The organism is Cypionkella sp. (genome assembly GCF_028290025.1).
Taxonomy (GTDB): domain Bacteria; phylum Pseudomonadota; class Alphaproteobacteria; order Rhodobacterales; family Rhodobacteraceae; genus Cypionkella.
The window spans coordinates 1-50,117 of the sequence record NZ_JAQGKQ010000022.1 but is presented as its reverse complement, the minus strand read 5'-3'; the positions used below and the strand labels follow the sequence as shown (position 1 = coordinate 50,117).

Genomic DNA, 50,117 nt, shown 5'->3' with positions numbered 1-50,117 from the left:
CAGGTAGTTTCAGCTTCTTTACGGCTTTGGGCTACGGCGCGCGGTTGCTGGCTCCAGTGTTTGCCAATCCGAAAGCTTGGGTGGTGTTAGAAATTGTTGTGGGCGCGACGATGTGGGCGATAGCGCTTGGACTGGCTTTTGGCGGTTAGGCTCAAGTTTGATCTGGCGCCAATCTAAGCGCCACAACACGCTCGGCCTGCGTGATTGAAATAGTTAAGGCGTTACCGTGCGCTCTGGTGCGGCGGTGTTAACGGGTTTTTCATAGCTTCTGCCTCCAAGCGTTCTGCGGAGGTTTATATGCCCGGAAGCGCATCGCAATTTTTTGATTCATAAAGATAAACAATATCAATACGTTGCGAGGCATCAAAATTAGCAATGTATGTTATCAGGGCGTCAAATGTATGCGATTTATGTGCAGGGCATGGCAGGGGACTCTGCGCGGTGTTGACAATCAAAAACCATAAATTTGACGAACTGTCGAGGTATCTTGACGGGTGGTATGAGCATGTTGTGTCAGTGAGCGGTCGAAGCTGGCAGGCTTTGACGGCACTTCTGGCTTAGAACGCTGAGTCACTTGCGAAATTTTATGCTCCCCCTAGCCTCAAACATCCAAGCAATAGCAGGTGACCCATTGTCGATAGAGCCTAAGGAAACTGAGCGCGTGCCATTCAAAATGACAGGCCCAAAAGCTGCGCTTATCCTAGGTGCTTTTACACTAGCCGCTGGGATTTACGCGCAAATAAATCAAGCGAATATCTATCATAAATCCTCTGTCTCGTGGGAGGATCAAAATGCCTACGACGCTCTTACAAGTCGCGGCTTTTCTAGCACGGATGCGGCGAATGCTGCATCTAGCATTAGGCGCTTATGCCAGACGTCGGGCGGATCGGATTGCTAGGCGCTGCCCAAATGACTTAGCTGCCCCGTGGGCGCATCAGACCACCGTAGGCGAGTGTTCAAAACATCTCCGATTTGACCTTTGAGTTACAAGGTTCCCGATCTGCGTAGCCAAGTCCGCGATGTTATCCACAACATTCCGCCATTTCCCCGGATTCTCCGACTTGATCAGCCATGCCGCAAAAGGTTAATGTTCCCTTTATGTGCTCATCGGCACGGAGTCGCTACATGACACGGATTGAAGCCTTCCCGAACGTCGCTTGGCATCTAGAGTGCCTTGCCCGCCGCCGTCGTGCCGTTGCCAGTTTGAGAGAGTTGGTTGCGCCGGGGGTAACGCCTACGCCTATTTGTGATCCTATCACTTTTGTGCACAAGGCGTTTGACCTCTATCGCGATAGCCTGCAGGACAACGATAGCCATATCTTCGAATTGGCGCGGATCGAATCCAACTTTATCGCCGCACTTTGTGCGCTTAATTTTGACGACACGACACGCCAGCTAAGGGCGGCGATGGTAGCCATTGAGGCGTTTGCGCGTTGATTTTAAGGAGAAGTACTCACACTGCCAAGATATCGCATCACGATAAAACTTGACGTATATCACCGGTTCGGTTTGTCTAATATCAGGGACAACCGAGAAAGTAGTGAGCATGGGATTTTTACAAACGATTTACTGGGGCATCGGGTTATCGTTCGCTTTTGTAGTTATATTCACCATGTTTCACATGGGTGCTGAAAAGGCGACTGCAGATAGAATTAACGTAGCATCGGATAGTCTCGCGGATAGAATGCTAGTACGATTTCCATCGTACCAGAACATGCCCTTGGTCAAGGGAGATACCCTAGTACTTATGATGGACACGCACCGCCGAACTGCACTACTTGGAACTGGTTCCGGAGTGGCGAAAGAGATTCCATTCGATAGTTTTGTGTCCGCAGAAATACTTACTGATGGTCAGTCGTTGACAGAGACAAAGCGTAGCGGGATGCTAGGGCGTGCAGTTGTAGGGGGAGCCATAGGCGGCGGAGTTGGGGCGGTTATCGGAGCGATAAGTGCGGGTTCGTTTCAGCGTGCTACGCACAATATTACAAGCATATCTGTATTTGTCACTACTTCTGATGCGCAATTCCCATATATAACGTGGAATATTTTTCAACCACACGGAGTAATGCAAGATTTGAAGCCGCATGAGGTTTGGCCCCACATGATGGACGCCACTGCACTGTACAACCAGCTCGCGCCGGTGTTCAAATTGACTCCCACTGCAGACAACGGATTAGTCTCAATCTAATCCATTAGTCTTAATCTAATCGTTAAGCGTAAATGCCTAGAATTCTGTAAATAGCAATGGATATATGTTGAAAACTAAATTTCAGTTATTGGGAATACTTCTGCTTACTTTATCGTGCACGCCAACGGTCCCTTTGCCAGTCGGAGCGGCACGAATTGCGGGCGGGGTTGTTGTATTGGATGTCTCACGCGACGACGGATTTTTTCCGTCGGAGCAAATTTGGTTTAATTCAAATCCTACAGCCAAGAATCCCACTTCGCGAGTGGGTTTGGCTTCTGGTAGTGGATTGCCTTACTATTATTACCCTGACCGTGGTGTCTATATTCCCGATGATGATGCCTTCAACAGCGTTACAATCGCATGCGAAACAAATATGATGAGTGACGCGAAAACCTGCGAACTGGCAGTCGGTTATGGCAATCTAAACGTCAGTGTTTCTCCTAGTGGAAACATCCTGCGCGCGTGTGCTTTTATGCACGATTTTCCGGGTCGGCACGGGGCGGTGCGAGTTGACAGCCACCCAATGATTTCAACAGATGAGAGCGGCTGTGTTAGTGGAAGCGGCGCTAGAGTGCTCGTGCAGCAACTTAAAGTTGGCAAAACTCTATCTGTTCAAACAGTGCAATGGCCTTACGATGTCGGGAGAGTGTAAACTGTTCTGATTGCCGGAAAGGTCGATCTTGCGCTGAGAATTTGGAATTTCACCAATAGCCCGGGTATGAAAGCCGAACTTTTCAAACGAGATGCAAGCGAAGCGCATATTCAAGATGTTGTGCGAAGAGATGGTCAGTAATGACGGCTTTAGCCTTCAGTTGGATGTAAAAGCTGACGGATTATCAATCCTAAGCCTTCAAGCCACTATCGCTCGTTAGACGACGGCTACCCAGACGCGAAACGGTCGCTGCGACAAAACCATTGCGGTCGAACCGCTGCAGCCCGCCTTATATCGAGTGGCGGGTTTGGCTTTGTTGTTTAAGTTGTAGCGGCGCGAATACGGCGTCAATCTTTCAATATTAGGCTGTGTTCTTTTTCGGTGCTTGCTGGCATGGGGAATTCAATTTTAAAAGGTTGCGAGGGTTTTGGTGCTGGAGGGTCAGGTGAATCGCCCTCCTACATTTTATGGGACAGCGGTTTGCAAATAAAAATTTATCAAACCGCGACCGGGGTGAAAAAGTTTTACTTCTATTCATTCGCCAATTATAGTTTACAATCAGAAATTTAGCTGATTTTCAGTATCGGTTTAACCGATCAAATCGAAATGGAATTTAAAATAGAAAATTTTTAATCGGCCTACGTGTATCGGCTGAGAATATTCTTGTAACCAAAGTCATTTCGTTGGTCTGTTAACTCACTACAGGTGCAGTCGCACGCTGGTGGAGTCATGATACTCGCCCCTTGGAGCCCCGTCAAGTGTTTGAAATTGCTATATGTTACTTTGAATCGGATTGCATCACCCAATCATTAACACACCAATCACGCATCGCTTACTAGCCTTCACACGCATATGCAACGCGTGCACAAGCGAATGGATATGTAGGGGCCGGATTCCTCCTGACGGAGGGCGGTATCAATCTAACACCGTGTTAGACCATCGGCCCGGTGTTCCATCGGCCTGACGTATGGGGCGGCATGATGCACGGTTGGCGGGTAGCGTCTGAGAGTGCATAGGCGGGCGTGTGGGTAAGGTGTCGGGTGGCAAGGCGATAGAGTTTACTGTGCCTCCGTAAGGAGGCCATCGTGTCAGGGCGTCACTGCCTTAGGCTCATACACTCCGGCGCGTATTAGCATCTGTATGATACTGCCCTGATTGTACGGCTTGCCACTGGCTTGCAGAGGCAAGGCGGCTGCAATGTCTCGGAGCGAGCGGCGCTTACCGGTCTTTGGGTTCCTGCGGTACAGGCGCTTGGCATCGGCGATGATGATATCATCAACAGGTTTGCGCCCTTCTACACGACGCCCTAGGGCTGCGCTGTTGCGGTCCCTTGCCCCTTTTAGCTTAGCATTCAACGTCATACGCTCAAACGCGCTGAAAGCGCCTAGAATGGTGCGTACAAGCTGCGTGGTGGGTGTGTCGACGGTGAAGTAATCCGGCGCGGTGGTTGGTATCAGATCAATGCCGCGCTCTTTCAGCAAGCGGTGTCCGAGTTCTTGCACAATGGCATCACGGGCAAAGCGATCTGGAGACTCCACAAGGATTGTGTGTGTTCCGTTGGCTAGAACAGCGTCAAGCAATGCCAGCATGCCGGGGCGGGTCTCGATTGGGTCTGTACCCGATACGGCGGCGTCATAAAACGTTTCGACGATCACGTACCCACGGGCGCGGGCAAAAGCCGCGATGGCTAGAGACTGCCGTTTGTCGGAATCCTTGGCTTCGCCAACGTTTGTTGCCGATGACGTCCGCAAATAGGCGAAGGCAGGAATCTTTGTTTTGATATTAGCAATGTAAATCATTCCTTTAGTGATAATATCGTTACTGTACTTCAGTTAAGTAACACATTTTAGGGCGAGAGTCTCGTGTTTAGGGTGCGCGTCCCGATATATTCGAGATGGCTCGGGGTGCGATATCGTAGCCGTACCACGCTCAACACACATGATGGGTGCAGTGGTCAGGGGGGCGATGTTCTTGGCCCAAGCAAATTTGTGCAATGATCATTGCATTCTGCAACTTTCACAACTTTCCATGCATATATATAAAAATGCCTTCCCGTCAGTCACTGGGAGGGCGTATAGGTCAGAAATTAGCAAGATGGCTTAGTTTCGGCCTGAGAGGATGCTGGGCTGGTGCGATCTGGTGCAACGGTTTGGTGCGTTGGAGCGGGGCAACGCGGCTAGTTACAACGTTTGTTATGCGTCGAATGGGTTTCGCTGAGAGTGAGTTGCTAGAAAGGAATCTCGTCGCCTAGATCATCCGGCGCAGGATGAAGCTGCTCGTATTTTGCTATGATTGGTATGTAAAACTCCCTCACATCAGGGTCGGCAACGATCCAAGATATCTGAGCATTGTTTTGTCTTATTTGGATCAGGTCAGTGATCTGCGCGTCGGTAAAATCCGCATCGCTCGGAAACTTCGCAATAATTGCGTGTGTTTCGGCAAAGCTACCGGAAGCTCCAAGTTCCGCAATTAGTCCATTTAGCTTAGTCTCATTTGCCAACTTGATCGCGGGAACATGTTGGAGGAAGAACGTAGATAGGTCTCTATAGAAGAACAAGTTGGACTCTTTCTTTAACCTCCACTCATTGGCTAGAAACGAGTTGACCTTAGTATTGTCTCTTGATGAGGCAAAATCTCCATCGCTTGATACTAGATGCAAGTCTTCTTTCGGTGGAACTTTAGCTAGCAAAAATTCCCAGTGCAATTCGTCCCCGATTGTCACTGCTTTCTTTCCGGGCGGATTCCCTCTTCTGAACCTGTCTAGTGCCAGACTAAATGACTCGGCATCATGCGGCGCGACGGTTACCGCATTGAACAAATCTGCGATCACGATATCGGCGTCCAGAGTGCGGGCATCAATTAGTCCATCCACCAGAGGCATCAATTCTGCATGCTTTTGGTTCGCTAATTTGAGAATGTCTTGCAGTTCCCCGAATTGGGCTATTCCCCTGACAAAGGCTGGCACCTGACATTTGAACGTATCACTTTTGAGTAGCTTAAAGGCCTCCTGAATCTTCTTCTCTCGATTTCTTTCAACCTCGTCGCAAAGCTGTCTGTTTACATAAAGGGCAATGTCGCCTGCGGCTACCATTGGCTTGAGCTGTTCCAATTGTTTTACATCAGCATTGGATAAGGCGTAGAATGATAAGAGGATATTCGCGTCGAGGAATAGATTTATTGCCATGCGGTCCTCTGATCATACTGTCGCGAAAACTAGCGGTGCGCCGTGTGCCGCGTCAAGCGCCATGATCTTGGGGGGCAAGACAAGGGTGGTGCGATCATGGTCAAACGAGGTGCTGCAGCGATCCCGACAAGAGCCAAGACAACCGCCCGATTTGCTGCGTATGCTGCTCACAGGATTTTCAGGAGGTCACGTTGGCTATTCGATTCAACAAGAGACTCAAAATCGCACCGGGCGTAAAGCTGAACATCAGCAAGTCGGGTATCAGCACGACGGTCGGAGCCAAGGGCGCTTCGGTCAACTTCGGTAAGAAAGGCGCGCATCTGAACGCTGGATTGCCGGGGACGGGATTATCGTCGAGAACCAAAATCTCGGGCGGTAGTGGTTCTGATACAGGTCAAGTCAGCCCCTTGTTTGCCTATGTTGTTCTTGGTCTCTTGGTGCTGGGTCTGATCATCTGGATTCTGTGACCAGCGGACAGGCGCGAGTGCTGAGACTGGAATTACTTGCCATTGGCGGCGGTCTGTCTCTACCGTAACTCTAATATTACTAAGGGATTTTTCAATGTCTGCCGACGACTTGCCGCTCAAAAGCAACCCGCTAGGTATTTCTGAATTGAACCTCAATAAGCAAAAACCTCAGGACTCGGAAGCACCAAGTGCGGTTTTGCCTAGCAGGTCGCGAAGCGCGCTTGAGCCATTAGCGCAGGACTCGACAGGAGCGGCACTGGAACAGGCGACTGGCTTGGGCGGGGTGGATGGGTCCCACGGCGCGGCGGAAGCCCTCGCAAAGCAATTATCTGGCTTGGGTGGGGATGGGTACCACGGCGCTGCGGAAGCCCTCGCAAAGCAGGTTTCCGGCTTTGGCGGGCTGGATGGATACCAGAGCGCGGCAGACGCCGTTAGATTGCAAATGAGCAATTTACTTCGAGTGACAGGCGATCATTCTCCGCTAAGTGGCGTTGCCCGCAACATTGTTGCTCAACAAGACTCGCTCGATGATTTCAACCGTCGCCAAGCCATCACCTCGACCTTACCGACAATTCCGCACGTGCACAGTGTGGTGAACCCGCTGCTTGAAACCAACATTAGGCTAGGGCGAATTGAAGATCAATTTGACCGGATTTCAGAAATGGCGAGTCAGTCTGCGCAGAACACTTTGAGTTTACAGGCGACTGGGGCAGGCTTTTTACAGACTTTTCAAAAAGCCGCTTCTGAGTCTGCTACGGCTGGAAAACTGACTATGGGCGTCGCCGTGATTGCATTATTAATTTCAGGCGCACAAATTTTCGCTCCTAAGTTCATGGTTGATGACGAGTCAGAGGCGCTGCGACTGGAGGTTGTTAACCTCAATGCCAAGATAGCGCAGTCGCAGAAAGAACAGGCTGTGACGTCAAAGAACCTTATTGATGCAATAAGCGAGAGTGACGAAAAAAGTACGCAGCGGTTAATTGATGCGATTTCTTTGGCGGACAGGGCCACGGCTGCGGCGGTAAAGGAAGGCATAGCGGCTGGTGTAAAGGATGGCATAGCGGCGGCGATTGCAACAAAGCCGCCAGTTTCGCAAAATGGTGAATGACATATGCAGCGCCGTCGATTGTACCGTCGATTGACCGTTGATTGCGATACCTAACCAACGGTCATTTAATAGAACAATTTCAGAGTGTTATCGTAATCCTGCTGAGTCCGTCGTTTTTGAGCGGGGCTGGCCCCTATTGAAAACGCATATGTATACTGTATCCCCTAATACATATATCAAATTTCAATAGACTGACTTATGACTCAATCAACGGACTCAACGGGATTGCGGTAACTATCTGTAATCGTTTGAAAAAAGCGCCGTCGATTGCGTGAATCAATCAACGGTCAATCAACGGACTCAACGGCGCAAACAAAGGGAATTTGTGGGGCGCTCTTCGCTAAAAAAGCGGCGGGCTGCACCACGGCATGAAAAAGGGGGCCAAAGCCCCGATTTTCACCCAATCACTTTTTGACTTGTAACACCCACGGCTTGCCACCATCGCCGCGCTTGTCCGATCTGATGGGCTGCACCTCTCTGCCATCTTCAAGCTTGAAGAACCTTCCTTGCATCGCCTTAAGGTACTTACCCAAAGACAGCGCGGAATAAATGAATTCGCTGTCATCGCCGATAACCTTGACGCGCTTGACGGGAATAGTGATCTTGAATGTCTCCGCCATATTACACAGCGCGGACGTTTGTACTGTTTCTCCAATTCCATACTCCGAAACCCAATGCTCAAAGAAGGACTCCGCGCCGTCATCTTCGTCGTCGTCTTTTGCCACGCCGTTCAACACGTCGCGATTTTGCTGCCAGCTCGTCCAGTGTGGTGAAGCTGCTTCAAGTATGCCCGCGATCACCTTCCGATAGTTTCCAAACGAGCCAACAACAGGAGCGTGCTTCGGTGCGGGCTTCTTTTTGTCGAGCCAATTCTGCACCAGCACCAGCAAGGCGTGAATGTATGCTCCCCGGTTTTCTCTGACGTGCGCCAACAGATCCTCGTGCTTGAAATCCACACGGGTTTCTGGTGACGACGTTTGCGGCACCAACTGCACCAGCGACATCCTGCGTACCAGTTCTTTGGTGAAGACCGGGTTAACCCCTACCATTGCGAAAGATGCTGTGATCGGGAAGACAACTTCCCTGGATTGGCCTAGAAGTCGATCCGCCCAAAAGGGTTCTGTGAACAGGGTGGCCATGCATTTGGAGTCGATCTTAACGCCTTTGGGAAGGTTATCCCACGCGATCACATTGCGCCTTGCGGCCAGCATCCCCAAGATTGCCTTTTGGCGTTCTTCTTCTCGCATGTTTAGCACCTGTGGCGCGCCACCGCCTTCAATGATCGTCAGAAAGACTTTCATTAGCAATCCACCGCCAGCGCCCTCAACGGTCTTAGAGGCCAGAAGGGGCATCATAGGGCCGTCGATCATCGGGCGTACGAACTGTTCAAGCAGAAAGCCTATGCAGTGCAGGAACGACGGCGGAACGGCACTGCCATTGCCGCCCAAATGCGCGTCACCATTTTCGAATGTTCCCCAGCGCTTTCGCGCTCCATCACGCCTGATAGTTTTGCCATAGAGTGAAGCCCCCTCCAGTTCTTTGCGGCTAACACCATCGAGATAGAAGTCGCCGAATAGATCGGTCAGCAATGCTACAGCGGCTTGCATTTCTTCGGATGTGATCACACTAGACGGTCTAAGCACTGACAGGTTGTCAGGCTTGGCATAGAACAGCTTTGCTTCTTCGTGAAAGCCCTTGCGAACAATCAACTCGCCATTGGCCATGTAGACAGGGGCCTTCACGATGCGCTCCAGTTCAGGCAGATACAGTTTCAACCGTGGGTCATGGAAAATCTGCTTGCCGAGTTCAAACGGCATGGCGACCCCAATAAAAGACTTTTCACCCTTAGGTTTACGGTACGGCGCAAGGATATTCAGACGGGCAGAAAACGCGTCATACCCAAGAATCTTTACTGCATCGCTATCTTCCATGGTCGCCACGGCCTTGGCGTAGTTGTAGAATACGGGGTCGCTGTAGTTTTCGTTTGCAGCTTTGATCTGGCTCAAACCATATTTAACTAGCTGACTGAAATCGTCTTCTCCGATCACGTTTGAGAACCCGCCTTTGGCATCGGCGCGCAGTTCCGATCCAAGAATGTTCTCGACAGCTTTGCGCAAGTCTTTGAACCAAACTTTTTCCTGCGCAGGCATTGCCGCTTGCATGGTTCTGACGAATTCGGCCATCGCCACGTCGGTGACCTTTCCACGGATTAACCCTGCGATGATCACCGCCAAGTCAACGGTCTTTGGCATAAGGATGTTAGGTTTAAGCACGGTCAGTGCATCGACAGCGTCATCTTCGAAGACGGCGGAAACCGCGACATTCTTCGTTCGAAGTCCTTGCAGCTTTTTTAAGCCATCGGTGTAGTACGTCAGCGGCTTGGCCTGTTTAATCCGGTCGCGATCTTCAAGCGTGAAGCGATCTTTGATCTTTTTCGCTCCTTCGGAAATCTTGCTAATATCCGCAGTTACGATCTCAGTTGCATTGTCGAATGCGTAGGGGTCTAGTTGTGTCATCTGCGTAAACTTTCTTTACTTACAGTTAAATTCGCTCTATACTCTTGGTAGTGTAAAACCGGGTGTTTTCAGCGCCCGTCGTCTTTCTTTGAGAGGTCCAGCCCTGCGGGGGTTTGGGCCTCTTTTCTTTTCGTGGTGGCCTCACACAGCCCAGCTTGCAGGCAGGCTTTTGTGTGGCTTTGGAGGCGGCACTTTGAATGCTCGCGCCTGTGCCATCAACACCACCAGTTCGGCTTGCATGACCTCTAGAGCCGCCTCCAACTCCGCGATGAACTCAGCACTGAATTCATCGGGGGTTTTGATCGCCGCTGTTTTCATTATCTTGATACGGCGCTTCAAGAATACGCATTCTTCTCGTTTGTCATCGCGGGGCGCTTTATACGGGTTCAAGCCGTCGATCCGGCGCGCTGCGGTCGCCATATCAGCGCATCTCAATTTCTGTGGCGACGGCCCTTAACTCGGCTCCGGCTGCGACCGTGTAACGATTGCTGGCGACCATCGACAATAGTCTATGGACCGACTCCAGCAGGTACAGTGTGCGTACCGCCACGCCGGGGCGGTCCTGATACTTAATGGGGCGCATTTGATCCGTATCGATCACGGAAAGCGCTACTGACAACGTGGTGGACTGAATCCGCAACGCGCGCGCAATTTGCACGAGTGATACGGCTAGCCGTGTAGGGCGCTTCAATTTCTCTGTCTCGGTCATTTTTGATATCCTCTACAAGATGACTTTTAGTTTAAAACTCGGATTTGTAAATTCGTTATAGCAATATCAAATGATCCTGTCAAATCCACGGAAGTAAACGGCTTATTGTTAAAATATCGTGGAGTTTATACTAGCTAGATGTGGAATTACATTTATCTTCAAGCGCATTCAATAAGCTTCAAGCGCAAGACGTAATTTAATTACTATCGGATATTAATGATTTATATCTGTGGTGTAGAGACTAACGACTGATAAATGCAGGAGGGTTGTCACCTACAACCTTGATCCCCCGCCGGGTTGAGAAGATTACCAATCCAGCGACCTCCACTGGGCAAACGTTTCCAATGGCAGTTCGATGACCCGCGCGCGGCCCGTTGGATCATTGGTGTAAGTTCGACGCCGCTTACGGCACGGGGATAGGCCTAGAAAGCCCAGCGCGCGGATTACTACATCTGTGGTACAATCAGCCAGTTCTGCCACTTGTTCGACTCGGATAGAGAAAAGCTCAGCTCCGCTCTGATAAATGTAATCGTCCATAGTACCTGCGAGTATGCTAGCCTCTAGAAAATCGTAGGGCTGTAGGTATACAAACACGTGTGACCGGGCCTCCGCCGCTGCTTGCTGTGGCGTTTCAATATCGTCTGGAACGCCCTGCGCCGCGCACATCGCGGCGTAAAGACGCGCCTGTTTCACGCGGTTTAATTGCAACGCGGTCACAGCCCAGCGCTCTTTTGCAGTTCTGCCGCCACGTATGATTCAGCTGCAGCGTCCAATGTCCCGGCACGAGCTTGGCTCATCCGATCACCCGGCTTTAGCCCTGAAATGTATGTTTGCCGGAGAACCTCACGGCGATTGGCATCACGGCTTTCAATGCACAAGACTGCAAGCGGCTCGTTTCTGATCTGCTCGCGTGCGAACGCATCCCACGATCCCGGCGTGGTGGGTAGTTCCGCCAGCGAGGACCCTGCCATGTAGATTATCGTTTCCGGGTGGAGTAGCATGCTCTCCAAAATCCTTTCCACGACAATAGGGGCCAATTTTGACCCTGCGACCCTTGCCAACCCAAGCTCCAGCGCGGTTTGGAGTACTTTTAAGCGCGCCATTTGGTGCGGAGGGCAGGTACTGGAGAGTGCGTGGAGCCTTGACGCGCGGAGATCGTCTAGAACTTTCTCAGATTCTTTACTCATGGTTGTAGACCTTTGTTTTCGTGGTGAGATTGGGCGATTAGCAAGAGCGCGTTGATCACGTTCTCGGTGATTTTGGCGGTCTGACGGAGGCGAGGGGCGACGTCTGACCACAAATATAGGCGCACTTGGTTTCCCCCTTTTTTGCATGCGGGGGCCAGCGCGAACGGCAACGGGTAGGGGTGGCGGACTAATGAGCGAACGGCTAAAACGCCAAGCTTTGTCGCATCGCGAATTTCGGACAGATTTACGTAAAGAGACATCCTGAAGGATTCCTTTGATTTGAATTTTGATTGATTTTTCGCGCACCGCGCGGGGGGAGAACGCAGCACCGCTGCAAATTCTTTATGAACTTAACCTAGCACGAACGACCGCTGAGTGTCAAATTTACAACACTCAACGGTCAGCGCCTGACGGCGACAAAAAGCGCAGGTCACCGTGATACCCCGGCAAATCAACGCCGCCCTAGATTGGCGATACATTAGCGCAAGGCTGAAGGCTTGACGCGTGGGGGCGGTGATGCGTTGTGTGGGGGATGACGCGCCCTCCGCGTCCTGAGAGGCCTGTAGAGGCTGTATGGAGCGCGTACGCGCGTCACCATTGAGAGGCTATGGCTTACCAGTAAACCACAGCGTCCAAGGCTCTGCGCATCTGTGCCATGCCCTCCACCGACTGAGACAAGGACTGCTTGTAGTGGCGCAGCTTGCCCGGTGTAACGTGTCCTATGATCCCTCTGATCACGGAGTCAGACACTTCAAGGCGTTGCAGCCGATCCACCAGCGTATCTTTGACAGAGTAAAGCACTAGGCGGTCTGATGTGAGTCCTCCCGCTCTGATGATTGGTGTGAAGCTGTCGGTCATGCCGCCTGCCATCGAATCCGGTGTGGCTGGACGGGGTAGGTTTAATTCGGCTTCAAACCCACCGGATTCGAGGAACGCAGAAAAGTCGGCAAGATGGCTTGAAAGCGGAATTTGGCGGGGAGTCGTCTTGGTGTAATGAATTGAAAGAACGCCGTCGGTTATATCACCGTGCTTGATCCGAAAAACTTCGGAAGGTCTCATTCCGCTATGCAAAAGTACCCGGAACGCCATCAGGTAACACTTACGACGGGCGGGGGTTAATCTGCTACTGCCATCCGGTCCCCATGTGACGTTGATCAGTTCCCAAACGCGTTTGATCTGTGAATCGTCGAAGGCTTGCCAGCGAGTCGACTCTACTGTCGCCGTGTTCTTTGGTGGACGAACTCGGGGGAATTCAAGTTGGCGGTGTTCAGGAAACTCATCCGCTGCCCATGTCCAGAGGGCTTTCAATGTGGAAAAGTAATGATGAACGGAAATGGCTTTGATAGGCAAAAATGGTTTTGGTTTGGCGACAGGATCACCGTTAACAAGGTAATCGCGGTATCGTCTTAGCGTCGGTTCGTCATATTTTTCCAACCCCAAATCACCTGCAAAATGTATCAAGCGCCTTGCGCGGTGATGGTTCTGGGCTGCGGTGTTAGTGCGGATACCTTGCGCCTTAGCGTATTGTGCCATCAGGGCCGATAGTCGCATGGTGTCAGCGGAGCCGATTACGGGTAGCTGCAACAGGCGTGTGTCCAGTGCGCTCTTGAACGCCCCGAACATGATTGCATCGGTCGGGTCGGCTGGTGGCTTGATCGGCACCAGCTTAGGCGCTGTGGCGCGGTCTAAGGGTTCAGCAGAAAGAGTAAGGCCTTCCCCGGTAACTGTAAGGCTAGCCCTGTGAGTGTTGGCGGGCCTCTGGTGTAGATAGCGATCATCACCGAAGGCCTGCGCTGCGAACAATGCTAGCCTGTCCCGCTCTTGCGCTTTGGGTAGTGTCCGGGCCTCTCTCAATAGAGTGGGCGTCTCGCGCCACCTATCGACGGGGGGTGCATCTTCAACAAGGGTTGCCGCCATCATGGTGTCGGTGAAGGCGTCCCGCTCGGCTCTGGCCTCTGGTACTTTGAATCTCTCAATTTCCCCGTTGTGCATCTCGGTGTAGTGGTGCGCGCGGTTGTACGCTTCGGCAGGATCAGAACCTAGGACGTGTTCCCACTTTTCCAGCCGCAGAAATTCTTGAAGTTCTTTTGGAACCCGGCGCTGATACTTGTAAGCGCCTGATACGGTCTTGGTGACGTGCCGGGGGAGGTCCGACTGCTTTGCCTTCTTGCTGCTCATCCTGCCCCCAAAATCTGCGAATGTATGTCAATGCATGTACGAATGTATGTTATTTTTGCGTTTCAAGCGCAAGACGTTAATGCTCAGAACGCTTTGTTTATCATATATTTAATGGGTTTTCGTAGCTTTTGCTTCAAGCAAAGGCTTCCCGGAGGTAAATATGCCCGATACAACGATAATTCTGTCGCTGCCCCTGATCCAACCCGCGCAAGCGCAAAAGCATGTGACCCATAATGAGGCGCTGCGGCTGCTCGATCTGATGGTGCAACTGTCGGTGAAGGCGCGGGCTTTGACGACCCCGCCGATCAACCCGGTGGCAGGTGATCGCTATATTGTGCCGCTGGCCGCGACGGGGGCCTGGGCCGGACAGACCGGAAAGATTGCGCTATTTGAGACCGGAGTTTGGCAGTTTTTGCTGCCATTTGCGGGATGGCAAGCCTATGTGGTCGCAGAAGCCGCGATGGCGGTTTTCAACGGCTCGGCGTGGCTTGCGATGAATGATGGGCCGCTGAACGTCGCACAACTCGGCGTCTCGGCGACGCCGGATGCCACCAATCGGCTGGCGGTGTCTTCGCCTGCGACACTGTTCAATCATGCAGGCGCGGGGCATCAGTTAAAGCTGAACAAAGCCGCCGCTGCCAATACCGCCAGCCTGACGTTTCAGACCGGGTTCTCGGGGCGCGCCGAGATGGGCACCACGGGGTCGGATGATTTCGCGATCAAGGTCAGCCCGGATGGCAGCACGTTTTACACGGCGATGACGGTGGCGCGGGCAAATGGCCAAGCGACCCTGCCGCAAGTGCTGAACTTAGGCGGGCAGGCGGCAGACCCGGTTAGCCCGGTCAACGGCATGGTTTGGCTGAACAGCACCAGCGGACAGGTCAAAGTCCGCACGGCGGGTGCGACCCAAGTGATCGGAGCAAGCGGTGGTGTCAGTGACGGCGTGAAGGGTGAAGTCATCGTCTCGGGCGGCGGCACGGTTTGGACGCTGGCTGCGCCCATCAAATACGGCGTGCAATGCGCGCTGAACCAACAAGCATTCATCAACTAGGAGAGCGGCATGCCCGGCAATACTTCCCCGATTTTCTCAAAGATCGCCCGAGTCGAATGGGCGGCTGGCATCACGGCTGCGAACACAGCCAAGGATGGCACCGGCACGGTTGATACTGTGTTCACGGCGGATGCGACCAACGGTTCGTATTTGCAAAAGCTGGGCGTGCGGCCGCGCGGCAGCAATGTGGCCTCGGTGCTGCGGGTGTTTATGAACAACGGCGCAACCAATGCCACCGCGGGCAATAACGTGCTGATCGCAGAGCTTTCCTTGCCAGCCACAACGCTATCAGAAGTGGCGGCGCTGTCGGGAAATGAGCTGCCGCTGAACATTCCGGTGCCGCCGGGTTACCGCGTACAAGTAACGTTGGGCACTGCCGTGGCAGGCGGCTATGCGGTGGCGGGCTTTGGAGGGGACTACTGATGAGTTTTCCGCATTTTTTGCCGCGAGAGGCCGGACAGACTCGCAGGTTTGACCCTGTCGGCGTCGTTGGCCAGTGGCAAAGCTACTCGGTGCCTTTGGGAACGGTGCTTTTGGAGATTTTGCTGGTCGGCGGCGCTGGCGGTGGTGGCGCTGGCTTTGTCGCAGCTGCAGCCTCGGCGCGCGGCGCGCGGCGGCGGTGGTGGCGGCGGCGGTGGTGCGATTTCGCGCATTGTGGTGCCTGCGGCGCTGCTGCCCGGCACGCTGTTTGTCTCGGCCGGTCAGGGTGGGGCGCCTGGGCAGGCCGGTGCAGGCTCGATTGTGGCGGTGCAGCCGCTGACCAATACCGCAGTCTATCTCGGACAGGCGAGCCCGGGCAACAACGGAGGCACCGGTACGGCGTCGGCGGTTGGCGCTGCGGGTGGCGCGGGAGGCATTACCTCGGGTGGCGCATATTCTGCTTTGGGCAGTTTTGTCAGCATTGCGGGGCAAGCCGGGGGAGCGGGCGGTGCGATTGCGGGTGGTATCGGCTTGGCGGTGGCTTTTGGCGGGGTGAATATCTTCACAACGGGCGGCGCGGGTGGCGCGGGCACAACCTCGGCTGATTTTGCAGGCGGTGCGTTGAACGGTGCAGGGCTTTGTCCGGTTTTGGCGGGCGGTGCGGCGGGCAGCAACAACGGCGCCGCGGGGTATGAATTGTGGCTGCCACCGACTTTCTCTGGCGGCTCTGGAGGCGGTGCCTCGAACGCTGGCGCGGGCGGCGTAGGCGGTGCAGGTGCGCGCGGATCGGGTGGCGGTGGTGGCGGTGCCGGCATTTCAGGTGGGCAGGGCGGTCGCGGCGGCGATGGCTTTGTGCTTATCACCAGCATTGCCTGAAGCGCCGCGAACAACCATTGCAATGGGGGCCGGAGGAATTCTCCGGCCTTCGTGTTACCCACTTTGCATTTTTTCGCCTGATTTTGTTCGCTTCGATTGTCCGTCGGTTTGACACAGTCGCGCAGGCTGCCTAAGACGGGTTTGGAAAAGCTTGGAGCGTTGGCATGAAGATTGCAGTGATTGGAACCGGCTACGTCGGCTTGGTTTCGGGTGTGTGTTTCTCGGATTTTGGGCATGACGTGGTTTGTGTCGATAAGGACCCTAGCAAGATTGATCGTCTGAATGCGGGTGAAGTGCCAATTTTTGAACCCGGACTGCAAGTGCTGATGGCAAAAAACGTCGCGGCCGGTCGGCTTTCGTTCACACTGGATTTCGCGCAAGCGGTCGCGGGCGCAGAGGCGGTGTTTATCGCGGTTGGCACCCCGACCCGGCGCGGCGACGGCCATGCTGACCTGACCTATGTGATGGCGGCGGCCGAAGAAATCGGTCGGGCGCTCACTGGCTATGCAGTGATCGTCACCAAATCGACGGTACCTGTCGGCACCAACCGCAAAGTTGGTGAAGCGGTGGCGGCGGCTAATCCCGATGCCAAGTTCGATGTGGCATCAAACCCGGAATTCCTGCGCGAGGGTGCGGCGATTGACGACTTCATGCGGCCTGACCGCGTGGTGGTCGGCGTTGAGTCGCAACGCGCGCGCAAGGTGATGGCCGATATCTACCGCCCGTTGTTCCTGCGCGAATTTCCGGTGGTCTACACCGGTCTCGAATCCGCCGAGATGATCAAATACGCGGCCAACGCTTTTCTCGCTGCCAAGATTACCTTCATCAACGAGATCGCTGCTTTGTGCGAGAAGGTCGGCGCGGATATCAAGGATGTCTCCAAAGGCATGGGCATGGACGGGCGCATCGGCAACAAGTTTTTGCACGCTGGCCCTGGATACGGTGGGTCGTGTTTTCCCAAAGATACCATGGCCTTGGCGCGGATGGGCCAAGACTATGCCGTGCCAATGCAGATTACTGAAACCGTGATCAAGGTGAATGATGAGATCAAGCGCCGAATGATCGACAAGCTGGTCGATCTTTGCGACGGCTCGTTGAATGGCAAGACTATTGCTGTGCTGGGTGTCACCTTCAAGCCCAACACCGATGACATGCGCGAAGCCCCAAGCCTTACCATCGTGCCAGCCCTCGTCGGCGGGGGTGCGAAAGTCCGCGTCGTTGATCCGCAAGGCAAGCGTGAGGGTGAGGCATTGCTGCCGGGCGTGAAATGGCTCGACAGCCCTTATGGCGCTGCACAAGGCGCCGATCTGGTGGTGATCTTGACCGAGTGGAATGAGTTCCGCGCGCTCGATCTCGATAAACTGGCGCAAAAGATGCAGACTCCGCGCATGGCCGATCTGCGCAATGTCTATTCGGCGGAAGAAGCGAAAGCGGCGGGCTTTGAAACCTATGTGGCTGTCGGGCGTTAAGTCCGAGCCAATAACGGGCGTCGCCCGCGCAGTGTTTGCGCTGGCTGGCATCCGCAGGCCGTTGTGCAAAACCGAAGTAAAGGGTGAACAAGATGCAAAAGCATGTGCTGGTAACGGGTGGAGCGGGCTACATCGGCGCGCATGCCTGCAAAGCTTTGGCGCGGGCGGGGTTCACTCCGGTGGCGTTTGATAACCTTTCAACCGGCTGGCGCGATGCGGTGAAGTTTGGTCCGTTTGTGCAAGGTGATCTGATGGACCGCGCCTCGATTGACGCGGCTTTCCATCAGTATCGCCCAGTTGCCGTGATGCATTTTGCCGCGTTGTCGCTGGTTGGCGAGTCGATGACTGATCCGGGGCGCTACTGGCGTACCAACGTCAATGGCTCGCTCAATCTGGTTGAGGCTGCGGTGCACGCGGGCTGCATGAACTTCGTATTCTCCTCGACCTGCGCCACTTATGGCGACCAAGATGGCGTGTTGTTAGACGAAGACACCCCGCAGCATCCGATCAACTCCTACGGCGCATCGAAGAAAGCCATTGAGGAAATCGTGAAAAATTTCGGCGCGGCTTACGGGCTGAATCATGTGATCTTCCGCTATTTCAACGTTGCAGGCGCGGATCCCGAGGCCGAAGTCGGTGAGCAACACCGCCCGGAAACCCATCTTATCCCGCTGATGCTCGACGCCATTGAGGGCCGCCGCCCGGCGCTTACGGTATTCGGCGAAGATTATCCGACGCCAGATGGCACCTGCGTGCGAGACTATGTGCATGTGATGGATCTGGTCGATGCGCATGTGAAGGGGCTGAACTGGCTGCTTGACGGTCGCGGCAACCGAGCGTTCAACCTCGGCACTGGCCATGGATTTTCGGTGCGGCAAGTTATCGACGCCAGTCGCACAGTGACCAATCGCGATGTGCCGATCCTGAAAGGCCCGCGCCGCGCTGGCGATGCCGCCGCCTTGGTGTCAGGTTCGCAACGTGCCCGCGACGAACTCGGCTGGCAACCCACCCGCTCGACCTTACCCGTGATGATCCGCGACGCCTTAGCGTGGAGCCAAAAACCCGGCTTCCTAAGCTAATCGCTAAAACTTATCTAAAATTTTTTCATCTACTCAAAAATATCCCACGGGGGTTCGGGGGTTTGAAACCCCCGGCGACCTCAAGGCAAAACTACCGCCCGGTAATCACGTGCCTGCGAAGACATCCGTGAGGGATCAACCGGCACGATATCGGCGATTAATAGTGCCGGACCCATCCCCGCCTGCGCCAACACTTCGCCGTCTGCGCCAACGATCAGCGAGCCCCCTGCATAGGTCAGATCCCCCTCCACCCCGCAATAATTGGCGTAGACGATGCTGACGCCATGATTGACCGCCATAGCAGGCACCGTCGCCCGCATCACATGGGTATAAGGCAGCATATTGGCGGTGGGCACCAGCAGCACTGTGACGCCAGCACTCGCCAAAGCCGCAATATGCGGTGCAAATTCAACGTCGTAGCAGATGAGCAGCGCCGCCTTGTGTCCGACCAGATCAAACGTTGCATAGCCGTCGCCTAGCCGATAAATCGACGCCTCACGCGGGCCGTATAATTGGATTTTTCGGTAATGCGCCAACTCTGCGCCATCTGGTCCCAGCGCCAAGGCGGCGTTATAGACCGCATCACCGTCCCGCTCGGCATAGCCAAACACCAGCCCACAACCCGCATCGCGACAAGCCTGCGCCAACTGAACTTGCCAAGCATCCCCATGCCGCAGCGCCAGTGTGGCAATCGCATCGCTGTTATAGCCCGGCGCGAAACTTTCTGGCACCACGAGCACATCAGCCCCAGCCGCCCCAGCGGCGCGCAGACCACGCTCGATTGCGGTGAATGCCACCGCCACATCCCCGGCGGGCGAGGGCGATTGCAGCAGAGCGAGACGAAGATCGGGCATTGGCTATTCCGCATAAGGTTTGCCGCATCATGGCGACACGCTGGCGCGGTGTCACCCCCCCAACCCTGCGTCTCGCATTGACTTTGCCCGCTGCACTTCCTCATCTGGCCAAAAGCCCTGAGGTGCCCGTTTGCCAGCCCGCCATACCCTGATTTCCAGCGTCAAAGATGAAGGCCCGTTCCTGCTCGAATGGGTGGCGCATCATTTGACCTTGGGCTTTGATCGCATCCTGATCGCCTCTAACGATTGCAGCGACGGCTCTGACCGCTTGCTCGCGGCGTTGGCGCAGGAGGGCTACATCACCCATGTGCCGAACAAGCTGAAACCCGGCGAAATTCCGCAGCACGCGGGCTATGAGAAAATACGCCGCCTGCACGATATTGATGCCTCCGAATGGCTGATGATGCTCGACGCTGATGAGTTTCTGAACGTGCATGTTGGCGACAACCGCGTCGCCAATCTGACCGAGCGTGCCGAGGCCGATATCGACGTGATCGCCCTCAACGGCATGTTCTTCACCAGCCAGCCTGTGCAAAACTGGCAGCCCGGGCGGATTTGCCCGTCCTTCACCCAAGCCTTGCCGACCCGTCACAAAGCCAATGCCGCGCTGAAAACTCTGACGCGCAACCCGAGCCGGTTTCGGGGTATTCACAATCATTCCATGGTGGGCTTGAAGGATAAGCTGCCGCTGAATGTGCTGTGGGGCGATGGCACCCGCACCCAAACCGATCCGGCGCTGCCGCTGTGGCGGCAGTTGCGCAATGGCGATGTCAGATCCGTTTCGCACCGCTTGGCGCAGTATAACCATTACGGCCTGAAATCGCCTGACAGCTTCGCGCTGCGCAGCACACGGGGCAGGGGAGCGGTGGCCGAAACGAACCCCGAGACCGCCCGCCATACCGCCGCCTATTTCGCCGAGCGCAACACTCCGGCAGGCGAAAACCACTCTATAGCGCGCTATGCCGCCGAAGTGCAGACCCGGATGGCCGAGATGCTGGAGCACAGGAAAATTGAGCGCCGCCAACGGGCTTGCGAAGAAACTTATGCGGCGATGCTGGCGGCTTATCGGGCGTAGATGACGCAGGAAAATGCCCGGCGGTGTTAGCGACATATTGATTGCGAATGCGCGGCCCTCGGGGAACCGAGCCGAGTGGCCAGAAGTTGAGCGGAGGAGCAACAAATTCGCAACGGACTGGAAAACCATCATGGAAGAGCCAATCGAACAAGCGATCCGCGACCGGGCCTATCAGATTTGGGAAGCTGAAGGCAGGCCGGACGGGCAAAGTGATCGCATTTGGCAGCAGGCTTGCTCGGAAATAGGCACGGAACGCGCGCAAGAGGTGCGACCTGCTGGCCCCGAGCAGATGAGTACGCCTCCCAAAGATTGGGACATTATCGACGAGCAGGCCGACGAATCATTCCCTGCCAGCGACCCGCCGGGCAATTACTAAACGGACGCGCAGTCGAATCGAGCTGCTGGTACGCACAGTGTCACTCATCGCCTTGCGACCGCAGCCGATAAGCGATCTGGCGGAGCATACCGTGAAAGGTTTGCACCTCGGCCTTGGTAAGCCCCAGACGCGACCACATGTTCCGCAAGCTGGCCTTCATGCCGGGAGTTTTGGCTTCAGGAAAGAAGAAACCTGCGGCTTCCAACCGTTCTTCAAAATGATCGCCGAGTTTTTCGACTTCGATGCCGCTGGCGAAATCGGTCCGCGCCATTTCCATCACGATACCCTCCGCAGGTTGGGTTTGCCTACGCCATTCATAGCCCATCAGCAGCACGCATTGAGCGAGGTTCAGCGAGGCGAAATCGGGGTTGACCGGCACCGTCACGATTGCATTGGCGAGCACCACATCTTCGTTTTCCAGACCTGCACGCTCTGGCCCGAACAGCACGCCGACGCGTTTGCCTGCGGCCACCAAAGCCCGCGCATGTTCCATCGCCGCCTCGGGCGTGTAGATCGGTTTCGTCAGCTCTCGCCCCCGCGCGGTGGTGGCGAAGACGAAATCACAATCGGCAATCGCATCCTGCACCGAGCCGAACAGACCCGCCTGATCCAGCACCCGCCCAGCCCCCGAAGCCAAAGCCACCGCCGCCGAATTCGGCCAGCCATCGCGAGGGGACACAATCCGCATCCGCTCCAACCCGAAGTTCAGCATCGCGCGAGCGCTCGCACCGATGTTCTCGCCCATTTGCGGGCGGACTAGAATGAATGCGGGCGGGATCATCGGGTTTCTCCGGCTAAGATGACGCCTGATACGCCAGCCCGTCGCCCTCGCCAAGCCCGCCATTCTAGGCTATGACGCAGCAACTTCATGCAGGACAAAGCCATGGCTGACCAAGACCGCCCACAGATCACTCTGATCACCCCGCCCGCGATTGATCTGGAAACCTTCCCTGATCGTCTGGCCGCCGTGATGGACAGCACGGATATTGCCTGCGTCCGGCTGGCTTTGGCGGGCAAAGATGAAGACATGATCCAACGCGCCGCCGATGCTTGCCGTTTGGTGGCCCATGCCCGAGACGTTATCATCGTCATCGAGAACCATCTGCTGATGGTCAACCGACTGGGCTTAGACGGTGTGCATCTGACCGATGGTGCCCGGCAGGTGCGCTACGTGCGCAAGGAATTGGGCGCTGACGCGGTAATCGGCTCGTTTTGCGGTGTGACCCGGCATGAGGGTATGAATGCGGGCGAGGCGGGTGCGGATTATGTGGCTTTTGGGCCGACCGGGGTGACGCCCTTGGGTAACGGCGAAAGCGTCGATTTCGATCTGTTTGAATGGTGGAGCGCGGTGATCGAAGTTCCGGTGATCGCCGAGGGCGCGTTGACGGTCGAGTTGATTGAGAAGTTTGGCCCGGTCACCGATTTTTTCGGAGTCGGCGAGGAAATTTGGCTGGCCGACAACCCGGCGACTGCACTGAAGGCGCTGATGGCTCCGCTGGGGTAAAACTCATATCTCTCCCAGTTTGGGGGCACTTGTGTCGAACGCCTTTTAAGACCCCAAACCACAATATGTGGTATTTTCTCGTGAGTCGCGGACAATCTGTCTAGTGACGCGTTGCAAGCAAGTGATGGTTGCGGATGACAGCTTCGCAATATGTAGCGAGTTCTTTGCGGTTTGAAAACGTATCGACGGCGACTTCTGGGTGGAAGATTACCTCTACCCGGCCCTGATGTTTTGCTGCCAAGACATGCAGCAAATGCGGTGCGAAATTCATCTCGCCCCACCAACCATAAAACCGCGGATCGTTGCCTGCCGGGGCATGATAGACGACGCTCACCGGTTGGATCGACATGATGTGGTCGAGCCCGTGACTGTAAAATGCCGCGAATAGCGTTGATTTGAAGGGCAGAACGCGGATCGCATCCGTGCTGGTGCCTTCGGGGAAAAACATCAGCTTATGGCCCGCCCGCAGACGTTCTTCGAAAAGCGATTGCTGGCGTTTCGCCTCAATACCCTTGCGTGCGACGAAGACCGTCCCCGTTGCACGGGCAAGCCAACCAATGGCGGCCCAGTTTTCTACCTCGGATTTCGCGACGAAATAGCCGCGCTGCACGGCGTTCAGGGCGAAAATGTCGAGCCAAGACGAATGGTTCGCGACAACGGCGCCTTTTTTCTGCATCGGTTTGCCACGGGTGATAAGAGGCAGGCCCAAGATCGGGAATGCCAGTTTGCAGACGGTCTGGGTGATATAGGGCGTCCAAGGGCGGGATTGGCCAAACAGGGGGCGCTCGATGAGCCGGACCACCAGCAAAATCAGCAGGCCGCAATAAGTCACCAAGCCCAACACGCCACCGCGCAGTACGACGCGCAGCCAGCCCATTGGAGTGATGGGCGGCAGTTTCAACTCATCGGCGCGCCAGTCGCTCATGCGTCGCGGCCCGATTTGCGGATGTAAAAATCGCGGTGCTTGGCGCTCATCTGCGCGGTATCCATCACGAGGCACACATCTGTGGTATTGAAGGCGTGGTCGATCCAAACGCCTTGTCCGACATAACCGCCAAGCCGCAGATAGGCTTTGATCAGCGCCGGAGTGGCCAGCATTGCGGTCTTGCGATCAAGCTGATCAGGGGGAATCATTGGTAAAAGCGCACCTTGCGACGGTCGCGCGACGACGCGCAATTCGGGCGGGGCGAGGTGGAAATGCTGTAGATACGACAGCGGCAGGGCGAGGGCATTCATGTCAGTGCCGTGGAATGAGGCGGCACCAAACAGCACTTCGATGCCATGATCGAGCACGTAGTCGGCGAGCGCGTTCCACAATAACAGCATGGCGGTGCCGCCGCGATAATCGGCATGGACACAAGAGCGGCCGAGTTCAAGCAGCCTACGGCCCGAGGTTTTCAAGGCGGTCAGATCAAACTCGGCTTCCGAATAGAACCTGCCCGAGACAGCAAGCCGATCTGACGGCAGCAGGCGGTAAACCCCCACCACATCTTGCAAATCCGCAGCTGAGCGAGAGGTGTCGATCAACAGAAGATGGTCAAAATAGGGGTCAAACTCGTCACATTCCAGCCGCGCGGCATGGTCGATCATGCCGCCTGTCGCACCCAGTTCTTCCACGAAAACACTATAGCGCAGCCGCTGTGCCGCATGTAAATCGCGGTCATCTTTTGCCAGACGCAGGACGAAATTTTTGTCGTCAGAAATCATCGGCAGCGTCCGGTCCGGCTGTTTGAGCGACGGTTTTTCATAGGCGCTGGCGACAGCCAATGCAACCGTGCGGCCAAGGGCTTTGATTGTGTTAACCAAAGTTTAACCACATGCTGCGTCAATGCGAGAAGTCCGGCGTCAATTTTACCTGCGAAAGGTCGATCACCACTTTGCCAGCATGTTCAAAATTCACCGTCACCCGGTTGCCGATGCTGGATTGGACTTGTCCCAAGCCCCAATCGGGCCGCTCTGGGTGACGCACCAACATTCCGGGTTCCAGTAGCGCCGCCATATCCGCCTTTTCCCTGCAAGGATTATCCGATTGCCTGACAAACCCGATCTTGCCGCTCTTGTTGGCTCGCGCATCTGCCATGACCTTATCAGCCCGATTGGCGCGATCGGCAACGGGGTAGAGTTGATGCTGATGGAAGGTGCGGCAAAAGGGCCGGAAATGGCGCTGATCACTGAAAGCGTCGGTCACGCCAATGCGCGGATACGGTTTTTTCGCGTGGCTTTTGGGGTCTACAGCGCCGAGCAACGGATTGGGCGCAGCGAGGTGGTCTCGGTGATCTCGGACATAACCCATGGTGGGCGGGTGCAAATTGTATGGGACAGCCCTGCCGATCTGTCGCGCCGTGATGTGAAGCTGGTGTTTTTGCTGATCCTCTGCCTCGAGTCGGCGCTGCCTTACGGGGGACGTGTGGAGATAGAGCGCAACGACGTGCGCTGGCTGTTGCGGGCGTCGGCAGCAAAGGTGAAGATAGAGCCCACATTGTGGGAGAGGCTGATAAACCCAGCGGCTATGGGCGAAGTGGGTCCAGCGCACGTTCAATTCCTGCTAGTGCCGGACGAGATTGCCCGCCAGCACCGCAGGCTGACCACCGAGCTCACCGATACCGAAATCCGGCTTAGCTTCTGATCGTGCCATCTCCGGTGACCAGATATTTGAAGCTGGTCAGCTGATCCGCCCCGACCGGCCCGCGTGCATGCATCTTGCCGGTGGCAATGCCGATTTCGCCGCCCATGCCAAACTCACCACCATCGGCGAATTGGGTTGAGGCGTTGCGCATCAAGATGGCGCTGTCCAGCCGCTGCATGAAGCGTTCGGCGGTGGCGTCATTCTCGGTCAGGATGCATTCGGTGTGGTTACTGCCATATTTACGGATATGCGCGATGGCCTCATCGACGCCATCGACCAGCTTGACGGCGATGATCATGTCGAGAAACTCATGGCCGAAATCCTCGGCGGAGGCTTTCACCGTGCCGGGGATCTTCAGCAATTCGCCTTCGGTGCGGACTTCAACACCAGCTTTGAGCAGGTCTTCGATCAGCACCGCGCCGTGCTTGGTATAAAACTGCCAGTCGATCAAAAGACACTCGGCAGAGCCACAAACTCCGGTGCGGCGGGTTTTGGAATTCAGCACCACGCGGCGGGCCTTTTCCAGATCGGCGTCGCGGTCGGCGTAGACGTGGCAGATGCCTTCCAGATGCGCAAACACCGGCACGCGGGCCTCGCGCTGCACAAGGCCGACCAGACCCTTGCCACCGCGCGGCACGATCACGTCAATATATTCAACGGCTTGCAGCATCGCGGTCACCATCTCGCGGTCACGGGTGGGGATCAGTTGGATCGCGTCAACGGGCAGACCAGCTTCGCGGAGACCCTGCTGCATACAGTCGTGGATGGCTTCGGAGGAGTGGAAACTCTCGGAACCGCCGCGCAGGATCACTGCGTTACCGGCCTTCAGGCACAAAGCACCCGCATCGGCGGTGACATTCGGGCGGGACTCGTAGATCACGCCGACGACGCCCAACGGGGTGGCAACGCGCTGGATGTGCAGGCCCGAGGGGCGATCCCATTCGGCGAGAACCCGGCCGACCGGATCGGGATATTCGGCAACAATGCGCAGGCTGTCGACCATGCCACGGATGCGATTTTCGTCGAGACGCAGGCGGTCGAGCATGGCGGCGCTGAGGCCCTTCTCTGTCGCATAATCCATGTCGATGTAATTGGCGTCGAGGATTTCCTGACGCCGCGCCCAGACGGCAGCCGACGCACCGATAAGTGCGGCATACTTGCGTTCTTGGCTGGCACAGGCCAGTTCCGCAGCGGCCGTTTTGGCCTTCATGCCAATATCGCGCATCACGTCCAAGATTTGCCCGTCCATCTTCGGCCCTTTCACATTGGCCCAAATATCCCAGGGGTGCGGGGGCTGGCCCCCGCAACGGCCCCAAACTCAGATCACCATATCGTCGCGATGCACCAAGGCGGCACGGCCCTGATAACCCAGAATTGCTTCGATCTCGCCCGAGCGATGCCCGGCAATCGCCTTCGCCTCGACCGCCGTGTAGCGCACGAGGCCCTTGCCCAAAGTATCGCCCGCAGGTGACAGGATCGCTACCGGATCGCCACGGCCGAAATTGCCTGTGACGTGGGTAACGCCAGCTGGCAACAAGGATTTCCCCGCTCGCAAAGCCGTGACAGCGCCCGCATCAAGCCGCAATTCGCCGCGCGGTTTCATTGCGTTGATCCAGCGTTTGCGTGCGGCTTGCGGGTCGCTTTGCGCGACAAACCATGTGCGTTGTGCGCCGTTTGCCAGTGCAGAAAGTGGCCGCAGCACCGAGCCTTCCATGATCGCCATTGCACAGCCGCCAGCTACAGCGGTTTTGGCGGCGAGCAGTTTGGTTTTCATGCCGCCTTTTGAGAAGCCCGAAATCGAGTCGCCCGCCATCGCCTCGATCTGTGGCGTGATGGTTTCGACCAAGTCAAAACGCTGCGCGGTGGGGTCTTCCTTGGGGTTGGCGGAGTAGAAGCCATCGACGTCAGACAGCAGGATCAGTTGATCGGCTCCAACCGTCACTGCGATTTGCGCCGCCAAGCGGTCGTTGTCGCCAAAGCGGATTTCATCGGTGGCGACGGTGTCGTTTTCGTTGACGATTGTCACCACGCCGAGGCCCAACAGGGTTTCCATCGTGGCGCGGGAGTTCAGATAGCGGCGGCGGTCTTCGGTATCTTCCAGCGTCACCAGCACTTGTGCGGTGGTAATGCCGTGCGGGGCGAGGACTTCTTCGTAGGCGCGGGCGAGGCGGATCTGGCCGACCGCGGCGCAGGCTTGGGATTGCTCCAGCGTCAGGATGCCGTCGCCGAGGCCCAGCACTTTGCGGCCCAAGGCGATGGAGCCGGAGGACACCAGCACCACGTCTGTTCCGCGTACTTTGGCTTCAGCTACATCCATTGCAAGCGCGGACAGCCAGCCTTGTTTCAGGCCGAGTTTGCGGTCAACCAGCAGGGCCGAGCCGATCTTGACGACGAGCCGTTTCGCGTCGCGAATATTTGGCGCGGTGAGGGGCTTTAAGGCTGCCACGGCAGGCCCTCCTCGACAGGGGCCTCGCGCTTGATTTCCGCCATGATATTCCGCAATGCGTCGGTCAAGCCGATGCCTGCTACGCCGGAAATCACGTGCACTGGGCCTCCCGATGCCTTTTCAAGCGCTTTGCGGCGGGTGGAGATGGTGGCTTTGTCGAGCGCGTCGCATTTGTTCAGGGCGAGGATGCGGGGTTTGTCGCCGAGGACTTCGGAGTAGGCTTCAAGTTCTTTGACGATGGTGCGGTAGTCTTTGGTGATGGTGGAGGAGGTGCCGTCAACGAGGTGGAGCAGGACTTTGCAACGCTCGACATGGGCGAGGAATTGCATACCGAGGCCGCGGCCTTCGGAGGCGCCTTCGATCAGGCCGGGGATGTCGGCCATCACAAATTCCGCGCCATCAATGCCGACCACGCCGAGGTTTGGCACGAGGGTGGTGAAGGGGTAGTCGGCGATTTTGGGCCTCGCGTTCGAGACGGCGGCAAGGAAGGTAGATTTGCCGGCATTCGGGAGGCCCAAGAGCCCCGCGTCTGCGATCAGTTTCAGGCGCAGCCAGATTGTGCGCTCGATCCCCTCTTGGCCGGAGTTGGCGCGGGCGGGGGAGCGGTTGGTGGAGGATTTGAATGCGAGGTTGCCCCAGCCGCCGTTGCCGCCTTTGGCGAGCAGGATACGCTGGCCTACCGTGACGAGGTCAGCGATTACGGTTTCTTCGTCTTCGTCGAGGATCTCGGTGCCGACCGGGACTTTCAGGATGATGTCTTCGCCGGTTTTGCCGGTGCGTTGGCTGCCCATGCCGCCTTGGCCGGATTTGGCGAAGAAGTGTTGTTGGTAGCGGAAGTCGATCAGGGTGTTCAACCCGTCTACGGCCTCGGCCCAGACGGAGCCGCCGTTGCCGCCGTCGCCGCCATCGGGGCCGCCGAACTCGACAAATTTCTCGCGCCGGAAAGACACGCAACCGGCCCCGCCGCCGCCGGAGCGGATATAGACTTTGGTGAGGTCGAGGAATTTCATGTCGAGCGGCTTTCTAAGAGATAAGTGTAGGCGATACAGGATTGGGGGGCAGACCTCAAGCAGAGGGATTTTTGGCGGGATTGGGAAGGGCCACGTGTGGACAGGTTTTTGATGTAACCAAATCAAAGTGTTGCAGGTTGTATTTACGAAGTTTTAACCTTTGGCACATCAAGCCGATAGATCGCGATTGGCACCGTACCCCTTGCAAGGCTTTCGCCGATGCCTTCGCCGATTTGACGAAAGCCCAGTTTGCGCAGAACGGCCCCCGAGGCGGGGTTATCGGTGCAATGATCAGCGAACACTTCGGACAGCCCAAAGCGAGCGATCATTTGCGGCAGGAAAGCGGACATGGCTTCGGTCGCGATGCCACGGTTCCAATAGGCGGGGTCGAGAAAATACCCGGTTTCAACCGGATCATCCCAAAGACCGACCGCGCCGACGAGTTTGCCTTCAAACCAGATACCCAAGCGGAAGCCCAAGCGCCCGTGCCACTGCGATTCTGCCAGAGAAGCGCGCACATCGGCCTCTGGCCAAGGCGAGAGATGCGAATTGGTCATGCGCGCCACTGCGGGATCGCCACCAATGCGGGCGATGTCGCGCCAGTCGCGCTCAATATCCAAGGGCGCGAGGCGGAGGCGGGGTGTGATGATTTCCAGCGGGTTGGCAGCAAGAAACGCTTTGGCAGTCAGCGACAGATCAACATGCTGGCGGTTTTGACCCAAGGCAAGGCAGTGTTTGATGGAGCGGCCAGTTTCAACAAAGCCCAGCTTTTGCAGCACACGGGCGGAGCGGGTGTTGCCGACAAAATAGCCCGAAATGACGGTGCGCACGTCTTGCGAGAATTGCGCAGCCAATACGGCTTGGGCAGCTTCAGTCGCATAGCCCTGGCCATGGGCGCGGGGGCTTAGCCAATAGCCAAGCTCTGCCCCAGCACCGAGAACGCCTGCAAAACCGTTCGCGTCTTCGATGACATATGTCTCACCCGGATAGGCGATTTGGGTGGCAAATTGGTGAAAATCTGCTGCCGTATAGGGGTGCGGCACGCGGGCGAGCCAGCCCGAGACATTCAGATCGTTCATATGGGCGACGACGGCAGCCTCATCCGAGGCCAGCACCGGACGCAAGGCCAGCCGCGCTGTATTTAGTTCTTCGCGGGGAGTCATGGGAATGCCTTAGGCCAGTTTCTTCACATATGTCCAGGTTGGCACCAGAGCGCCTCTTGCAACCGAGAAGGTTTCAGCGTCGCCCAGATACTGAAAGCCTGCATTGGTCAGCACGCGGGCCGAGCCGGGGTTGTCCTGAAACACCTCGGCAAAGATCGCACAGTTGTTTTGCGGGTTTGCGGCGACCAGAGCCTTAACCGCTTCTGAGCCAATGCCGGTGTTCCAGAACGCAGGGGCCACCCAATAGCGGATTTCGGACTGACCGCGCGCGTCGCGGGCACGCTTGCCAGCGTCCATCCGCTTGAGGCTGATCACGCCCAGCACTTCGGAAAGCCCGGTGGCAGTGCCATCCATCACCCAGATGTCTTCCTCGGTGCGGTTGGCGGTGGCGCGCGAAACAAAAGCCTCAGCAGCGCCGGGTGGCAGCGGATGCGGAATCGAATGCGTGGCCACAGCGACGCGCTTGTCTCCGGCGTAAAGCGCGAACAGCCCGGCATCCGAGCGGCGCACGGGACGTAACACAAAACGACCAGCAGAAATCTGGCCCTCCGTTGCAACAGCGATCATTTCCAAAACCACGGCTCCCTCCTGAAAGCGCATGTCGGGCGAGGCCCGCCGGGGTAAATCCCCGATAAAACTTATTCCCGCGGCGGAAATAAGGAAGGGGACCGGTCTTTCGACCGATCCCCTATCTACAAGCTAATTGTAAAGGTTCGGCTTATTCCGCGGCTTTCGCTGCCGGAAGCACGGAAATAAACGTGCGTCCCTTGAAGCCTTTTTTGAAGGTCACATGGCCCTCGACTTTGGCGAACAGGGTGTGATCTACGCCCATACCAACGCCTTCACCGGGGAACCAAGTGGTGCCGCGTTGGCGCACGATGATGTTGCCCGGAATGGCGACTTGGCCACCGAACAATTTTACGCCGAGACGACGGCCAGCCGAGTCGCGACCGTTGCGGGATGAACCGCCTGCTTTTTTGTGTGCCATGGGGTGTTACTCCGACGCTACAGCGGCTTTGGCAGCGCGCTTCGGTTTCGCAGGGGCTTCGACAACCGGTGCCGAAGCGTTGTTATGTGCGGCGCGGCGTGCATCGGCGGTGCCGGTTGCAGCAGCGACGCCCGAGGCGTCAGCGCCAGTAGCCAGCACGTCAAGCACACGAACCAGCGTCAGGTGTTGACGGTGGCCTTTGGTGCGCTGCGATGAGTGCTTCCGGCGGCGTTTGACGAAGTGGATGACCTTTTCGCCTTTGATCTGGTCGATCACTTCGGCTTGGACAGCCGCACCTGCCACGAAGGGCACGCCAATGGTCAGGCTTTCGCCGCCAACCATCAGGATTTCGTTGAACTGGATCTTTTGACCAGCAACGGCATCAAGCTTTTCAACGCGCAGAACGTCACCCGCCTGCACTTTGTACTGCTTGCCGCCTGTCTTGAGGACCGCGAACATGGGTCTTTCCTTCTCTTGCTCCGCGTCTTGTGGCCCCGGTTAAGGAGTTCTTGGGTTTCCCCGCCTCGGACAGCGCGCCCCTATGGGCGTCATGAATTAAAGACCCGACGAGATTCGCACCTCGCCGGGATGCGCGCTTATGCTGCGGGGGAGGGCGGGTGTCAAGACTGAGTGTAAGGCTTCCGCTTCATCAAGACGCGTTGTCATGGCTTTCATCTTGGCGAAAATATCCCCGCCGGAGGCTCTGTTTGCTGGCGGCGGATGCCTCCGGCGGGGATATTTGTGCAGAGAGGATGACCAAGGGGCTCGGCGTGTGATGCGGCGGGTTCAGATATCTTGGCCAGCCATGAGTTGGCCTGCCGATTGGCCGAGTTCTTTGGAGACTTGCACGAACATCGCATCGAAGGCGGCGAAGATTGCGCGGTTGGCTTTTTGTCCGGCATCTGTGGTCGAGAACGCGATGTATTGGTCAAGCTCGGCATCGCTGAGCGGCTGGTAGGCCAGCATCAGGAACGGATAGAGCCACTCAACGGTATCGCGGCGCACGTCGGCTTCTTGGCCCCAGACATCGGCGAGCATATCGGCTTCAGGCATCGGTTCGGGGAAGGCTCCGGCCGCGTTCATGCCAGCGTAGAACGCAAGATTGCCATTCATCGCGCCCATGACGTTGGACTCGATCAGATCGTTGACCTCGGCAAAGCGGTTGATCTGGGCGGCGCGTGGGGTATTGGCGTTCAGCGCCTTGCCCCAGAGCTGGGACGCCGCCGCGGTGGCCTTATCGTCGAGCAAGGTTTTGCGGGCATCAATCTCCAGCGCCAGAATACGCTGGCCGAGGGGGGAGCCGAAGAAGCCGCGCATGGCGGTCTGGGTGGCGGCATCATTTTGCAGGGCTTTTGTGAGGGCGGCATCGAAGATCTGGTTAAGCCGGGCGGTATCATAGACATGCGTCAGCACGACATGCCAAGCCGCACCACCTTGGCCGGGGAACAGATCAGCCTCCATCTCTTTGCCATTGGCGAGACCCTCGGTGCGCATGACGGTGATCAGCGCGTCGATCTTCAGCGTTTGGGTGAGGCTCGTGATCTCGGGCTGCACGGACTGCGTTTGCGCTAGGGCGGGCAGGGAGGTGACGGGTAGAGCGAGGCTAAGCGAGATCAGCAAGGGGCGCAGCATATGGTGCCTTTCGGGCAGTACGGGGGGGTGACGGCCTTGCCTATGCCGTTGTGCCAGTGGTGCCAAGCGCCCGTCGCGCACAGATTGGTGAGCATGGCGGAGGCTCGCTTGTGTGACACAGGGCAGGCTGCGGGCGCCATAGGCATGGTTCGTGCGGCAGGCGCGGTCTGCAAGCTCTGGCAAAGTCTTTACACCAAGCAATGAAATCGGGGTTGCAAGCCAAGCGCGACCCCGCTAAATCCCCGCAACGATCCCTACCGCGGAGAGGTGGCAGAGTGGTCGAATGCGGCGGTCTCGAAAACCGTTGTCGGTTTGCGCCGACCCAGGGTTCGAATCCCTGTCTCTCCGCCAATAGGCATTGATTTCATTGAATTTTATGGGTGTTTTAGGCTTTTACCCATCTACCAACCCATCATAGAAATAACGCTTGGGCTTGCTAACTTTCCGACTACGGCAGCCCATCGGTCTTTCGCGTGATGCGGGTCACAAGCGCCTTTAGCTTGGCTATCGGCCCCTTTCGCGGTGCTGGCGGCAGGGCGGCTTCAATCACCTGCCAAGGAAATACCCTGCGCAGAGCGGCGCATTGGGAGGCGTTGCGCTTTGGGGAGGCCATGATGTCTTGATAGGCGCGTGCAGATACCAAGCCCGAGCTAGGCCAGCGCCTTCGCCTAACTCTTTGGACAACGCAAGGTGCCGGGGAGTATCGGAGGGAAGATCTCGAATGCGCGACCAAAGTTCGCTTGGCGTCATGGCGGATTTCAATTTATGCAGGCTTTAGCATCTTCGAGTGAGGCCGCGCGATCAAGGCAACTTTGGCTACCGTCGTAGTCACTTTGCAATGTTTGGAGGTTCTGGGTCAGCATCTGACTTTCATTTATTAATGACTGGTTTTCGCGCACCAAGGTTTCTTGTTCTTGCTGTAGAGCGTCAAAAGCCTCGCTCAATTCTTTGCCTGCTCTGCGCAGCTTTTCGTAGTCGGCAAGCAATGTGTCGTGCGCCTCGGCACATGCTTTTACATCTGATTTGCAGGCAAAGCCCTCATAGTTACATTGGTAGGGTTCAAAGCACTCAGAGTTGCTGTTGACGCACTTACCTTGGCTTGTGCAGACCGTGTCGCCATAGTCCAAACACGCGGCGTCTTGGCCCATACGACATGAAAAGCTTTGGCCATTGCTCGGGCTAGCAAGGCTGACTAGCACGGTAAATATCGCTGTTTTTTTCATGCGGCTTCCAGCGTCATAGTGATGGTCTGCATGATGCGGTCGGTTTCGGACAGGATTTTCAGGATGCGTTGGTAGTGTTTTACATCGTCAAACGATAGCGCGCGGCCTTTGCGGTCTTTCAGCCATTTCTGGGCGGGTTGGTAGCCGCCGATGTAGAAGCCCCATGATACGGCGGGGGCGGCGTCGAAGTATTGGGTTTGATTGATCCAGACCTTGCCGTCTTCAAAGCGGGGTTTGTCTACCACGGCATCGCCCTCGCCTTTGAAGGGGTAAGGCGCTGGGCCGATTGTGGCGGGGTCCATCAGGTGGAGTTTGCGCAGAGTGGTGCCTTTGGCGGAAATGTCCCAAAATTCATCTGGGGTGGCGGGCCAAGGGATTCGGGGGAAGTCGCTTTTTGCAGAACACCATAGATGTAGTCGAACACGACCACCTCCTTCGGAGTGCCATGAATTGTGTGCTTGGCGAGTGTTTGCAAGCGTTTATAAAGTTTGGGATCAAAGTTGCCGCGGCGGGTTTGGTCTAGGTCTTGTTCAGAAGGGTAAAGGTAGAGAGGAAAAATGTAATTTCCCTCTTTCATCGAAATAGCGTGGTGAACCATAATCCCATCTATGCAGAAAGCGTGTGTCCAATCTTGAATCACGTCGGCTTTTCGTATGGTAGTAAGGCAAAAGTTTGGCTGCAGCATGTGGCGGCCAACTTCGTAAACTGGACAAGCTAAGAATCCTCGCGAAAACGATGTGTAGTAGGTTTGCCGATATCAAATGGCCGATACATAATTGGTCGGATGTTGTCTTTGCCGTGAACAGCGATATTTCGCTTGATGCCCTCAAGATGCCAATCCCTCGCATCATGAATATCCGCATATTTCTTTTCGAGTTGCGGCCATTCAAGACTTTCAAAATCGTCGATGACGTGGGCCACGGCGTTTTTATCGAAGTGGATTAAAAAATTTTAATCTCAAGACCGATCACCACCTAGGCTAGAAGCTTCGATTATACAGACGCCTCGAGCACCTCATAGCAAGTGTGAAGTCACACTCAAGCATAATCTCAGCAGCAACCAGCGGTCAACAGATTAAGAGATGCGGTGGATGAGGGTTGGTCGTCCCATGGACGTCGAGGTATTGAACGCCTGCGTGACCGAGACGAACGAGCAGCACCGTCGATATGCAGTTCGACCAGACGCGCGAAGTGATCGCCGACCACAAGGTGGCAAGCCCATCCCGGTCCAGCATTGCGACGGTGGTTGCGGTGTGCGCGGCCTGTCGCGCTAAGTCCATGCTTTGAAGCTCCGTCCTCATCTGCGTTCCGACAAATTCTCCCGCTGTGTGGTTCCGTAAGGATCGTGGTGCTAACGACCAGCACCGCTTGCTTTAGCGCGGAAGTCGACGGCCAAAGACGGGGTGCTCGGGCGTCAGGCGAAGCGGCTGCCCAAGGCCCGGGCACCGCTTGTCAAGCCGACAAGCATTTACAATGTGAATTTTTGCTGCGTCAGTCCCAAGTGTCCGCTCGGGTTAAATAGATGCGTGGCAGCAGAACTCACTTCCACCGGCGGCTATGGGCCGACCGGCGCAACGCACGCCGATCGGCGGGGTTGTTAAAGATCGATCCCTTCAGACAAGGACATCGCATCGTCCAGGTCGACTCCAAGATAGCGAACAGTGCTGTCCATCTTGGTATGCCCGAGCAAAAGTTAAACAGCGCGCAGGTTGCCTGTCTTCTTGTAAATCTGAGCAACCTTGGTTCGTCGCGTTGAGTGGGTGCCATAGGCGGTCGGTTCAAGACCGATTGAGACAACCCAGTCGCGCATGATCCGCGCATACTGCCGTGTCGATAAGTGCGGGCTAGCATGGACACGGCTGGGCCAAAGATATTCGCAACCGGTCATTTCTGGATCTTTGATCCAACGCTCTACCGACAGACGCGTGGTTTCGGTGATCTCGAAGCGGACAGGTTTGCGTGTCTTGCTTTGCGTCACCGAGGCGCGTTCCTTGACGCGGCCTGCGGCGTAAACATCGTTGACCTTCAGGCAGACCAGATCGCAGCCTCGGAGCTTACAATCGATAGCCATGTTGAACAACGCGAGATCTCGCTTGTTGTCCGCCATTTCCAGCCGCACGCGGATCGACCAGACATGTTTGGGCAACAGCGGGCGTTTCTGGCCGACGATGCGGCCCTTGTTCCAAGGCGCAGGTGTGGGGCGAAGGGTGGGAAGGATTTCGATGGGCATAGCTTCTCTCCTGCCCGCCAAACCCACCACGTCTTCGGCTATGCCGACAGGACAGCGTAACATCGACCGCCGTTTCTGTGCTCATCAATCGTATCGGGCGGGGAGCCGACGGATGCAGGCGCGGCAGGTAGATCGCAGCACTCTGGCAAGCGGTCGTTCACGAGCGGAGCAGCAATCGCCTGGCGGATCGGTAGTTGCGACCGCTGAACTGGGAGTCGTTGTAAATATGGCCGTCAGAATGAGCATCTGATTCGAACAATGTCGGATGGCGTGACTAACTCAGGCCACGCGAAACCGACTCCGGACGGCTTTAAGCGACCCGCCTTTGCGCACAGCGCCCGGCACCGGATGACCGACCACACGCTCGGCAAGTTCCGATGCCGCGATTAGCGCATCAAGATCAAGGCCGGTGGCAATGCCCATTCTTCGCACATGAAGGCGAAATCCTCTGTGCATAGATTGCCAGCGGCGCCCTTGTGTGCAGCAAATGGGCAGCCACCGATACCCCCAATTGAAGTGTCGAAATCCGCAACCCCCATCATCAGCCCAGCATAGGCATTGGCGATGGCCATGCCACGGGTATCATGCAGATGCAGGGTCAGCGACTGGTCGGGGTATGCCTCGCGGATGGTGCCCATGGTGCGCGTGATCTGGCCGAGGGTGGCCCAGCCCATCGTGTCGGAGAGGCCGATGTTGTCCAGCACGACACCGGATTCGTTGGCCAGATCAAACACCTCGGCGATGGTGGCCATCAGCTGAGCCGTCGTGATCTCGCCCTGAAAGTTGCAACCGAGAGCGGCGCTGATGCCGCCGCTGGTGACTGGCACGCCATTTGCGCGGAACATCGCAATCATCGCCCGCCGCGTCTCGCGTCGCTTTTCGGGCGTGGAATTCTGATTGCGCGCAAGGAAGGCGGGCGACGCGCAGAGGTTAATGCTGCCTTCGATCTTAAGCCGTCCCGTCGCGATTGCACGGGTCAGCCTGTGTTCGTTCAGGCAAAGGCCCGTGTAATGCACACCGGCTTGCAGCGTGATACCGGCGACGACAGCCTCGGCATCCGCCCATTGTGGGACACGTCTGGGGCTTACGAACGACACGACTTGCATCTCGGCCAGCCCCGTTGGGGAAGCGCGTCGATCAGCGCGATCTTGTCGGCAGTTGGGATCACATTGGTTTCAATCTGAATACCCTCACGCGGGCCGTCTTCGTTGATTGTCACGCGGGTCGGAAGGTCGCTCATAGTAGTCTCCTATATTGAGTGCGGCCGCACCTACCCCTTGTTTGTCGTTCGCAAAGCATGGCCTTTGGCGCGCAGGTGCATGGCCATTGGAACAATTAGGAGCACCGCTGAAAGCGCCAGAAGCGCACCTGACAGCGGCTGGGTGAGGAAGGTGGAAAAGTCACCATGCGACAGCGTCAACGCTCGGCGGAACGATTGTTCGGCCATCGGCCCGAGTATCATCCCGATCACCACAGGTGCCGTCGGAAAATCGAACAGACGCATCACTAGTCCCATGACCCCCAGCGCCAGCAGCATCGCCACATCGGCAAGTGATTGACTGATGCCATAGGTGCCGACCAGCGCGAAGACGAGAATGGCAGGGTAAAGATAGTGCGTTGGCAGTTTCAGCACACGCACCCACACGCCTATCATTGGCAGGTTCAACGCCAGTAGCATGACGTTGCCGATGTAAAGGCTCGCGATCAGACCCCAGACCAAATCCGGGCTCGATTGGAACAGCAGCGGGCCGGGGTTGAGACCATAGCTTTGGAAGGCCGACAGCATGATAAGCGACCCGCGCAGCCACGGTTTCCACGACCGCGCCCAATCCTGTCGGTTCATCCACAGCGAACCTTCAATCGGAAGGATTTTATTGACGCCGGAAAAGTGGCGACACGCCATGAACATCGTCTCTCCCACGGCGAACAGGCCCACGGTGACGAGGATCACGTCAATCCCATCCAACAGCGATACTGCGCCGAACGTCAGCCGCATTTGCCCGGTCTGACTGTCCAAGCCGACGAGGCCCAGCCAGGAACCGATGAACAAGGCGAGCACCCCGCGCAGCACCGAATTTCCCAGCACCGCCGTGATCGCCACGAAGGTCAGCCATCAACGAAAATTAGTCGGAGGGACCAAGTTTCAGGGCGACCTTCATCAACTGCGTGCCAATAGCGTAATGCCGATCAACCCAACTCGTTCCAGCTACGAATGATCCGATCGCTGCGGTGGCCAAAGGCGTGCCGCCCCGCCCGCGCCTGGCCATTTTGTGCCCCTCCAATGCTGTTACGATGCAGCCCGACTCGCCCGGCGTGTTCAGCAGGATCGACGTGGTTGAACCGCCATACATCGCACCAAACACGATACCGCCGAACAGGATGAAAATGCTCTCAACGCCGACATGATACGTCAGTGGCAGCAGCAGAGCGATGGTCAGCCCTGGCCCCAATCCCGGCAAAGCGCCGATCAGCGTGCCAAGTGTCACCCCGAGCGCTGACCAGCCAAGGTTCTCCAACGTAAGCGCCACCGCAAAGCCGTGCCACAGGTCTAAAAAGGAACTACCCACTCCAACGCCCTTTCCGGCAAACCCTCACCGATCTGCAAACCGAGGACGATCGAGAACAAAAGGTACGTGACACTGCCCGCCAGAAGGCCGAACAGCGCCGATTTCAACCACAGACCGCGCACAAAAGCGCGGACTGCAACGGTAAACAGGATGGTGGCCGACAGAATGAAGCTACCCGTAGCGGCAAGGCTTGCCAGCGTCAGCGCGTAGGCCAGCATAACCCAGCCAAAAGCCTTCAAATCAGCCGGAGGTTCGGCCGGGTCGTTGGCGTTGCACGCCCATCCCTCGCGCATCGCCTGCATCGTCAGCATCAGCCCGCAGACGGTTATGCCCACACCGATTAACCAAGGAAACGCTGCACTGCCGACTTGCCCGGAAATCGGGGTTTCGGGGATGACTGCCGCCTGCCACAGGGCCACCGCGCCCGAGTTCGGACAGCAACGTGCCGATCCGTTTGGATTCTTCGGCAACAAAAGCCCCAAATTCATCGCCTTGCAGGTAAATGCCGGTCCAGTTGCGCGCGGTTAATTCGGCCGCCCAAAGGTCGGACTTCACCATGGCGTCGATGATGCCGCTCAGCTTTGCGCGATCTTCAGTCGATATGCCAGGAGCAGCAAAGACACCGCGCCAATTTACAACATCGACATCAAGACCTTGCTCGCGCAGCGTCGGAATATCGACACCCGCGACCCGTTCAGGCGCTGTCAGCCCCAGAATACGCATCCCACCCGAGGCTGCATGTTCGGAAAATTCACTGAGGCCGGACACGCCTGCCGTGGCTTGTCCGCCCAGCACGGCTGCCTGAATTTCGCCGCCTGACGGGTATCCGACATAGGTGACATCCGAAGGTGAAACGCCCGCTGCCTTAGCGAGCAGCGCACAGACCAGATGGTCAGTGCCACCAGCAGAGCCACCGACCCAAGATACGGATTGCGGGTTGGCTTTAAAATCCGCGATCAGCTGATCTAGCGTCTGGTAAGGCGAATTCGCCGGGACGGCCACCGCCTCATATTCCCCGGTCAGCCGTGCGATTGGGGTCACCATCGACAGATCGACAGGCGATTTGTTGGAAATGATGTTGGTTACCATCACCAAACCGCCGATCATCACCGCCGACGCATCGCCCTGCGACTGGTTGACGAACGTTGCAAGCCCAACCGTGCCACCAGCCCCGGCGACATTCTGCACCCGCGCGCCGCCGATCAGTCCGGCCTCGCGCAGCACCTTGTCGATGGTGCGTCCGGTAATGTCCCAGCCGCCGCCCGGTCCGCTTGGGATCAGTATTTTCAACTGATCTACCGCCTGCGCCCAACTGGGCAAAGCGATCATCGACAATGCCGAGCCACAGGCTGCGAGCCTTAAGAAATTCCGACGTTCCATGGTTTCCTCCCTTGGATTTACGTTATGTCGTCGCGCCTATTCCGCGACGCGTTTCTGACGGCGGGCAAGATCGGCAAGGATCTCGTCCCGCTGTGCATCAAGATGGGGTGGTGGCCGGTCAACCTTGGGCGACTTGCCATCCACCTGAAAACCACCGCGCAGGATCGACAGCGGCCGACCCGAAGGCACTGGCATATCGTCGAATTGCTGCACGAAATCCCGCGCCGCGATATGCGGATGCGACAAAGCCTGTGGCACGCTGAGCACGGGCCCAGCTGGCACGCTGGCGGCGGCAAAGATCGTGTCCCACTCCGCAGTGCCGCGTGTGGCAAGCGTATGCTCAATCTCAGCTTTCAGCTCGGCGCGATTGGTTAGGCGGTCCCGGCGCAGGGCAAAGCGCGCATCGCTAATCGGATCATCGCGCTTGATGGCGTGGCACAGCGCTTCGTACTGTTGCTGCTTGTTGGCCGCGATGTTGATCATCCCGTCAGCCGTGCGGAAGGTGCCCGAAGGGCTTGCAGCGGTATTGTCATTGCCAAAGCGGGACGGATCCTTCCCCGCGATCAGATAATTCGAGGCGGCCCAGGCCAGTGCGCTCATCGTGGATTCCATCAATGAGACGTCCAAACGGGCCCCCTCACCGGTTTGCTCGCGCCGTGCCAAAGCCGCTGCAATCGCATAGGCGCCGTGCAGGCCGCCCAGAATATCGCAAATCGGGAAGCCTGCGCGCAACGGCCCGCTTTCCGGCGTGCCGGTGATATCCATCACACCCCAAAAGCCCTGAATGATCTGGTCATAGGCCGGGCGCTGGCTGAGGGGACCTGTCGCGCCGAAGCCGGTGATGGCGCAATAGACGATCCCCGGGCGCAGCGTCTGCAGCACATCGTAGCCGAAACCAAGCCGCGTCATCACGCCCGGGCGGTAGTTTTCTAGCACAACATCCGCCGTTGCCACCAGATCGGACAGGATGGCGCGATCGTTCTTGTCTTTGAGGTTCAGAACAATCGAAGACTTCCCCGCATTCTGCGCCAGAAAAGATGCACCCATACGCTGTTGGCCAAGATCAGCATCCGCTCCGAACAATCGCGCAAGATCGCCGTCCTCGGGTGCTTCAACTTTGATGACCTCTGCCCCCATCAATGCAAGCTGATAGCCACAGAACGGCCCTGCCAACATCGAGGACAGATCAACGATCCGGTATCCGGCCAGCAAACCGTCAGAGTGAGAAGTCGCATTCGTCACGAGCCATTCCTTCTTGTGATACTGGAAACTAACAGCTGCGTCGGGTTGACGCCGTTTTACACCGGTCTTCGCATGGTCGGCCCCGCCCTGACCGTGCAGACCCGCGCGGGCGACAATCTCGCCATTCATCAGGCGCTAGAGATTGCCCAGCCGGGCGATATCATTGTGGTGGATGGGGGAGGCGACACAAGCCGCGCGCTTGTGGGTGAAATCATGAAAGCGATTGCAGAGTCGCGAGGCGTGGCAGGATTTGTTATCGACGGGGCGATCCGAGATGTCGATGCCTTCCGCCAGTCGGATTTCCCCTGCTTTGCGCGCGGTAGCATCCATCGGGGGCCGTACAAGGACGGACCGGGGAAGTTTGGTACGCCAGTTTCAATTGGAAGCACCCTCATCACACCTGGTGATATTGCGGTCGGAGATGCCGATGGCGTTGTGGCCTTCAGTCCACTAATCGCGACAGAACTCCTGAGCGCCGCCACCGAGCGTCTGGCACAGGAGGCTGTGATCATGGAACTTATCTCCAACGGTAATTACGACGGAAGATACGCCAAGGCATAATGGGGCGGCTCAGATGTCAGTTTGTGCCGGCGACGACAATCATGCGACTCGATCCAGACCGCCTCGCGCGGACCATACGGCGCACATGATGAAATCCGCCCCGCTGCCACCGGCCAGACACCCGACCTGCGTAATCTTGAGAACGCGCTGCTTGATTAAGAACCCACATCAGCGCAGCCGGCACACCGACTTTTTCAACAGAAAGGGCCGAAAGCAAGTGTGTTCTATTCGTAGCAAAGGGCGGAAAGCAGTCTTAACCCCGATCAACAACCTGAGCGACCGCGTCGCGCTTGAACTCGTTCGTAAACCGATCTTGTTTACCCATCTTACGTCTCTCCTTGCTTCCAAAATTACCAAGCAAGGCGTCTACAAATCTAGGGGCTATTCAACCGCAACAGCCCCCTTGTTCAAGGTCATACAGCTTGAAGCTTTACGTCTACGATCACTGTCCGTTCTGCGTGAAGGCGCGCATGATATTCGAGCTGAAAAGCATTCCCTTCGAACTGGTCATCATGCTGAACGACGATGAAGCCACGCCGACGCGGATGATCGGCAAGAAATGGCTCCGATGCTCGAGCGCGATGGCCGTTATATCCCGGACTGCATGGGATTTGTCGGATATGTCAGGTGCCCGAGTTAAAGAGCATCCAGCGGGAGCGTTCTAGTTTCGTCCAGTGCACCTATTCCCGACTTGCACCACGGACCTGCTAGCCTGCCAAACTGCTGGGGCGGGGTTGGGTTGCGATCAGGGTGTGCAGTTTCTGGCAGGCTACTTCCAGATGATCAAAGGTCTGGGCTGCGCCAAGGACCAGCCTAACCGCATGTGGGACTGATTGCCTGCCAACGACAAAACTGTGGGAAGGGGCAATGAGAACGCCATGTCCTGCTGCCGCTTCCACAAAATCTTCGGCACGCCACGGTTCTGGCAGCGTCAGCCAGACATGCGGGCTGCTAGGGTTGGTCGCGGCACCACTCAACAGCGAATGAGCGTTGAAAAGAGCCACGCGTCGCAGATTCTCGACCCGCTGCCATTCAAGCATCGCCTCAATCTGGCCGCTGAGCATCAGGCGCATCGCCAGCTCGGTTGCGATGGGTGTTGCGACACCGGTGGACATCGCGACGCCGAGCTGGGTTTTGCCGGCATCCGCGATAGGTGAGACCAGACAGCCAACCTTCATACCGGGGCCGACAATGCGCCCGAGGCTGGTAATGAAATGGGTTCTTTCGGGTGCTATCGTGAAGATCGGCGCAACGGTATCGGTGGCAAGCGTGCCGTAGATATCGCTTTCGATGATCGGTAGGTCAAACTTTCGCGCCACTTCGACCAGCGCAATCCGGCGTTCCAGTGAGAGTGTTACGTTGGTTGGGTTATGGTTGCGGGTAGTGCAAAACACGGCGGCCACTTCTTGGGTGCGGCACAGATGATCCAGCGCATCGGGCAACAGGCCATGGTCGTCACAGGCAATAGCCAACAGGCGGCGGTTTAGAAAGCTTGCCACTGCCTTCATGCGGGGATCTGTGAGCACCTCGGTGGCAATCGCTTGACCCTCATGCGTTACCGTCGAGAGCGCGGCCATGACAGCGTGTTGACCGCCGTTGGTCAGCACGACCTGATCCGCTCCGGCTTGAATCTTTGCTGACCGCCCCAGCCATTCCGCCATCGCTGCCCGGTGCTGAGGCAGGCCCGCAGTGGGCGCGTTGCCCAGAATCCGGTTGGGGTCAAGGTCCGCGAGAATAGCCTTGAGCACCTTGCGGAGCGGATCATTGATTGCGGGCACCGGGACGCGGTAGGTTGCAAGGTCAATCTCGTCTTGCAGCGAAGACGCATCGGGGCGGGTGTCGCGCCGCTCTGACACATAGGTGCCGCGCCCGACATGACTGGTAACAAAGCCTTGCGCCTCTAACTCGGTATAGGCGCGGCTGACAGTGGCAACGGCGACCTTCAGATCGTGGGCAAGATCGCGTTGTGGCGGAAGCTTTTGACCCGGAAGGAATTTTCGCGCGGAAATATCTTCGATCACCGCTTCCATGATGGTGCGGTACCCTAGCCTTCCAGCGAATTGTCTCAGACGGTCCAGCATTATCTGTGTCAATGTTTCTATTGTTATAGGTCAATGTAACGGCTAACGTCATTTTTGAACTAGGTCAATCTGTGTTTCATTTGGAGGAATGTAGCAGATCAGATCAGGCGAACAGCGGGAGTGACCGCACTTTGGGAGGAGGATCAAATGATTAAATTGACGAGACGTCCGGGTGTCGAGGACTTCGCGCTGGACAGACTTTCGAGCATGGATACCGGGGGCCTCATCTCGAGGCGTGAACTTTTGAAGCGTAGCACGGCCTTCGGGGCCGTGGCGACTTTGGGGACTTTTTCCGGCGTTCTGAGCGCCACCGCGCAGGCGGAAGGCAAGGTCACTGTCGGCTTGGACAGTGGGGCTTTCACGCCGATCCTAGAGACTTTCGCGCCGGAGTTCAAAGCGGCCACTGGGATCGAGGTGACGTTCGCCTCGTATCCGCTGGGCAATATGTATGACCAGAACCTGCTGGCATTGCAGCAAACCGAAGCCCGCTTCGACGCGTTTGACTTCTGGCCGAATTTTACTGGCGATTTCGGGCCGTTCCTTACGCCGCTGGAAGAGGTCGGCACGCTGGCCGAACTGAACTTCGATGACATTGCTAAGCCTTTCCAGTTGCTTAATCACTACGATGGCAAGTTGGTTGGCGTGATGATTGACGGCGATATGTTCGTTGATACCTACCGCACTGATCTGTTTGAAGACGCCGCAGAGATGGCGGCGTTCAAAACCAAATACGGCTATGACCTTGCTGCTCCGAAGACCTACGAGCAGTACCGCGACACGGCAGAGTTCTTCACGCGTCCTGACAAGAACCTTTACGGCGCTGTTGAGGTGACGAATTACTTCGTCTATGCCTTCTTCATCAACCAACTGGTGCAGCTTGGAGCCGAGAAGGGCGAGCGTTACGGCCAGTTGTTTGATGATCAGATGAAGCCCACGCTGGTCACACCGACCGCGATCGAGGCACTGCGCCGCTACAAGGAAATCTCGGCGTTCATGCCTGCTGACCTTGCGGCGTCGATGCCGTGGGATGTTGGACGGCAAGCGTTCTTTGATGGCCGGATCGCGCAGGCCAACTGGTGGACGGATATGCCGAAGGGCGCTTCGGATGCCTCGATCTCTAAGGTTGCCGAAAAGATCAAATGCACCCGAAGTTTTGGCGAAGTCACCGTGCTGCCTTATGGCCGTGCGATGGGCATCGCCAAGAACTCGAAGAATCCCAAGGGCGCTTTTGCGGCGATCGCTTGGTTGCAGCAATCGGCCAACGCGAACCGCTGGGTTGCGGAAACCTTTGCGCAATCGCTAATGGACCCTTGGCGTATGAGCATGTTCAACGATCCGAAATCGACCTTCCCGTTGCAGTCGGCGTCGGGCTTCGCTGATAACTTTGCGGCAGCTTGCAAGGATACGTTGTCGAACCCGAAGTGCTATCTGGATATCTCGATCCCCGGCACCAACCGCTACCTCGGTTCGATCATTCAGCACGTTCAGCGCGCCATCACTGGCGAGGCCACGCCGGAGGAGGCGTTGCAGGCGATGACCGTCGAGTTTGAGGAAACGACCGAGACTTACGGTCGCGACCGTCAGATCGCGCATCACAACGAGTATCGTGACCGCATGATCGCGAACGGCTACTGGTCTTGATCTGACGCTACAGACGGCAGGGGCCTTGTGCTCCTGCCGCTCACGGCCGCCGCTATGTCGCGCGGCAAAGCCCATCTTTCACAAAGGCTAGTCATGGCTTCTCCAGTCACGATCCGGGTCAGCTCCCGGCCAAAGGACTCTGCTGCGACCGTCCGCCACAATCGTGCGGAACGTCGCGCCACGCTAATGCTGTTGGGGCCAGCCCTGACATTCCTCGGGCTGTTGTCGATCTGGCCATTCGCCTATCTGCTCTATGCGTCGTTCACCTCGTATCAGCTGGCGATCCCGATCCCGACCGAATGGGTTGGCCTTGGCAACTTCCGCCGCATCTTTGCGAGCAGCCGTTTCTGGTCGAGCCTGTCGATCACCCTTATTTTCGCGCTGGTCGCCGTCCCATTGCAAATAGCACTTGGCATGGGTCTGGCACTGTTGCTGAACGGCCTTTCCCGAGGGCGTGAGATTTACGCCTCGCTGTTCCTGATCCCGATGATGCTTGCGCCGATTGTGGTGGGCTTTGCGTGGAACCTGTTCCTGAACCCGATTTATGGCCCGCTGAACGCGCTGTTGCGCGGAATGGGATTTCAACCGCCCGCCTGGGCGCAATCGCCCGACTGGGCACTTCCGACCATCGTTCTGGTGGATATCTGGCAATGGACCCCCTTCGTTATGGTCGTGCTGCTGGCCGGTCTGCGCTCTATCCCGAACCGGATATTTGAAGCGGCACGGGTTGATGGCTCTAACCGCTGGCAGACCTTCGTGCATATCGTGCTGCCGATGCTGATCCCCTACATGACCGTCGCTTTCGTGTTGCGCTTCATCGACAGCTTCAAGGTGTTCGACGTGGTCTACATTCTGACCAAGGGCGGCCCCGGCACCAGCACACAGAACCTCGCCTATTACACCTACGACATGGGCTTTGGCCGCTTCGACTTTGGACTAGCCGGGGCGTTGAGTATCGTCCAATTGGTGCTGCTGACCGTCGGGACCATGTCGATCCTCGCAATGGTACGTAGGCGAGGCCGAGCCACTGGTTCTGAACTTCCACCCGTGAAAATCGAAAGGGTCGCCGCATGACCGCCTTTTCCCCAAAGCTTTCGCCTGGCGAGCGGCTAAGCACGATCCTGCGCCATATCGCGATGACATTGCTTTTGCTGCTGTTCCTCGCCCCGCTGATCTGGCTGCTGATCACCGCGTTCAAGCCTTACACCGAGCTGTTCATCAGCCCGCCGACGATCTTGCCCGCTGACGCCACTTTGGAGAACTTCTCGAAAGGCTGGGCGATTGGCGGCGGCAAGGGCATCACCGACAGCCTGATTGTCTCGTCAATCTCGACCGCGTTCTGCTTGATCCTCGGCTATCCGGCGGCCTATGCGCTGGCCCGCCGCTTCCCGCCGCATGGCCAACTGAGTTTCACCATCCTGTCGCTGCGGATGATGCCGCCCATCGTGCCGGTGATTGGCTTCTACCTAATGTTCCAGAAGTTTTCCTTGTTTGACACCTATTCCGGCCTGATCCTCATCTACACTTTTATGAACCTGCCGCTGGTGATCTGGCTTCTCTCCGAGTTTCTCCGCCAGATACCCAAAAGCTATGAAGAGGCTGCAAGGATCGACGGTGCCCCTTGGTATCGCCTGTTCTGGGACATCCTTTTGCCCCTCTCCAAGCCCGGGATTCTGACCGCTGGCATCCTGTCGATGATCTTCGCTTGGAACGAGTTCCTCTTCGCCCTCGTCCTGACCGGTGAAAAGGTCATCACCCTGCCCAAGGCGCTCGCCAGCTTCTTTCTGTTCCAGCAACCGAATTGGGGCCAGCTTGGCGCCATCGGTATCGTCGCGATTGGCCCCCTGCTGATCATTTCCTTCTACATGCAGCGCGCGCTGATCCGCAGCTTTTCCGTCGAACTCGGCGGCCGATAAGGAGTACTCGTCATGGCGTCAGTCACCCTGACCAATCTTGTGAAGTCCTACGGCGGTGTCGTCCATGCGGTGCGTGACGTCAGCTTTGCCATTGAGGATGGTGAGTTTTTCGGCCTGCTCGGGCCATCGGGGTCGGGCAAAACCTCGGTCCTGCGGATGCTGGCGGGGCTTGAGCAACCCACCTCTGGCTCAATCCTGTTCGATGGCGTTCCGGTCGAGGATAAGACACCGCAGCAGCGCAACATTGCGATGGTGTTCGAGCAGAACGCACTTTACCCGCATATGACGGCGCGGCAAAACATCTCGTATCCGTTGAAGATTGCAGGGATGCCCAAGCCGCAGATCGCGGCGGCGGTTGAAGATGTGGCGCAGATGCTCAACATCGCGCATCTGATCGACCGGCGTGCCTCGCAAATGTCAGGGGGGCAGCAGCAGCGCGTCGCCATTGCCCGTGCCTTGGTGCGCCGCCCGAACCTTTTGTGTCTGGACGAGCCGATTGCCCACCTCGACACGCTGCTGCGCGCCCGCCTGAGGGGAGAGTTGAAGCGCCTGCAACGCTCGCTTGGGACCACCTCGGTGATCGTGACCCACGATCCCATCGAAGCGATGACGATGACCGACCGGCTGGCGTTGATGCGCGAGGGCCAGTTGCAGCAGGTTGGCACACCTGATGAAATCCACAACAAGCCCGTCAATGCCTTCGTGGCGCAGTTCTTTGGCCTGCATTCGATGAACCTGTTCCCGATCGACCATGTGAGCGATGGGGCTGCGCTTAGCGGGCAATTTGGCGGCGAGACTGTGACCCTGCCCGCAATTGTGCGCGATATGATCAGCCGTGACGCCCGACTTCTGGTCGGCGCGCGCCCCAGCGGCGTCGATGTGCGCCGCGCAGGTGCAGGCGATGCGCCCGAAGGGATGCGGGTGAGTGGCAAGGTTTATGTATCTGAACAGTTGGGCGACGCGCTTTTGGTGACGGTGCAGATCGGCAGCGGCACGGTGCAAGCTCTCGTTCCGCATGACCGAGATTTCGCCATTGATGAACCTGTTGACGTGGTGATCGATGCCAACGCGATGTTCTTCTTTGACCCCGACACACAAGAGACCCGGCGGTTTGCCAGCCGCCTAGCTGTTCCCACTGCCGCGCTCGTCCAAGCCGCAGCGCTTTCGGTCTGAGGCTGGACATGACCACAGACGCCACCTCAGATCGGACCGCAGAAGGCAGTTTTGTCATCGGCATCGACAAAGGCACTTCGGTCATCAAGGCCGTGGTCTTTGACGCTGCGGGCCGATCCTGTGGCCAAGGCCAGCGTCGTGTCGAGGTTTTGCACCTGCATCCCGGTTGGCATGAGGAAGACCCCGAAACCACATGGTCGCTGTGTGCCGCAGCAATCCGCGACGCCATTGCCGCTGCTGATGTGGCAGCACAGGCGATCAAAGGTATCGGCATCGCCGGTCACATGGGCGGCGCTTGGGTGCTGGATGCGGACGGCAAACCATTGAGGAACGCGATCTGCTGGCCTGATGCGCGTGCGCAAGCCCAACAAATGGCGCTGGAAGAAGCGGGCACTCTGGCGGAGATTTTTGATATTTCTGGCAACAGTCTGATGCCGGGTATCACGGTGATGCTGCTGGCTTGGCTGTCGCGGCATGAGCCCGCAGTTACGGCCCAAGCGTCCGTCGTTTTTTGTGCAAAAGACTATCTGCGGTTCCGCTTAACTGGAGAAATTGCGACCGATCCCTCCGATGTGTCCTTTGTGCCCGGCGACATTAACGCGCGCCGCCATTCACCGGACGTTCTACGTCTGTGCGGCGCTGCTGAGTGGGTCGGCAAGTTGCCTAGCATTTTGGAATCTGGCGATGTGGCGGGCTTTGTGTCGGCTAACGCGGCGGCGGAAACCGGTCTTGCCGTCGGCACTCCGGTCGTTGTTGGCCTTGGCGATGCGCCGGCGAATGCGCTTGGCGTCGGCTGCATTCGGCCCGGTCAATCGGTAACGGTGCTGGGGACAAGTTGCCTGAACAGCCGGGTTCTTGCCGGACCGGACCGCGCGCCGGAAGGTCTTGGCTTTCTATTCGCCATGCCCTTCACGCGCTATTTGCGGATATTGCCCAACACGTCTGGCACCATAACGATGGATTGGTTTCTTGACCGGTTTGGCGGGCCAAAACAGCCCGATGGCGCGTGGGATTTCGAGGCGATGGAGGCCAGCGCCAAGGCGATACCGCGCGGCGCTGGTGGCGTGGTCATGCTTCCTTACGTCAACGGCAGCGGCGTGCTGGCGCCGTTCTTTGACGCCCAAGCGCGCGGCGTGTTCTTCGGGATGGGCAGCCACACCACGCGCGAGCACTTGCTGCGCGCCGTCTATGAGGCGATGTGCTATGCAACTCGCGACTGCTTTGCCGCGATGCAGGGCGAGGCGACGAGCCTGATCCTAACCGGAGGCGGCAGCCGCAGCCCGTTCTGGGCGCAGATGTTCGCCGATGTGTGCGGCCTGCCCATAGAGGTGTCAGAGGCGCAGGAA

At 57.0% G+C, this 50,117-nt stretch carries 48 protein-coding genes, 1 tRNA gene and 4 pseudogenes; 22 read left to right on the top strand and 31 right to left on the bottom strand.

The genetic code is table 11. The annotated features are described in order from the left end of the window. The 3 genes and pseudogenes from JWS10_RS03135 to JWS10_RS03125 all read left to right on the top strand — a co-directional run. Positions 1–149, top strand: a pseudogene (locus tag JWS10_RS03135) (amino acid transporter); the annotation flags it as partial. 976 nt (positions 150–1,125) lie between these two features. Further along, positions 1,126–1,437 carry a hypothetical protein gene (locus JWS10_RS03130; protein WP_299504673.1) on the top strand — a complete coding sequence of 104 codons (312 nt, stop codon included), beginning with the start codon at positions 1,126–1,128 and terminating at the stop codon, positions 1,435–1,437. Between the two features lie 818 nt (positions 1,438–2,255). Further along, positions 2,256–2,840, top strand: a complete 585-nt coding sequence (locus JWS10_RS03125; RefSeq protein WP_299504672.1) for a hypothetical protein — start codon at positions 2,256–2,258, stop codon at positions 2,838–2,840. A 1,088-nt stretch (positions 2,841–3,928) separates the two neighbouring features. Here the strand turns inward: JWS10_RS03125 and JWS10_RS03120 are convergent. Beyond that, positions 3,929–4,639: a recombinase family protein gene (locus JWS10_RS03120; protein WP_299504671.1), complete on the bottom strand. Its 711-nt coding sequence runs from the start codon at positions 4,637–4,639 to the stop codon at positions 3,929–3,931. Between the two features lie 428 nt (positions 4,640–5,067). Beyond that, positions 5,068–6,024, bottom strand: a complete 957-nt coding sequence (locus tag JWS10_RS03115) for a PIN domain-containing protein (protein ID WP_299504669.1) — start codon at positions 6,022–6,024, stop codon at positions 5,068–5,070. Positions 6,025–6,215: 191 nt separating this feature from the next. Here JWS10_RS03115 and JWS10_RS03110 point away from each other — a divergent pair, with 191 nt between their 5' ends. Next, positions 6,216–6,491 carry a DUF4236 domain-containing protein gene (locus JWS10_RS03110; RefSeq protein ID WP_299504666.1) on the top strand — a complete coding sequence of 92 codons (276 nt, stop codon included), beginning with the start codon at positions 6,216–6,218 and terminating at the stop codon, positions 6,489–6,491. A 94-nt stretch (positions 6,492–6,585) separates the two neighbouring features. Further along, positions 6,586–7,599, top strand: a complete 1,014-nt coding sequence (locus tag JWS10_RS03105) for a hypothetical protein (RefSeq protein ID WP_299504663.1) — start codon at positions 6,586–6,588, stop codon at positions 7,597–7,599. 404 nt (positions 7,600–8,003) lie between these two features. Here the strand turns inward: JWS10_RS03105 and JWS10_RS03100 are convergent, their stop codons facing one another. The 4 genes from JWS10_RS03100 to JWS10_RS03085 all read right to left on the bottom strand — a co-directional run bounded on the left by JWS10_RS03100 (position 8,004) and on the right by JWS10_RS03085 (position 14,189). After that, positions 8,004–10,115, bottom strand: a complete 2,112-nt coding sequence (locus JWS10_RS03100; RefSeq protein WP_299504660.1) for a hypothetical protein — start codon at positions 10,113–10,115, stop codon at positions 8,004–8,006. Between the two features lie 141 nt (positions 10,116–10,256). Next, on the bottom strand, positions 10,257–10,535 hold the full coding sequence (locus tag JWS10_RS03095; protein WP_299504657.1) for a hypothetical protein: 279 nt from the start codon (positions 10,533–10,535) through the stop codon (positions 10,257–10,259). Between the two features lies 1 nt (position 10,536). Then, positions 10,537–10,824 carry a hypothetical protein gene (locus tag JWS10_RS03090; RefSeq protein WP_299504654.1) on the bottom strand — a complete coding sequence of 96 codons (288 nt, stop codon included), beginning with the start codon at positions 10,822–10,824 and terminating at the stop codon, positions 10,537–10,539. A 1,799-nt stretch (positions 10,825–12,623) separates the two neighbouring features. Beyond that, positions 12,624–14,189, bottom strand: coding sequence for a phage integrase SAM-like domain-containing protein (locus JWS10_RS03085; protein ID WP_299504652.1), 1,566 nt, complete (start codon positions 14,187–14,189; stop codon positions 12,624–12,626). Positions 14,190–14,349: 160 nt separating this feature from the next. Between JWS10_RS03085 and JWS10_RS03080 the strand changes: the two genes are divergently transcribed. The 5 genes from JWS10_RS03080 (at position 14,350) to galE (ending at position 19,084) form a co-directional block, all read left to right on the top strand. Further along, the gene (locus JWS10_RS03080; RefSeq protein ID WP_299504649.1) at positions 14,350–15,240 is read left to right on the top strand and encodes a DUF2793 domain-containing protein; all 891 of its coding nucleotides are present in this window, start codon (positions 14,350–14,352) and stop codon (positions 15,238–15,240) included. A 9-nt stretch (positions 15,241–15,249) separates the two neighbouring features. After that, positions 15,250–15,663 carry a hypothetical protein gene (locus JWS10_RS03075; RefSeq protein ID WP_299478782.1) on the top strand — a complete coding sequence of 138 codons (414 nt, stop codon included), beginning with the start codon at positions 15,250–15,252 and terminating at the stop codon, positions 15,661–15,663. A gap of 156 nt (positions 15,664–15,819) precedes the next feature. Beyond that, a complete protein-coding gene (locus tag JWS10_RS03070; protein ID WP_299504645.1) occupies positions 15,820–16,536 on the top strand; it encodes a hypothetical protein in 717 nt (238 codons plus the stop codon). 164 nt (positions 16,537–16,700) lie between these two features. Then, positions 16,701–18,005, top strand: a complete 1,305-nt coding sequence (locus tag JWS10_RS03065) for a UDP-glucose/GDP-mannose dehydrogenase family protein (protein WP_299478776.1) — start codon at positions 16,701–16,703, stop codon at positions 18,003–18,005. A gap of 92 nt (positions 18,006–18,097) precedes the next feature. Continuing rightward, positions 18,098–19,084: a UDP-glucose 4-epimerase GalE gene (gene galE / locus JWS10_RS03060; protein WP_299504642.1), complete on the top strand. Its 987-nt coding sequence runs from the start codon at positions 18,098–18,100 to the stop codon at positions 19,082–19,084. A gap of 80 nt (positions 19,085–19,164) precedes the next feature. On the opposite strand, the gene JWS10_RS03055 is transcribed toward galE, so the two are convergent. Further along, positions 19,165–19,938: a nitrilase-related carbon-nitrogen hydrolase gene (locus JWS10_RS03055; protein WP_299504639.1), complete on the bottom strand. Its 774-nt coding sequence runs from the start codon at positions 19,936–19,938 to the stop codon at positions 19,165–19,167. 130 nt (positions 19,939–20,068) lie between these two features. Between JWS10_RS03055 and JWS10_RS03050 the strand changes: the two genes are divergently transcribed. Then, positions 20,069–21,013 carry a glycosyltransferase family 2 protein gene (locus JWS10_RS03050; RefSeq protein WP_299504635.1) on the top strand — a complete coding sequence of 315 codons (945 nt, stop codon included), beginning with the start codon at positions 20,069–20,071 and terminating at the stop codon, positions 21,011–21,013. A gap of 130 nt (positions 21,014–21,143) precedes the next feature. Then, on the top strand, positions 21,144–21,389 hold the full coding sequence (locus JWS10_RS03045) for a DUF2934 domain-containing protein (protein WP_299482004.1): 246 nt from the start codon (positions 21,144–21,146) through the stop codon (positions 21,387–21,389). A gap of 40 nt (positions 21,390–21,429) precedes the next feature. On the opposite strand, the gene JWS10_RS03040 is transcribed toward JWS10_RS03045, so the two are convergent. Further along, entirely contained in the window at positions 21,430–22,170 is a 741-nt protein-coding gene (locus JWS10_RS03040) for an RNA methyltransferase (protein ID WP_299504633.1), read from the bottom strand. A 102-nt stretch (positions 22,171–22,272) separates the two neighbouring features. Between JWS10_RS03040 and JWS10_RS03035 the strand changes: the two genes are divergently transcribed. Beyond that, positions 22,273–22,893, top strand: coding sequence for a thiamine phosphate synthase (locus JWS10_RS03035; protein WP_299481998.1), 621 nt, complete (start codon positions 22,273–22,275; stop codon positions 22,891–22,893). A gap of 100 nt (positions 22,894–22,993) precedes the next feature. On the opposite strand, the gene JWS10_RS03030 is transcribed toward JWS10_RS03035, so the two are convergent. The 3 genes from JWS10_RS03030 to JWS10_RS03020 form a co-directional block, all read right to left on the bottom strand. Further along, positions 22,994–23,818 (bottom strand): 1-acyl-sn-glycerol-3-phosphate acyltransferase, encoded by an 825-nt coding sequence (locus JWS10_RS03030; protein ID WP_299504630.1) that lies wholly within the window; start codon positions 23,816–23,818, stop codon positions 22,994–22,996. Further along, positions 23,815–24,600 carry a GNAT family N-acyltransferase gene (locus JWS10_RS03025; protein ID WP_299504675.1) on the bottom strand — a complete coding sequence of 262 codons (786 nt, stop codon included), beginning with the start codon at positions 24,598–24,600 and terminating at the stop codon, positions 23,815–23,817. The genes JWS10_RS03030 and JWS10_RS03025 overlap by 4 nt, the downstream gene beginning before the upstream one ends. Positions 24,601–24,718: 118 nt before the next feature. Further along, positions 24,719–24,892 (bottom strand): DUF3553 domain-containing protein, encoded by a 174-nt coding sequence (locus JWS10_RS03020; RefSeq protein WP_299473653.1) that lies wholly within the window; start codon positions 24,890–24,892, stop codon positions 24,719–24,721. 30 nt (positions 24,893–24,922) lie between these two features. Here JWS10_RS03020 and JWS10_RS03015 point away from each other — a divergent pair, with 30 nt between their 5' ends. After that, positions 24,923–25,519, top strand: coding sequence for a histidine phosphotransferase family protein (locus JWS10_RS03015; RefSeq protein WP_299504627.1), 597 nt, complete (start codon positions 24,923–24,925; stop codon positions 25,517–25,519). Here the strand turns inward: JWS10_RS03015 and JWS10_RS03010 are convergent. From JWS10_RS03010 to JWS10_RS02975, 8 genes are all read right to left on the bottom strand, one after another. After that, a complete protein-coding gene (locus JWS10_RS03010) occupies positions 25,509–26,768 on the bottom strand; it encodes a glutamate-5-semialdehyde dehydrogenase (protein ID WP_299504624.1) in 1,260 nt (419 codons plus the stop codon). The two genes, JWS10_RS03015 and JWS10_RS03010, sit on opposite strands and share 11 nt — an antisense overlap. Positions 26,769–26,837: 69 nt before the next feature. After that, positions 26,838–27,965: a glutamate 5-kinase gene (gene proB / locus JWS10_RS03005; RefSeq protein WP_299504622.1), complete on the bottom strand. Its 1,128-nt coding sequence runs from the start codon at positions 27,963–27,965 to the stop codon at positions 26,838–26,840. Beyond that, positions 27,953–28,975: a GTPase ObgE gene (gene obgE / locus JWS10_RS03000; protein ID WP_299504619.1), complete on the bottom strand. Its 1,023-nt coding sequence runs from the start codon at positions 28,973–28,975 to the stop codon at positions 27,953–27,955. The genes proB and obgE overlap by 13 nt, the downstream gene beginning before the upstream one ends. Before the next feature lie 143 nt (positions 28,976–29,118). Continuing rightward, complete coding sequence (locus tag JWS10_RS02995; RefSeq protein ID WP_299504617.1) at positions 29,119–30,138, bottom strand: GNAT family N-acetyltransferase; 1,020 nt, start codon at positions 30,136–30,138, stop codon at positions 29,119–29,121. A 9-nt stretch (positions 30,139–30,147) separates the two neighbouring features. After that, positions 30,148–30,717, bottom strand: a complete 570-nt coding sequence (locus JWS10_RS02990; protein WP_299504615.1) for a GNAT family N-acetyltransferase — start codon at positions 30,715–30,717, stop codon at positions 30,148–30,150. Positions 30,718–30,856: 139 nt separating this feature from the next. After that, positions 30,857–31,126 (bottom strand): 50S ribosomal protein L27, encoded by a 270-nt coding sequence (gene rpmA, locus JWS10_RS02985; RefSeq protein WP_054009148.1) that lies wholly within the window; start codon positions 31,124–31,126, stop codon positions 30,857–30,859. 6 nt (positions 31,127–31,132) lie between these two features. Then, a complete protein-coding gene (rplU, locus tag JWS10_RS02980; protein WP_299473679.1) occupies positions 31,133–31,585 on the bottom strand; it encodes a 50S ribosomal protein L21 in 453 nt (150 codons plus the stop codon). A gap of 327 nt (positions 31,586–31,912) precedes the next feature. Further along, positions 31,913–32,758: a hypothetical protein gene (locus JWS10_RS02975; RefSeq protein WP_299504613.1), complete on the bottom strand. Its 846-nt coding sequence runs from the start codon at positions 32,756–32,758 to the stop codon at positions 31,913–31,915. A gap of 261 nt (positions 32,759–33,019) precedes the next feature. On the opposite strand from JWS10_RS02975, the gene JWS10_RS02970 reads away from it, so the two are divergent. Further along, a tRNA-Ser gene (locus JWS10_RS02970) sits at positions 33,020–33,109 on the top strand. 407 nt (positions 33,110–33,516) lie between these two features. Here JWS10_RS02970 and JWS10_RS02965 read toward each other — a convergent pair. The 11 genes and pseudogenes from JWS10_RS02965 to JWS10_RS02915 form a co-directional block, all read right to left on the bottom strand. Then, entirely contained in the window at positions 33,517–33,981 is a 465-nt protein-coding gene (locus tag JWS10_RS02965) for a hypothetical protein (RefSeq protein ID WP_299504611.1), read from the bottom strand. Continuing rightward, a pseudogene (locus JWS10_RS02960) lies at positions 33,978–34,666 on the bottom strand (type ISP restriction/modification enzyme). Before JWS10_RS02960 ends, JWS10_RS02965 begins: the two are co-directional and overlap by 4 nt. Before the next feature lie 29 nt (positions 34,667–34,695). Beyond that, positions 34,696–34,902, bottom strand: a complete 207-nt coding sequence (locus JWS10_RS02955) for a hypothetical protein (protein ID WP_299504609.1) — start codon at positions 34,900–34,902, stop codon at positions 34,696–34,698. Positions 34,903–35,577: 675 nt separating this feature from the next. Continuing rightward, a pseudogene (locus JWS10_RS02950) lies at positions 35,578–36,210 on the bottom strand (tyrosine-type recombinase/integrase). 386 nt (positions 36,211–36,596) lie between these two features. Continuing rightward, the gene (locus JWS10_RS02945) at positions 36,597–37,316 is read right to left on the bottom strand and encodes a hypothetical protein (protein WP_299504605.1); all 720 of its coding nucleotides are present in this window, start codon (positions 37,314–37,316) and stop codon (positions 36,597–36,599) included. Continuing rightward, entirely contained in the window at positions 37,295–37,450 is a 156-nt protein-coding gene (locus tag JWS10_RS02940) for a hypothetical protein (protein WP_299504603.1), read from the bottom strand. Before JWS10_RS02940 ends, JWS10_RS02945 begins: the two co-directional genes overlap by 22 nt. A 30-nt stretch (positions 37,451–37,480) precedes the next feature. Continuing rightward, complete coding sequence (locus JWS10_RS02935; RefSeq protein ID WP_299504602.1) at positions 37,481–38,311, bottom strand: tripartite tricarboxylate transporter permease; 831 nt, start codon at positions 38,309–38,311, stop codon at positions 37,481–37,483. Between the two features lie 22 nt (positions 38,312–38,333). After that, on the bottom strand, positions 38,334–38,777 hold the full coding sequence (locus JWS10_RS02930) for a tripartite tricarboxylate transporter permease (RefSeq protein WP_299504600.1): 444 nt from the start codon (positions 38,775–38,777) through the stop codon (positions 38,334–38,336). Beyond that, complete coding sequence (locus tag JWS10_RS02925; protein WP_299504597.1) at positions 38,759–39,265, bottom strand: tripartite tricarboxylate transporter TctB family protein; 507 nt, start codon at positions 39,263–39,265, stop codon at positions 38,759–38,761. The genes JWS10_RS02930 and JWS10_RS02925 overlap by 19 nt, the downstream gene beginning before the upstream one ends. Beyond that, positions 39,213–40,106, bottom strand: a pseudogene (locus JWS10_RS02920) (tripartite tricarboxylate transporter substrate-binding protein); the annotation flags it as partial. The gene JWS10_RS02925 and the pseudogene JWS10_RS02920, both read right to left, overlap by 53 nt. A gap of 87 nt (positions 40,107–40,193) precedes the next feature. After that, complete coding sequence (locus tag JWS10_RS02915; RefSeq protein ID WP_299504594.1) at positions 40,194–41,399, bottom strand: CoA transferase; 1,206 nt, start codon at positions 41,397–41,399, stop codon at positions 40,194–40,196. Here JWS10_RS02915 and JWS10_RS02910 point away from each other — a divergent pair. Both JWS10_RS02910 and JWS10_RS02905 read left to right on the top strand, forming a co-directional pair. Further along, positions 41,379–41,960, top strand: a complete 582-nt coding sequence (locus JWS10_RS02910) for an RraA family protein (protein ID WP_366943508.1) — start codon at positions 41,379–41,381, stop codon at positions 41,958–41,960. The genes JWS10_RS02915 and JWS10_RS02910 overlap by 21 nt on opposite strands. 422 nt (positions 41,961–42,382) lie before the next feature. After that, the gene (locus tag JWS10_RS02905) at positions 42,383–42,625 is read left to right on the top strand and encodes a glutaredoxin domain-containing protein (protein WP_299504589.1); all 243 of its coding nucleotides are present in this window, start codon (positions 42,383–42,385) and stop codon (positions 42,623–42,625) included. A gap of 42 nt (positions 42,626–42,667) precedes the next feature. Here JWS10_RS02905 and JWS10_RS02900 read toward each other — a convergent pair whose 3' ends face one another. After that, a complete protein-coding gene (locus tag JWS10_RS02900) occupies positions 42,668–43,990 on the bottom strand; it encodes a PLP-dependent aminotransferase family protein (RefSeq protein WP_299504586.1) in 1,323 nt (440 codons plus the stop codon). Between the two features lie 198 nt (positions 43,991–44,188). Between JWS10_RS02900 and JWS10_RS02895 the strand changes: the two genes are divergently transcribed. The 5 genes from JWS10_RS02895 to JWS10_RS02875 all read left to right on the top strand — a co-directional run. Further along, positions 44,189–45,682: an extracellular solute-binding protein gene (locus JWS10_RS02895; RefSeq protein WP_299504584.1), complete on the top strand. Its 1,494-nt coding sequence runs from the start codon at positions 44,189–44,191 to the stop codon at positions 45,680–45,682. A gap of 93 nt (positions 45,683–45,775) precedes the next feature. After that, positions 45,776–46,756: a carbohydrate ABC transporter permease gene (locus JWS10_RS02890; protein WP_299504582.1), complete on the top strand. Its 981-nt coding sequence runs from the start codon at positions 45,776–45,778 to the stop codon at positions 46,754–46,756. Next, entirely contained in the window at positions 46,753–47,598 is an 846-nt protein-coding gene (locus JWS10_RS02885) for a carbohydrate ABC transporter permease (protein ID WP_299504580.1), read from the top strand. Before JWS10_RS02890 ends, JWS10_RS02885 begins: the two co-directional genes overlap by 4 nt. A 12-nt stretch (positions 47,599–47,610) precedes the next feature. Next, positions 47,611–48,771: an ABC transporter ATP-binding protein gene (locus tag JWS10_RS02880; RefSeq protein ID WP_299504578.1), complete on the top strand. Its 1,161-nt coding sequence runs from the start codon at positions 47,611–47,613 to the stop codon at positions 48,769–48,771. An 8-nt stretch (positions 48,772–48,779) separates the two neighbouring features. Beyond that, positions 48,780–50,117: FGGY-family carbohydrate kinase (locus tag JWS10_RS02875; protein WP_299504575.1), on the top strand; the 1,338-nt coding region annotated here is incomplete at its 3' end.

Coding starts and splice junctions, on each gene's coding strand:
- JWS10_RS03090 (WP_299504654.1), bottom strand. CDS start 10,824: ATGACCGAGACAGAGAAATTGAAGCGCCCTACACGGCTAGCCGTATCA.
- JWS10_RS03040 (WP_299504633.1), bottom strand. CDS start 22,170: ATGATCCCGCCCGCATTCATTCTAGTCCGCCCGCAAATGGGCGAGAAC.
- JWS10_RS02975 (WP_299504613.1), bottom strand. CDS start 32,758: ATGCTGCGCCCCTTGCTGATCTCGCTTAGCCTCGCTCTACCCGTCACC.
- rpmA (WP_054009148.1), bottom strand. CDS start 31,126: ATGGCACACAAAAAAGCAGGCGGTTCATCCCGCAACGGTCGCGACTCG.
- JWS10_RS03105 (WP_299504663.1), top strand. CDS start 6,586: ATGTCTGCCGACGACTTGCCGCTCAAAAGCAACCCGCTAGGTATTTCT.
- JWS10_RS02900 (WP_299504586.1), bottom strand. CDS start 43,990: ATGGAAGCGGTGATCGAAGATATTTCCGCGCGAAAATTCCTTCCGGGT.
- JWS10_RS02890 (WP_299504582.1), top strand. CDS start 45,776: ATGGCTTCTCCAGTCACGATCCGGGTCAGCTCCCGGCCAAAGGACTCT.
- JWS10_RS02940 (WP_299504603.1), bottom strand. CDS start 37,450: ATGAGCGACCTTCCGACCCGCGTGACAATCAACGAAGACGGCCCGCGT.
- JWS10_RS03115 (WP_299504669.1), bottom strand. CDS start 6,024: ATGGCAATAAATCTATTCCTCGACGCGAATATCCTCTTATCATTCTAC.
- JWS10_RS03035 (WP_299481998.1), top strand. CDS start 22,273: ATGGCTGACCAAGACCGCCCACAGATCACTCTGATCACCCCGCCCGCG.
- JWS10_RS03025 (WP_299504675.1), bottom strand. CDS start 24,600: ATGATTTCTGACGACAAAAATTTCGTCCTGCGTCTGGCAAAAGATGAC.
- JWS10_RS03120 (WP_299504671.1), bottom strand. CDS start 4,639: ATGATTTACATTGCTAATATCAAAACAAAGATTCCTGCCTTCGCCTAT.
- galE (WP_299504642.1), top strand. CDS start 18,098: ATGCAAAAGCATGTGCTGGTAACGGGTGGAGCGGGCTACATCGGCGCG.
- JWS10_RS03065 (WP_299478776.1), top strand. CDS start 16,701: ATGAAGATTGCAGTGATTGGAACCGGCTACGTCGGCTTGGTTTCGGGT.
- JWS10_RS03085 (WP_299504652.1), bottom strand. CDS start 14,189: ATGAGCAGCAAGAAGGCAAAGCAGTCGGACCTCCCCCGGCACGTCACC.
- JWS10_RS03075 (WP_299478782.1), top strand. CDS start 15,250: ATGCCCGGCAATACTTCCCCGATTTTCTCAAAGATCGCCCGAGTCGAA.
- JWS10_RS03045 (WP_299482004.1), top strand. CDS start 21,144: ATGGAAGAGCCAATCGAACAAGCGATCCGCGACCGGGCCTATCAGATT.
- JWS10_RS02895 (WP_299504584.1), top strand. CDS start 44,189: ATGATTAAATTGACGAGACGTCCGGGTGTCGAGGACTTCGCGCTGGAC.
- JWS10_RS02995 (WP_299504617.1), bottom strand. CDS start 30,138: ATGACTCCCCGCGAAGAACTAAATACAGCGCGGCTGGCCTTGCGTCCG.
- JWS10_RS03100 (WP_299504660.1), bottom strand. CDS start 10,115: ATGACACAACTAGACCCCTACGCATTCGACAATGCAACTGAGATCGTA.
- JWS10_RS02885 (WP_299504580.1), top strand. CDS start 46,753: ATGACCGCCTTTTCCCCAAAGCTTTCGCCTGGCGAGCGGCTAAGCACG.
- rplU (WP_299473679.1), bottom strand. CDS start 31,585: ATGTTCGCGGTCCTCAAGACAGGCGGCAAGCAGTACAAAGTGCAGGCG.
- JWS10_RS03095 (WP_299504657.1), bottom strand. CDS start 10,535: ATGGCGACCGCAGCGCGCCGGATCGACGGCTTGAACCCGTATAAAGCG.
- JWS10_RS03080 (WP_299504649.1), top strand. CDS start 14,350: ATGCCCGATACAACGATAATTCTGTCGCTGCCCCTGATCCAACCCGCG.
- JWS10_RS03030 (WP_299504630.1), bottom strand. CDS start 23,818: ATGAGCGACTGGCGCGCCGATGAGTTGAAACTGCCGCCCATCACTCCA.
- JWS10_RS03055 (WP_299504639.1), bottom strand. CDS start 19,938: ATGCCCGATCTTCGTCTCGCTCTGCTGCAATCGCCCTCGCCCGCCGGG.
- JWS10_RS02880 (WP_299504578.1), top strand. CDS start 47,611: ATGGCGTCAGTCACCCTGACCAATCTTGTGAAGTCCTACGGCGGTGTC.
- JWS10_RS03020 (WP_299473653.1), bottom strand. CDS start 24,892: ATGGCGGCGCTACTGGAACCCGGAATGTTGGTGCGTCACCCAGAGCGG.
- obgE (WP_299504619.1), bottom strand. CDS start 28,975: ATGAAATTCCTCGACCTCACCAAAGTCTATATCCGCTCCGGCGGCGGC.
- JWS10_RS03130 (WP_299504673.1), top strand. CDS start 1,126: ATGACACGGATTGAAGCCTTCCCGAACGTCGCTTGGCATCTAGAGTGC.
- JWS10_RS02945 (WP_299504605.1), bottom strand. CDS start 37,316: ATGCAAGTCGTGTCGTTCGTAAGCCCCAGACGTGTCCCACAATGGGCG.
- JWS10_RS02925 (WP_299504597.1), bottom strand. CDS start 39,265: ATGAATTTGGGGCTTTTGTTGCCGAAGAATCCAAACGGATCGGCACGT.
- JWS10_RS03010 (WP_299504624.1), bottom strand. CDS start 26,768: ATGGACGGGCAAATCTTGGACGTGATGCGCGATATTGGCATGAAGGCC.
- JWS10_RS02965 (WP_299504611.1), bottom strand. CDS start 33,981: ATGAAAAAAACAGCGATATTTACCGTGCTAGTCAGCCTTGCTAGCCCG.